This window comes from Pseudomonas eutrophicaquae (assembly GCF_023544715.1).
Taxonomy (GTDB): domain Bacteria; phylum Pseudomonadota; class Gammaproteobacteria; order Pseudomonadales; family Pseudomonadaceae; genus Geopseudomonas.
Genome location: NZ_JAMJEZ010000005.1, coordinates 1 through 54,177, shown reverse-complemented (window position 1 = coordinate 54,177; position 54,177 = coordinate 1). Strand labels below are relative to the sequence as shown.

The 54,177-nt window shown below is 67.2% G+C and carries 59 protein-coding genes and 1 tRNA gene (1 of these 60 only partly in view); 31 read left to right on the top strand and 29 right to left on the bottom strand.

Annotation, left to right across the window (positions count from 1 at the left end; genetic code table 11):
• The 4 genes in view from MXC11_RS03635 to pilM are tightly spaced (each overlapping or abutting the next) and all read right to left on the bottom strand, a layout consistent with a single transcriptional unit that may run on beyond the window.
• On the bottom strand, positions 1-126 hold the beginning of the coding sequence (locus tag MXC11_RS03635; protein WP_250005484.1) for a hypothetical protein. Its footprint begins 330 nt before the window's first position; 126 of the gene's 456 nt are visible here — the first part of the coding sequence; its start codon is at positions 124-126; its stop codon lies off the left edge, out of view.
• On the bottom strand, positions 126-707 hold the full coding sequence (gene pilO, locus MXC11_RS03630; protein ID WP_250005473.1) for a type 4a pilus biogenesis protein PilO: 582 nt from the start codon (positions 705-707) through the stop codon (positions 126-128). Before pilO ends, MXC11_RS03635 begins: the two co-directional genes overlap by 1 nt.
• Positions 704-1,276, bottom strand: coding sequence for a PilN domain-containing protein (locus MXC11_RS03625; RefSeq protein ID WP_250005471.1), 573 nt, complete (start codon positions 1,274-1,276; stop codon positions 704-706). Before MXC11_RS03625 ends, pilO begins: the two co-directional genes overlap by 4 nt.
• Positions 1,273-2,244, bottom strand: a complete 972-nt coding sequence (gene pilM, locus MXC11_RS03620) for a type IV pilus biogenesis protein PilM (protein ID WP_250005470.1) — start codon at positions 2,242-2,244, stop codon at positions 1,273-1,275. Before pilM ends, MXC11_RS03625 begins: the two co-directional genes overlap by 4 nt.
• Before the next feature lie 139 nt (positions 2,245-2,383).
• Between pilM and MXC11_RS03615 the strand changes: the two genes are divergently transcribed.
• Entirely contained in the window at positions 2,384-4,777 is a 2,394-nt protein-coding gene (locus tag MXC11_RS03615; RefSeq protein WP_250005468.1) for a penicillin-binding protein 1A, read from the top strand.
• Positions 4,778-4,871: 94 nt separating this feature from the next.
• On the opposite strand, the gene MXC11_RS03610 is transcribed toward MXC11_RS03615, so the two are convergent.
• The 3 genes from MXC11_RS03610 to rpmE form a co-directional block, all read right to left on the bottom strand.
• Positions 4,872-6,140: a malic enzyme-like NAD(P)-binding protein gene (locus MXC11_RS03610; protein ID WP_250005466.1), complete on the bottom strand. Its 1,269-nt coding sequence runs from the start codon at positions 6,138-6,140 to the stop codon at positions 4,872-4,874.
• 146 nt (positions 6,141-6,286) lie between these two features.
• Entirely contained in the window at positions 6,287-6,988 is a 702-nt protein-coding gene (locus tag MXC11_RS03605) for a thermonuclease family protein (protein WP_250005464.1), read from the bottom strand.
• Positions 6,989-7,115: 127 nt separating this feature from the next.
• Positions 7,116-7,331, bottom strand: coding sequence for a 50S ribosomal protein L31 (gene rpmE, locus MXC11_RS03600; protein WP_250005462.1), 216 nt, complete (start codon positions 7,329-7,331; stop codon positions 7,116-7,118).
• Positions 7,332-7,518: 187 nt separating this feature from the next.
• On the opposite strand from rpmE, the gene MXC11_RS03595 reads away from it, so the two are divergent.
• Positions 7,519-9,738, top strand: a complete 2,220-nt coding sequence (locus MXC11_RS03595; RefSeq protein WP_250005460.1) for a primosomal protein N' — start codon at positions 7,519-7,521, stop codon at positions 9,736-9,738.
• Positions 9,739-9,809: 71 nt separating this feature from the next.
• Here MXC11_RS03595 and MXC11_RS03590 read toward each other — a convergent pair whose 3' ends face one another.
• From MXC11_RS03590 to MXC11_RS03560, 7 genes are all read right to left on the bottom strand, one after another.
• On the bottom strand, positions 9,810-10,712 hold the full coding sequence (locus tag MXC11_RS03590) for a pseudouridine synthase (RefSeq protein WP_250005458.1): 903 nt from the start codon (positions 10,710-10,712) through the stop codon (positions 9,810-9,812).
• 78 nt (positions 10,713-10,790) lie between these two features.
• Complete coding sequence (locus MXC11_RS03585) at positions 10,791-11,471, bottom strand: cupin domain-containing protein (RefSeq protein ID WP_250005456.1); 681 nt, start codon at positions 11,469-11,471, stop codon at positions 10,791-10,793.
• A gap of 85 nt (positions 11,472-11,556) precedes the next feature.
• The gene (locus MXC11_RS03580) at positions 11,557-12,471 is read right to left on the bottom strand and encodes a cation diffusion facilitator family transporter (RefSeq protein WP_250005454.1); all 915 of its coding nucleotides are present in this window, start codon (positions 12,469-12,471) and stop codon (positions 11,557-11,559) included.
• 27 nt (positions 12,472-12,498) lie between these two features.
• Positions 12,499-13,725, bottom strand: coding sequence for an organoarsenical effux MFS transporter ArsJ (gene arsJ / locus MXC11_RS03575; protein WP_250005452.1), 1,227 nt, complete (start codon positions 13,723-13,725; stop codon positions 12,499-12,501).
• Between the two features lie 33 nt (positions 13,726-13,758).
• Positions 13,759-14,763, bottom strand: a complete 1,005-nt coding sequence (locus MXC11_RS03570) for an ArsJ-associated glyceraldehyde-3-phosphate dehydrogenase (RefSeq protein WP_250005450.1) — start codon at positions 14,761-14,763, stop codon at positions 13,759-13,761.
• A 38-nt stretch (positions 14,764-14,801) separates the two neighbouring features.
• Positions 14,802-15,515 (bottom strand): arsenical resistance protein ArsH, encoded by a 714-nt coding sequence (gene arsH / locus MXC11_RS03565; RefSeq protein ID WP_250005448.1) that lies wholly within the window; start codon positions 15,513-15,515, stop codon positions 14,802-14,804.
• Positions 15,516-15,543: 28 nt separating this feature from the next.
• A complete protein-coding gene (locus MXC11_RS03560) occupies positions 15,544-15,900 on the bottom strand; it encodes a metalloregulator ArsR/SmtB family transcription factor (RefSeq protein ID WP_250005446.1) in 357 nt (118 codons plus the stop codon).
• Positions 15,901-16,159: 259 nt separating this feature from the next.
• Here MXC11_RS03560 and arsB point away from each other — a divergent pair, with 259 nt between their 5' ends.
• Genes arsB through MXC11_RS03545 form a run of 3 tightly spaced genes read left to right on the top strand, consistent with a single transcriptional unit; the run spans position 16,160 to position 18,886 of the window.
• Positions 16,160-17,239, top strand: a complete 1,080-nt coding sequence (arsB, locus tag MXC11_RS03555; protein WP_250005443.1) for an ACR3 family arsenite efflux transporter — start codon at positions 16,160-16,162, stop codon at positions 17,237-17,239.
• 40 nt (positions 17,240-17,279) lie between these two features.
• Positions 17,280-18,638: a permease gene (locus MXC11_RS03550; protein WP_250005441.1), complete on the top strand. Its 1,359-nt coding sequence runs from the start codon at positions 17,280-17,282 to the stop codon at positions 18,636-18,638.
• Between the two features lie 11 nt (positions 18,639-18,649).
• Positions 18,650-18,886, top strand: coding sequence for a thioredoxin family protein (locus MXC11_RS03545; RefSeq protein ID WP_250005439.1), 237 nt, complete (start codon positions 18,650-18,652; stop codon positions 18,884-18,886).
• Between the two features lie 45 nt (positions 18,887-18,931).
• Here MXC11_RS03545 and MXC11_RS03540 read toward each other — a convergent pair whose 3' ends face one another.
• The 4 genes from MXC11_RS03540 to MXC11_RS03525 form a co-directional block, all read right to left on the bottom strand.
• On the bottom strand, positions 18,932-19,375 hold the full coding sequence (locus tag MXC11_RS03540; RefSeq protein ID WP_462938095.1) for a YqaA family protein: 444 nt from the start codon (positions 19,373-19,375) through the stop codon (positions 18,932-18,934).
• 64 nt (positions 19,376-19,439) lie between these two features.
• Positions 19,440-19,907 carry a hypothetical protein gene (locus MXC11_RS03535; protein ID WP_250005433.1) on the bottom strand — a complete coding sequence of 156 codons (468 nt, stop codon included), beginning with the start codon at positions 19,905-19,907 and terminating at the stop codon, positions 19,440-19,442.
• 95 nt (positions 19,908-20,002) lie between these two features.
• Entirely contained in the window at positions 20,003-21,268 is a 1,266-nt protein-coding gene (locus MXC11_RS03530; protein ID WP_250005430.1) for an OmpP1/FadL family transporter, read from the bottom strand.
• A 186-nt stretch (positions 21,269-21,454) separates the two neighbouring features.
• A complete protein-coding gene (locus MXC11_RS03525; RefSeq protein WP_250005428.1) occupies positions 21,455-21,913 on the bottom strand; it encodes a flavodoxin domain-containing protein in 459 nt (152 codons plus the stop codon).
• 158 nt (positions 21,914-22,071) lie between these two features.
• Between MXC11_RS03525 and MXC11_RS03520 the strand changes: the two genes are divergently transcribed.
• On the top strand, positions 22,072-22,530 hold the full coding sequence (locus MXC11_RS03520) for a PAS domain-containing protein (protein ID WP_250005425.1): 459 nt from the start codon (positions 22,072-22,074) through the stop codon (positions 22,528-22,530).
• 246 nt (positions 22,531-22,776) lie between these two features.
• Here MXC11_RS03520 and MXC11_RS03515 read toward each other — a convergent pair whose 3' ends face one another.
• Positions 22,777-23,727 (bottom strand): MerR family transcriptional regulator, encoded by a 951-nt coding sequence (locus MXC11_RS03515; protein ID WP_250005423.1) that lies wholly within the window; start codon positions 23,725-23,727, stop codon positions 22,777-22,779.
• Between the two features lie 97 nt (positions 23,728-23,824).
• On the opposite strand from MXC11_RS03515, the gene MXC11_RS03510 reads away from it, so the two are divergent.
• The 6 genes from MXC11_RS03510 to cysZ all read left to right on the top strand — a co-directional run bounded on the left by MXC11_RS03510 (position 23,825) and on the right by cysZ (position 27,488).
• Entirely contained in the window at positions 23,825-24,250 is a 426-nt protein-coding gene (locus MXC11_RS03510) for a thiol-disulfide oxidoreductase DCC family protein (RefSeq protein ID WP_250005421.1), read from the top strand.
• Positions 24,251-24,509: 259 nt separating this feature from the next.
• On the top strand, positions 24,510-25,220 hold the full coding sequence (gene folM / locus MXC11_RS03505; protein WP_250005419.1) for a dihydromonapterin reductase: 711 nt from the start codon (positions 24,510-24,512) through the stop codon (positions 25,218-25,220).
• 22 nt (positions 25,221-25,242) lie between these two features.
• The gene (gene folE / locus MXC11_RS03500) at positions 25,243-25,812 is read left to right on the top strand and encodes a GTP cyclohydrolase I FolE (protein WP_250005408.1); all 570 of its coding nucleotides are present in this window, start codon (positions 25,243-25,245) and stop codon (positions 25,810-25,812) included.
• 1 nt (position 25,813) lies between these two features.
• Positions 25,814-26,185: a dihydroneopterin triphosphate 2'-epimerase gene (folX, locus tag MXC11_RS03495; protein ID WP_250005383.1), complete on the top strand. Its 372-nt coding sequence runs from the start codon at positions 25,814-25,816 to the stop codon at positions 26,183-26,185.
• Between the two features lie 143 nt (positions 26,186-26,328).
• Positions 26,329-26,670 (top strand): HopJ type III effector protein, encoded by a 342-nt coding sequence (locus tag MXC11_RS03490; RefSeq protein ID WP_250005381.1) that lies wholly within the window; start codon positions 26,329-26,331, stop codon positions 26,668-26,670.
• Positions 26,671-26,732: 62 nt separating this feature from the next.
• The gene (cysZ, locus tag MXC11_RS03485; protein ID WP_250005379.1) at positions 26,733-27,488 is read left to right on the top strand and encodes a sulfate transporter CysZ; all 756 of its coding nucleotides are present in this window, start codon (positions 26,733-26,735) and stop codon (positions 27,486-27,488) included.
• 7 nt (positions 27,489-27,495) lie between these two features.
• On the opposite strand, the gene MXC11_RS03480 is transcribed toward cysZ, so the two are convergent.
• Positions 27,496-27,984, bottom strand: coding sequence for a glutathione peroxidase (locus MXC11_RS03480; RefSeq protein ID WP_250005376.1), 489 nt, complete (start codon positions 27,982-27,984; stop codon positions 27,496-27,498).
• A 129-nt stretch (positions 27,985-28,113) separates the two neighbouring features.
• The gene (locus MXC11_RS03475) at positions 28,114-28,599 is read right to left on the bottom strand and encodes an FKBP-type peptidyl-prolyl cis-trans isomerase (protein ID WP_250005373.1); all 486 of its coding nucleotides are present in this window, start codon (positions 28,597-28,599) and stop codon (positions 28,114-28,116) included.
• 90 nt (positions 28,600-28,689) lie between these two features.
• On the opposite strand from MXC11_RS03475, the gene MXC11_RS03470 reads away from it, so the two are divergent.
• The 4 genes from MXC11_RS03470 to dauA all read left to right on the top strand — a co-directional run bounded on the left by MXC11_RS03470 (position 28,690) and on the right by dauA (position 33,388).
• Complete coding sequence (locus tag MXC11_RS03470; protein ID WP_250005368.1) at positions 28,690-29,616, top strand: acyltransferase; 927 nt, start codon at positions 28,690-28,692, stop codon at positions 29,614-29,616.
• A 103-nt stretch (positions 29,617-29,719) separates the two neighbouring features.
• Complete coding sequence (locus MXC11_RS03465; RefSeq protein WP_250005365.1) at positions 29,720-30,718, top strand: class I SAM-dependent methyltransferase; 999 nt, start codon at positions 29,720-29,722, stop codon at positions 30,716-30,718.
• A gap of 256 nt (positions 30,719-30,974) precedes the next feature.
• Entirely contained in the window at positions 30,975-31,562 is a 588-nt protein-coding gene (locus MXC11_RS03460) for a TMEM165/GDT1 family protein (RefSeq protein ID WP_250005665.1), read from the top strand.
• 92 nt (positions 31,563-31,654) lie between these two features.
• Complete coding sequence (gene dauA, locus MXC11_RS03455) at positions 31,655-33,388, top strand: C4-dicarboxylic acid transporter DauA (RefSeq protein WP_250005362.1); 1,734 nt, start codon at positions 31,655-31,657, stop codon at positions 33,386-33,388.
• A 3-nt stretch (positions 33,389-33,391) separates the two neighbouring features.
• Here dauA and MXC11_RS03450 read toward each other — a convergent pair whose 3' ends face one another.
• Positions 33,392-33,946, bottom strand: coding sequence for a hypoxanthine-guanine phosphoribosyltransferase (locus MXC11_RS03450; RefSeq protein ID WP_250005359.1), 555 nt, complete (start codon positions 33,944-33,946; stop codon positions 33,392-33,394).
• A 172-nt stretch (positions 33,947-34,118) separates the two neighbouring features.
• On the opposite strand from MXC11_RS03450, the gene MXC11_RS03445 reads away from it, so the two are divergent.
• Positions 34,119-34,832 (top strand): VC0807 family protein, encoded by a 714-nt coding sequence (locus tag MXC11_RS03445; protein ID WP_250005356.1) that lies wholly within the window; start codon positions 34,119-34,121, stop codon positions 34,830-34,832.
• 49 nt (positions 34,833-34,881) lie between these two features.
• Here the strand turns inward: MXC11_RS03445 and hemH are convergent, their stop codons facing one another.
• Positions 34,882-35,910, bottom strand: a complete 1,029-nt coding sequence (hemH, locus tag MXC11_RS03440; RefSeq protein ID WP_250005353.1) for a ferrochelatase — start codon at positions 35,908-35,910, stop codon at positions 34,882-34,884.
• 13 nt (positions 35,911-35,923) lie between these two features.
• The gene (locus MXC11_RS03435; protein WP_250005350.1) at positions 35,924-36,826 is read right to left on the bottom strand and encodes a TIGR01777 family oxidoreductase; all 903 of its coding nucleotides are present in this window, start codon (positions 36,824-36,826) and stop codon (positions 35,924-35,926) included.
• A gap of 168 nt (positions 36,827-36,994) precedes the next feature.
• On the opposite strand from MXC11_RS03435, the gene MXC11_RS03430 reads away from it, so the two are divergent.
• From MXC11_RS03430 to MXC11_RS03385, 10 genes are all read left to right on the top strand, one after another.
• Entirely contained in the window at positions 36,995-37,978 is a 984-nt protein-coding gene (locus tag MXC11_RS03430; RefSeq protein WP_250005347.1) for an NAD(P)/FAD-dependent oxidoreductase, read from the top strand.
• 4 nt (positions 37,979-37,982) lie between these two features.
• Positions 37,983-38,198, top strand: a complete 216-nt coding sequence (locus tag MXC11_RS03425) for a TIGR02450 family Trp-rich protein (RefSeq protein WP_250005328.1) — start codon at positions 37,983-37,985, stop codon at positions 38,196-38,198.
• A 226-nt stretch (positions 38,199-38,424) separates the two neighbouring features.
• Entirely contained in the window at positions 38,425-39,369 is a 945-nt protein-coding gene (locus MXC11_RS03420) for a MerR family transcriptional regulator (protein ID WP_250005325.1), read from the top strand.
• A gap of 8 nt (positions 39,370-39,377) precedes the next feature.
• Entirely contained in the window at positions 39,378-40,814 is a 1,437-nt protein-coding gene (gene phrB, locus MXC11_RS03415) for a deoxyribodipyrimidine photo-lyase (RefSeq protein WP_250005322.1), read from the top strand.
• Positions 40,815-40,823: 9 nt separating this feature from the next.
• Positions 40,824-41,249, top strand: a complete 426-nt coding sequence (locus MXC11_RS03410) for a nuclear transport factor 2 family protein (protein WP_250005320.1) — start codon at positions 40,824-40,826, stop codon at positions 41,247-41,249.
• Positions 41,249-42,010: an SDR family NAD(P)-dependent oxidoreductase gene (locus MXC11_RS03405; protein WP_250005318.1), complete on the top strand. Its 762-nt coding sequence runs from the start codon at positions 41,249-41,251 to the stop codon at positions 42,008-42,010. Before MXC11_RS03410 ends, MXC11_RS03405 begins: the two co-directional genes overlap by 1 nt.
• A gap of 7 nt (positions 42,011-42,017) precedes the next feature.
• Positions 42,018-43,265: an NAD(P)/FAD-dependent oxidoreductase gene (locus tag MXC11_RS03400; RefSeq protein ID WP_250005316.1), complete on the top strand. Its 1,248-nt coding sequence runs from the start codon at positions 42,018-42,020 to the stop codon at positions 43,263-43,265.
• A 5-nt stretch (positions 43,266-43,270) separates the two neighbouring features.
• Positions 43,271-44,074, top strand: a complete 804-nt coding sequence (locus tag MXC11_RS03395; RefSeq protein ID WP_250005663.1) for a DUF1365 domain-containing protein — start codon at positions 43,271-43,273, stop codon at positions 44,072-44,074.
• Positions 44,061-45,359, top strand: coding sequence for an SAM-dependent methyltransferase (locus MXC11_RS03390; RefSeq protein ID WP_250005314.1), 1,299 nt, complete (start codon positions 44,061-44,063; stop codon positions 45,357-45,359). The genes MXC11_RS03395 and MXC11_RS03390 overlap by 14 nt, the downstream gene beginning before the upstream one ends.
• Positions 45,356-45,871, top strand: coding sequence for a DUF2878 domain-containing protein (locus MXC11_RS03385; RefSeq protein WP_250005312.1), 516 nt, complete (start codon positions 45,356-45,358; stop codon positions 45,869-45,871). Before MXC11_RS03390 ends, MXC11_RS03385 begins: the two co-directional genes overlap by 4 nt.
• Here the strand turns inward: MXC11_RS03385 and murI are convergent.
• Genes murI through hemA form a run of 5 tightly spaced genes read right to left on the bottom strand, consistent with a single transcriptional unit; the run spans position 45,868 to position 50,667 of the window.
• On the bottom strand, positions 45,868-46,662 hold the full coding sequence (gene murI, locus MXC11_RS03380) for a glutamate racemase (RefSeq protein WP_250005309.1): 795 nt from the start codon (positions 46,660-46,662) through the stop codon (positions 45,868-45,870). The genes MXC11_RS03385 and murI overlap by 4 nt on opposite strands.
• A complete protein-coding gene (gene moeB, locus MXC11_RS03375) occupies positions 46,652-47,410 on the bottom strand; it encodes a molybdopterin-synthase adenylyltransferase MoeB (protein WP_250005306.1) in 759 nt (252 codons plus the stop codon). The genes murI and moeB overlap by 11 nt, the downstream gene beginning before the upstream one ends.
• Complete coding sequence (gene prmC, locus MXC11_RS03370; protein WP_250005303.1) at positions 47,400-48,245, bottom strand: peptide chain release factor N(5)-glutamine methyltransferase; 846 nt, start codon at positions 48,243-48,245, stop codon at positions 47,400-47,402. Before prmC ends, moeB begins: the two co-directional genes overlap by 11 nt.
• 19 nt (positions 48,246-48,264) lie before the next feature.
• Entirely contained in the window at positions 48,265-49,347 is a 1,083-nt protein-coding gene (gene prfA / locus MXC11_RS03365) for a peptide chain release factor 1 (RefSeq protein ID WP_250005300.1), read from the bottom strand.
• A gap of 48 nt (positions 49,348-49,395) precedes the next feature.
• On the bottom strand, positions 49,396-50,667 hold the full coding sequence (hemA, locus tag MXC11_RS03360) for a glutamyl-tRNA reductase (protein ID WP_250005291.1): 1,272 nt from the start codon (positions 50,665-50,667) through the stop codon (positions 49,396-49,398).
• Between the two features lie 167 nt (positions 50,668-50,834).
• Between hemA and MXC11_RS03355 the strand changes: the two genes are divergently transcribed.
• The 4 genes from MXC11_RS03355 to MXC11_RS03340 all read left to right on the top strand — a co-directional run bounded on the left by MXC11_RS03355 (position 50,835) and on the right by MXC11_RS03340 (position 54,175).
• Positions 50,835-52,562 (top strand): tetratricopeptide repeat protein, encoded by a 1,728-nt coding sequence (locus MXC11_RS03355; protein ID WP_250005289.1) that lies wholly within the window; start codon positions 50,835-50,837, stop codon positions 52,560-52,562.
• A complete protein-coding gene (gene lolB, locus MXC11_RS03350) occupies positions 52,559-53,173 on the top strand; it encodes a lipoprotein insertase outer membrane protein LolB (protein ID WP_250005273.1) in 615 nt (204 codons plus the stop codon). Before MXC11_RS03355 ends, lolB begins: the two co-directional genes overlap by 4 nt.
• A 62-nt stretch (positions 53,174-53,235) precedes the next feature.
• A complete protein-coding gene (gene ispE, locus MXC11_RS03345; protein ID WP_250005271.1) occupies positions 53,236-54,084 on the top strand; it encodes a 4-(cytidine 5'-diphospho)-2-C-methyl-D-erythritol kinase in 849 nt (282 codons plus the stop codon).
• 18 nt (positions 54,085-54,102) lie between these two features.
• Positions 54,103-54,175 (top strand) — tRNA-Gln (locus MXC11_RS03340).
• Positions 54,176-54,177: the final 2 nt, after the last annotated feature.

The following is a 54,177-nucleotide window of genomic DNA, read 5'->3' as shown; positions in this document are numbered from 1 at the left end:
GGCGTAACGCGCCTCGCGCTGGTAGACCTGCAGGGCCGGCGGTGACATCGGCGCCGGGCGCTGGGTAACCTGCGGTACGGCCGCCTCGGCCAGACAGCTGCCGAGCAGCAGGCACCACCACGCCATCACAGCACCTCTGCACAGCGTTGCTGGCTGAGCAGCTGCAACTGGATATCCAGCTGCGGTGCGGCATCCGCGGCCGGCTGCAGGCTCAGCGCCGTGGCGTGCAGCCCCAGCGCCGGCTCGGCCAGAGCGACCAGCACGCGCCCCAGCGCATGGTATTCACCACGCAACTGTACTTGCAGCGGCTGCCCGGGGCAGCGCTCCGTCCCCGATGACTCAAGCACCTGCACCTTGCGCAGCTGCAGGCCATGCGCCTCGGCCTGCTGCTCCAGCGTGGCCAGCAACGCCGGCAAGGCGTTCTCCTCCGGCAGCGGCTGCTGCAAACCCTCCAGCTGCACCCGCAGCCGACGGTGGTGTGCGCGCCAGCGCTCAAGGTCAGTGCCCTGGGCCTGCAACACGGCCACCTGCTGACGCAGTTCGGCATCCGTCTGTTGATCGAGCTGCCAGCGCGCTAGCGCATCCTCCAGCCAGAAGGCACCGACGCCCAGCACCAGCAGGCTGCCCAGCAGCAGAGCCGCCAAGAGTTGGGCCGGCAGCGGCCAGTGCTCGGGCGAGGAGCGCCAGGTTTCGGGACGCAGCTTCATGGCAAGCTCTCCATAGGGGCGGGCCAGGCGGCCGGCAGTTGAATATCCATGCGCAGCTGCTGCAGCGCCGTGCGTTCGGGTGAAGACTGACGACTCTCCTGCCAGCGCGCCGCCGCCAGCCAGCGCGAGCCCTGCAGTTGCTCCAGCCACTGGGCGGCCTGCCGCGCCGACGCGGTGAGGGCGAGAATCTCCAGCCGGTCGTCGGCCAGCGACAGACGCTCGAAATACACCCCCTCCGGCAGATAACGCAGCGCCTCATCGAGCACCGCCAGCAGCCGGTCGTGGCGGGCCGCCGGTTGCTGCAGGCGAATCAGCTCGGCCTGCAGGTGTTGGCTATCCCGCACCAGCTGTTGTTGCTCGCGGCGCTCGGCCAGAAGCCTAGCCTGCTGCGCCTGCAGGGCCGGCAACTGCTGCAGGCGGCTCGCTTCCAGCGCCTGCAAGGAATGCAAGGCCCGCCAGGGCAACACTGCGCAGCCCATCAGCACCAGCGCCAGCAGGCCCAGGGCACGCAGCCGGCGCTGACGGCGGCGCTGCGCGCGCCAGGGCAGCAGATCGATTCCACCGCTCATGGACGCGGCTCACGCAGCGCCAGCCCGCAGGCCAGCAACAGGGAGGGCGCTGCCTCAAGAGGTTGCAGCGCCTGCGCCTCGCTCACGCAGAGCCCGGCCAGCGGCGCCAGCACCGTACACGGCAGCTGCAGACGCTGGCGCACCTGGCCGGCCAGAACCTCCAGTGAGGCGGCGGGCAGACCGCCCGTCAGCAATACCTCGGCCAACGGGCACTCCGGACCGCTGGCCAGAAACAGTTGCAGCGCTGCCGCTAGCTCATCCAGCAGGGCGGCAGGATCTGCCAGAGCGGTCGGCGCCCCCGGACAGCTCAGGCTGCGCCGGTGGATCATCCGCCCACCCTGCAGCACACCGAGCCAAGGCTCATCCTCACGCAGCTCCAGCAGCACCAGCGCCTGCGTGGTCGCTTGAGCCTGTGGCAGACGCGCGCAGACCCGCGCCAGCGCCTGGCTGTCGATTTCCAGGGCAGCGGCGCGCAAACCGGCCAGCTGCAGGGCACGCCGGTAATGCTCGACGCCGTCGCGCCGGCAGGCCACCAGCTGCACCTCGACCTGCCCCGCCGCAGACGGCTCGCCGTGACGCATAAAGTCGAAGGCGATCGGTGCGTCGGCCCAGGCGCCCTGCTGGGCGACCTCCAGCTGCAGCAGGCTTTCCAGCTCGGCCTCGCTGAGTGCGGCTGGCAGGTTCAGGCTGCGGCTCAGTACCGCGCTGTCGGGCAGCGCCACCACCGCGGCGCGACTGCGGCTGCCACTGCGCCGCCAGGCATGGCGCAGGGCCGCCGCCAAGGTCTTTGTATCAGCATCAGCGGGCAGTGGTTCCTCGGCCCAGGCCGCCAGCTGCCAGTCCTGATCCGCCCCGGCGCGCTGCAGCTCGACCAGCTGCAGCGCACGCTGGCCGATATCGATGCCCAGCCGCCGTTCAACGCGCGGCTGCGTGCGCCACCAGCGCCCGAGCAGGGCGGCGGGCCTCACCGGCGTCGACCCGCGCACAGCCGGCGCGAAGTCTGCGCCGGGGGCCGGGCGAATGGGGTTACAATGCATCGCGCGCCTGAGATCCTTGCATCCATGTCCGCGTTCTCCCGCCACTTCCTGTCAGATCAGTCGATTGCCGATGCGCATACTGAAATTCCTGCTGCTGTCCTGCCTTGCCCTGTTCAGCAGCGTGCTGCTGGCACTGAGCGGCACCTACCTGTACCTAAGCCCGAACCTGCCCTCGGTGGAGAGCCTGCGCAGCGTGCGCATGCAGGTGCCGCTGCGCATCTACAGCGACGACGGCAAGCTGATCGCCGAGTTCGGTGAAATGCGCCGCTCGCCGATCCGCTTCGAAGACATCCCCGGCGATTTCATCAAGGCCCTGCTGGCCGCCGAGGACGACAATTTCGCCGAGCATTATGGAGTCGACCCCAAGAGCCTGATGCGCGCTGCCGCACAATTGGTTCAAAGCGGGCGCATCCAGACTGGCGGTAGCACCATCACCATGCAGGTGGCGAAAAACTTCTTCCTCTCCAGCGAACGCAGCTTCGCCCGCAAGGCCAACGAGATTTTGCTGGCGCTGCAGATCGAGCGCGCCCTGAGCAAGAACGAGATCCTTGAGCTGTACGTCAACAAGATCTACCTCGGCAACCGTGCCTACGGTGTCGAGGCGGCGGCGCAGGTCTATTACGGCAAGTCGATCGGCCAGCTGAGCCTTGCGGAGATGGCGATGATCGCCGGGCTGCCCAAGGCGCCTTCGCGCTACAACCCGGTGGTCAACCCCGAGCGCGCCAAGATCCGCCGCGACTGGATCCTCTCGCGCATGCACGAGCTGGGGCATATCGATCGCCCCCGCTACGAAGCTGCCCTGGCCGAACCGGTCGAGGTCCGCACCCAGCTCGGTGCCCAGCCGGAGATCGACGCGCCCTACATTGCCGAAATGGCCCGCGCCGAACTGGTCGGCCGTTATGGCAGCGATGCCTACACCGAAGGCTTTCGGGTCTACACCAGCGTCAACAGCGACCTGCAGGCCGCCGCCAACCAGGCGCTGCGCGAAGGGCTGCAGGCTTATGATCGCCGCCACGGCTGGCGCGGGCCGGAAGCGCGGCTCGGCACTCAGGCGCGGGCCATCTGGCAGGCGCGCCTGAGCGAGCAGCGCAGCCTTGGCGGCCTGGAGCCGGTGATCGTGACCGAGGTGCGCGAGGACGGCATCCGCGTACTGACCCGCCAGACGGACGAGGCCGACGTGGCCTGGAGCAGCATGCGCTGGGCGCGGCCGTATCGCAGCAGCAGCAGCATGGGCGCGGCACCGCGCCGCCCGGCGGATGTGGTGCGCGTGGGTGACCTGATCCGCGTGCAGCGCGCCGCCGATGGCAGCCTGCAGTTCAGCCAGCTTCCCGAGGCCCAGGGCGCGCTGGTGTCGCTAGACCCGCATGACGGCGCGATCCGCGCCCTGAGCGGCGGCTTCTCCTTCGAGCAGAGCAACTACAACCGCGCCACCCAGGCCAAGCGCCAGCCCGGCTCCAGTTTCAAGCCGTTCATCTACAGTGCGGCGCTGGACAAGGGCTTTACCGCGGCCAGCCTGATCGATGACGGCCCGCTGGAAATCATCGACCCCGGCACCGGCAAGCTGTGGCAACCGAAGAACAGTGACGGCCAGTTCCTCGGCCTGCTGCGCCTGCGCGAGGCGCTGTACCGCTCGCGCAATCTGGTGTCGATCCGCCTGATGCAGGCCATCGAGCCGGGCTATGCGGTGGATTATGTGGCCAACACCTTCGCCCTGCCCCGCGCGGATCTGGCCCCCAACCTGTCGCTGGCGCTGGGTACCAGCAGCCTGACCCCGCTGGAGGTGACCCGTGCCTACGCGGTGTTTGCCAACGGCGGCTACCAGATCGAGCCCTACCTGATCACCCGCATCGATGACCGTGACGGCAACACCCTGTTCAGCGCCACCCCGCCACGGGTCAGCAATGGCCGCCCGGCCAGCGAACTGCTGTCCCTGCCGGCCAGCAGCGAGAGTCGCCCGGCGGCACAGGTGATGGACCCGCGCACCGCCTACATCATGACCGACATCCTGCGCGATGCGATCAGCCGTGGCACGGCGCGCCGCGCCCTGTCGCTCGGTCGCAGCGATCTGGCCGGCAAGACCGGCACTACCAATGAACAGAAGGACGCCTGGTTCGCCGGTTACAACGGTGACTTTGTCACCACTGCCTGGGTCGGCTTCGACCAGCCGCAGAACCTTGGCCGCGGCGAGTACGGCGGCGTGGCTGCCCTGCCGATCTGGATCGACTACATGAAGGTCGCGCTCAAGGATCGCCCGAGCCGTCTGCCGCCTGAGCCCGATGGCTTGCTGCGCCTGCGCATCGACCCGCAGACCGGCCGGGCCGCGCGTCCGGGCATGCCGGGGCTGTTCGAGCTGTTCCGCGCCGACATGCCGCCCGAGGAGGAGCCGCTGTTCGTCGCCCCGCCCAGCAGCGTGAACGACAACTTCAGCAGCGAACCGCCGCCGGTACCGATCGATCTGTTCTAAGCCTCTGCCCGGCTGCCCCCGGCGGCCATCTCGGCAGACACAAAAAAACCCGCCATCACTGGCGGGTTTTTTCATTTAGCGGCTGATCAGGCGATCAGTTGCCGAACACGCTGTCGGTGGACTTGAGCGGGTAGTGCGCCGGGTACGGCAGACGCGCTACACCGGTCTCCACTGCGGCCTTGGCCACAGCATCCGGCACCAGCTGGATCAGACGGGCATCCATCGGCTTGGGAATGATGTACTCGCGACCGAACTCCAGGTGCTCGACGCCATAGGCCTCGCAGACTTCCTTGGGCACCGGCAGCTTGGCCAGCTCGCGGATCGCGTTGACGGCGGCGATCTTCATCTCTTCGTTGATGCGGGTGGCACGCACGTCCAGGGCACCGCGGAAGATGAACGGGAAGCCCAGCACGTTGTTGACCTGGTTCGGGTAGTCGGAACGACCGGTGGCCAGGATCACGTCCGGACGCACTTCACGGGCCAGCTCCGGCTTGATTTCCGGGTCCGGGTTGGAGCAGGCGAACACCACCGGGTTCGGCGCCATGCGCGCGAGATCTTCCGGGCTCAGCAGGTTCGAGCCGGACAGGCCGACGAACACGTCAGCCCCTTCCATGGCGTCGGACAGGGTGCGCTTGTCGGTCTCGTGGGCAAACACGGCCTTGTACTGGTTCAGGTCTTCACGACCGGCGTGGATCACGCCCTTGCGGTCGATCATGAAGATGTTCTCGATCTTCACGCCGATGCTGACCAGCAGCTTCATGCAGGCGATGGCGGCTGCGCCAGCACCCAGGCAGACGATCTTCGCGTCTTCGAGCTTCTTGCCGGCCAGTTCCAGGGCGTTGAGCATGCCGGCCGCGGTGACGATGGCGGTGCCGTGCTGGTCATCGTGGAACACCGGGATGTCGCACTGCTCGATCAGCGTGCGCTCGATCTCGAAGCACTCGGGTGCCTTGATGTCTTCAAGGTTGATGCCACCGAAGGTGATGGAGATGCGCTTGACGGTATCGATGAAGGCCTGCGGGCTCTCGGCGTCGACTTCGATGTCGAACACATCGATGCCGGCAAAGCGCTTGAACAGCACACCCTTGCCTTCCATGACCGGCTTGGAGGCCAGCGGGCCGAGGTTGCCAAGGCCCAGGATGGCGGTGCCATCGGAAATCACTGCCACCAGGTTGCCCTTGCCGGTGTACTTGAACGCCAGCTCGGCATCGCGGGCGATCTCGCGCACCGGCTCGGCCACGCCCGGGCTGTAGGCCAGGGCCAGGTCACGGGCAGTGGCCGTGGGCTTGGTCAGCTCGACGCTCAGCTTGCCGGGGCGCGGCTGGGCGTGGTACTCGAGTGCGGCGTTTTTCAAGTCAGACATTTTGTTGCTTCCGCATTGGGTGTGGGACAGACAGGGCCGTCGAGCATACGGCAAGAGCCCCGCCCCTCACAAGTGCGGACAAACGCATAGACTTAGCCGCTTGCACCCCGCGGGAACATTAGACTTTCCGCGAAGATCGACCCGCCTCACAGCACGCGCAGCAGCGCCGGATCATCCAGCGTCAGCTGCCAGCGCGCTCGCCCGGCCGGGACGCTGCCCCGCCGGCTGCGATCGATCACCCAGCCGCGCACCTCGATCCGCCGCCCGGCGAGCGCCTCCAGTTGGCGCCGGTCAAAGCGTGCGCGCTGCGCCGGGGCAATGCGCACCGCCAGCTGACCATCCAGCTCCAGCCAGATGCCGCCTCGCTGAGTATCGATCCGCTGCACCCGGCCCTGTACCAGGGCAAAGCCGGCCTGCAGCTGGCTGGTCTGACGCAGCGGCGGGCGCATCCACAGGCCGCGCCGCAGGCGGCGCGCCTCGTTCTCGGCAGCCAGCAGGCAGGACAGCCGCTCGGTATTGGGCGCAATCGCCACTGTCAGGGCCAGGCCTGCGGCCAGCTGGGCGGCCTCAAGACTTTGCCCGTGGCGATCAAAGGCATGGGCCAGCAGACGGCCGTAACGGTCCTGCGGCTGGCGACCGGGCAACAGGCGCACCCGATCACCGCTGGCGGCGACCCGGCGCTGCAGGGCGCGGGTGGCTTCGAGCGCCAACGGCTCAGCCGCCTGCCCGCGGCGGGCTTTCTCCGGGGCATTCAGACCAATCAGCCGCACGCTGCGCCCATCGCGCAGGCGCAGGGTGTCGCCATCCACCACCCGCTCCACCTCGACCTCAGTCAGCCCCCGCGGCATGGCGCAGGTCTTGGCATCAGCCCTCTGGAGTGGCGCCAGCATCAGCAGACCGAGAACAAAAAAGGCGCCCCAACGGGACGCCTTCTGACCAGACCTGTACTGCACGGGCAGCACCGGACGGTACGACTTACTTGGCGCTGCCGAAGCCGGCGAAACGCTGCTTGAAGCGGTCGATACGACCGCCAGTGTCCAGCACCTTCTGCTTGCCGGTGTAGAACGGGTGGCAGGAGGCGCAGACGTCGAGGCTCAGGTCCTTGCCCAGGGTGGAGCGGGTCTTGATCACGTTGCCGCAGCTGCAGGTGGCAGTGATTTCGGTGTACTCGGGATGGATTTCCGGTTTCATCGTTGGATCCTCAGAGATGGTGTGCCGCCACCCGACACCATGTCGGGCACCGCACGAGGGAGTTACCGGGGTAGCCTCGCCACCCGGGAAAAATAGCGCGGCATGATAACAGAGCCGGCTGCCCTTGCAAGCAGGGTGTGAGCGCCGCCCATGCTAAGATCGGCGCCCCTGCCTGCGGAGCCGCCGTGTGTCCCTGCCGATCCTGCGCATTGCCCTGCCCTCGCCCTTGCGCCGCCTGTTCGACTACCGCGCCCCGCGCGCGGCGGACCCCGCTCACCTGCAACCGGGGGTGCGCTTGCGGGTGCCGTTCGGGCGACGCGAGCTGATCGGGGTGCTGGTGGCAACCGCCGAGCACAGCGAGATCGACGCCGAGCGCCTGCGCGACGCCATCGCCCTGCTGGACACCCGCCCGCTGCTGCCGCCGGCGCTGTTCGAGCTGTGCCTGTGGAGCGCCATCTATTACCAGCACAGCCTGGGCGACACCTTCGCCTGGGCCCTGCCGAATCTGCTGCGCCAGGGCGAGCCGGCCGAGCGGGTCGAGGAGCGCTTCTGGCAGATCGTGCCCGGTGCGCGGGCCGATGATCCGCGCCTCGCCCGCGCGCCGCGTCAGCGCATGGCGCTGACCACCCTCGCCCAGCACCCGCACGGCATCAACCAGAACCTGCTGGAGCAGTTCCAGCTCTCGCGCGACAGCCTGAAGATTCTCCACGACAAGGGGCTGGTGCAGGTCACCCGCCGCTTGCCACGCCCGGCCGAGCACCACGGCGCTTGGCTGATCCAGCCGGAGCTGGTGCTCAACGAGGAGCAGCGCAGCGCCTTCGAGGCGGTACGGGCGGGCTTCGGGCGCTTCCACCCCTGCCTGCTGGCCGGGGTCACCGGCAGCGGCAAGACCGAAATCTACCTGCAGCTGATCCGCGAAACCCTGGAAGCCGGCAAGCAGGCGCTGGTGCTGATCCCGGAGATCAACCTCGGCCCGCAGACCCTCAAGCGCTTCGCCCGGCGCTTCAATGCGCGCATTGCCCTGCTGCACTCGGCACTCACCGACCGCGAGCGTCTGGAAGCCTGGCAGTCGGCGCGCGAGGGCAGCGCGCAGATCGTCATCGGCACCCGCTCGGCGCTGTTCACTCCGCTCAAGGCGCCGGGGCTGATCATCGTCGATGAGGAACACGACGCCTCATATAAACAGCAGGAGGGCCTGCGCTATCACGCCCGTGACCTCGCGGTGATGCGCGCCCGTCTGGAGCGGGTGCCGCTGCTGCTGGGCTCGGCCACTCCCTCACTGGAGAGCCTGCACAACGCCGAGCAGGGCCGCTACGCGCTGCTGCGCCTCAACCAGCGCGCCGGTCAGGCGCGCACACCGCGTCTTGAGCGCCTGGATGTGCGCAGCCGTCCGCTGGACAGCGGCCTGTCACCGCCGCTGCAGCGGCTGATCGGCGAGACGCTGGCCGCCGGCCAGCAGGTGCTGGTGTTCCTCAACCGCCGCGGTTTTGCCCCCAGCCTGTTGTGCCATGACTGCGGCTGGCTGGCCCAGTGCCCGCGCTGCGATGCGCGCATGACCCTACACCAACGCTCCGGCGAGCTGCGCTGCCACCACTGCGACCACCGCGAAGCACCGCCCACCGACTGCCCGCAGTGCAAGCATGTCGATCTGCGCCCGGTGGGTGTGGGTACCGAGCGCAGCGAGGAGCGGCTGCGCCTGCTGTTCCCCGACTACCCGGTGCTGCGTATCGACCGCGACACCACCGCCCGCAAGGGCAGCCTCGAAGCGCTGCTGGCCCAGGTGCAGCAGGGCGAGCCGTGCATCCTGGTAGGCACCCAGATGCTCGCCAAGGGCCATCACTTTCCGCGGGTCACGCTGGTGGCGATCCTCGATGCCGACGGCGGGCTGTTCAGCGCCGATTTTCGCGCCAGCGAGCGCATGGCGCAGCTGATCGTCCAGGTCGCCGGGCGCGCCGGGCGCGCGGAGGAGCCGGGCCGGGTGGTGATCCAGACCCATCTGGCCGATCACCCGCTGCTGGTGCAGCTCACCGAGCAGGGTTACTTCGCCTTTGCCGAGCAAGCGCTGGCCGAGCGGCGCGCCGCGGGTCTGCCGCCCTTCGCCCATCTGGCCCTGCTGCGCGCCGATGCCCTGCAGCCGCAGCAGGCCGAGCAGTTTCTCGAAGACGCCGCGCAGCTGGCCTACCCGCTGGCCGGCGATGAGCAGCAGCCCAGCGTGCAGGTGCTGGGGCCGGTGCCTGCGCCGATGGAGCGCCGCGCCGGACGCTACCGCGCGCAGTTGCTGCTGCAGGCCAGCAGCCGCGCCGAGCTGCATCGCCTGCTCGGCCCCTGGGTGCTGGCGCTGGAAAGCCTGCCGGGCAGCCGCACGGTGCGCTGGTCGCTGGATGTCGATCCGGTCGATCTGTTCTGAGCCACCCCGGCGCGCCGCCCAACGCCACAGCCCGGCGCGGGCGGCGGCGCGGTAAAACGCACGGCTGCCGCTCAGAAATCCAGTCGTAGCGCACTGTGAAACTCGCGCAGCGCCCCGCTGAGCGGATCACGAAAGCGCAGCTCGCGGGCCAGCAGCTTGAGGGGCCGGCGGTAGTCATCCACCTCGCGCCCATGCCGGGCGGCGTCCAGCTCCGGGTAGAGCGGATCGTTGTGCAGCGGCGCGCCGAGCGCGGCCATGTGTACCCGCAACTGGTGGCGCTTGCCGGTCACCGGATTCAGGGCGTAGCGCCAAGCCTGTGCGCCGGTTTCCAGCACCTCGATCCACGTCTCGCTGTTCGGCACGCCCGGCACCTCCTGCATGCGAAAGAACGGCTCGCCCTCCACCAGACGACTGCAGCGCTGCAGCGGAAAGGTCTGCTGCGGCAAGGGCGCGGCGATCGCCTCGTAGCGCTTGTCGATCTGCCGCTCGCGAAACAGCGCCTGATAACGGCTGCGACTGCGCGGCTCGATCGAAAACAGCACCAGCCCCGCGGTCAGGCGGTCGATGCGGTGCAGCGGCACCAGATGCGGATTGTCCAGCTGCCGCGCCAGCCGGCTGAGCAGGGTCTGCTCGACGTAGCCACCGGCCGGCAGCACCGGCAGAAAATGCGGCTTGTCGGCGACCAGCAGGTGCTCATCCTGATAGACGATGCGCTCGGCAAAGGGGATCGGCGCCTCGTCCGGCACCTCGCGAAAGTAATGCACCCGAAGGCCCGTCCGGTAAGGCTGCTCGGCGGCCAGCGCCTGCCCCTCGGCACCCAGCACCCGCCCCTCGGCAAAGCGGGCCTGCCAGACATCACGCCCCACCTGCGGAAAGCGTGCGCACAGGCCCTCCAGCAGGGTCGGCCAGTCACCCGGCGGCAGATGGACGGTGCTGGAGCCGACACCGTTGGCGGAAAGGCGCTTGAAACTCATGGATCACCTACAGAAGAAAAAGAAATCGTGCGCCGGCACGCGAGCGGAGCCGCCGCGCCGAGGCGGCTGGATCGTGCTTCAGGCCTGCGCGCCACGCAGCGCCCAGCAATCCGGCGCCGACAGATGACCGCGTTTGAGCCACAGCCGCGCCCCGTGGCTGTGCCAGTGCAGCGTGTGCCCTGCGGGCAGGCGCAGCCAGCTGCCGGCTGCCCAGTGCTGCCCGTCGGCCGCAAGCTCACCGTCGAGCACCAGCAGCTCCAGCCCGCCCGCACATGGCTCCTGAGCGCTGAAGCCGGCCGGCCACTGCTCAAGGGTCACCACTTCAGCAGCGAAGTGGTGCAGCGTGCAACACTGGCGGCCATCCGGCAGCCCCTGCCAGTGCTGCTGCTCGGCGAGGATGCGCACTGTCTGCTCATCGCCCGGCTGGAACTGCCAGAGCTTGACCAGCAGGGTGCAGCCTGGCTGCGACCAAGGCGCGTGCTGGCTGAGCGGCGGATTGCGCAGATAACTGCCGGCCGGGTAGTCGCCCTGCGCATCGCTGAAAACGCCGTCGAGCACCAGAATCTCCTCGCCGCCACCATGCACATGCAGCGGGAAGCGACTGCCCGGCGCATAGCGCACCAGGCTGGTGGCGCGTGCCATCTCCTCGCCCAGCCGGTCGAGGGCAATGCGCTGCACCCCGCCCTGCGGCGAGTCGATCCACGCTGCCTGGCGGGTGTCGCAGTGTGCGGAGCGGTTAAAGTCGGCGTTGATCAGCATGGCGGACTCCAGCAGAACGGCGGCACAGGATAACGCACGCCCCGATGCCGATCCCCCCCTGTCCGCTCAGTGCCGTGCGCGCCGATCAGCGCTGACAGTCCTGCCGACAGCCGTTGCCACCTTCAAGCTGCAGCGTGGCGTGCGCAATGCCGAACTGCTGCTGCAGCGCATCTGCGACCCGCTCGAGAAAAGCATCGTCCGTTGGCAAGGCCTGCAGGGTGAGGTGCGCCGTCAGCGCCACCTCGGTGGTGCTCAGTGCCCAGACATGCAGGTCGTGTACCTCACACACACCCGGCTGCGCCCGCAGGTAATCACGCACCGCCGGCAGATCGATATGCTCGGGCACGCCGTCAAACAGCAAGTGCAGCGACTGACGAAACAGCGACCAGGTGCCGACCACGATCACCAGCGCGATCACCAGGCCAGCCAGCGGATCGACCCAGCCCCAGCCCTGCCACAGATACAGCGCCCCGGAAAGCACCACGCCCAGCGACACCAGCGCATCGGCGGCCATGTGCAGGAAGGCGCCGCGCAGGTTCAGGTCCTGCCGGCCGCCGGCAAGGAACAGCACCGCGGTGCAGGCATTGATCAGCACGCCGATGGCAGCGACCGCCATCACCGTCTCGCCCACCATCGCCACCGGCTGCTGCAGGCGCTGGATCGACTCCCAGCCCAGCGAGCCCATCACCACCAGCAGCAACGTGGCATTGATGACGCTGGCGAGGATCGACGCCCGCCGCCAGCCGTAGGTGCGCCGGTCACTGGCCGGCAGACGCGCCGCTGCCATCGCCACCCAGGCCAGCAGCAGGCTGCCGACATCACTGAGGTTGTGCCCGGCATCGGCGAGCAGCGCCAGCGACCCCACCTGCCAGCCGTAAAACGCTTCAATCAGCACAAAGCCTGCATTCAGAGCGATGCCGATGGCGAAGGCGCGGTCGTAGTGGCGCGGCCCATGGGCATGGCCATGATGGCCGTGTGAGTGATGATGTGTATGGGCCATGACCGCCCTCCTCGCCGGCATCCGGCCTCAGCTGTGCGGCGTCTCAGTGTGTCGCGGCAGGCCGATGGAAATCAGTGCCGCGAGCAGCACGAAGGCACTGGACACCCACAGGCAGGCCTCCAGCCCATACGCCTGAAACACCCAGCCCGACAGCAGGGTGCCGATCAGCCGGCCGAGGGCGTTGGACATGTAGTAGAAGCCCACATCCAGCGACACGCCGTCCTCCTTGGCATAGCTGACGATCAGGTAGCTGTGCAAGGAGGAATTGACCGCAAACAGCGCGCCGAACAGTAGCAGACCGCCGACCAGCACGCTCTGCGCCGGCAGCGCTGAGTCCAGCCCCAGGGCGATGGCAGCGGGAATCCCGGTCAGCAGCGCCGCCCAGACGAACGCTGCCCGACCATCCGGCACCTGGCCGCGGCGCTTGCCGGTGAGGTGCGGAGCCAGCGACTGGACGATGCCGTAGCCAATCACCCACACGGCGAGAAAACCGCCGACCTGCCAGAAATCCCAGCCAAAGCTGGCCGACAGGTACACCGGCAGCGCCACCACGAACCACACATCGCGAGCGCCAAACAGGAACAGCCGCGCCGCGGAGAGGAGGTTGATCGCCGGGCTTTTCGAGAGCAGATCACGAAACTTCGGTTTGCGCTTCGCCTTGCCCAGATCCTGTTTGAGCAGACAGACGCTGGCCAGCCAGATCGCTGCCAGCACGCTGGCCATCGCCAGCACCGCGCCGGCAAAGCCGAGCAGCGCTAGCAGCACGCCGCCGAGGAAGAAGCCGACGCCCTTGAGCGCGTTCTTCGAGCCGGTGAGCAGCGCCACCCACTGGTACAGGGTGCCCTGCTGGCCACCGGGCACCAGCAGCTTGATCGAGCTCTTCGCGCTCATCTTGTTGAGGTCCTTGGCGATCCCGGACAGCGCCTGCGCCGCCATCACCCAGGGCACCGTGAGCAGGACCGCCGGCACGGTGAGCATCAGCAGCGCCGCCACCTGCAGGCCAAGGCCAAGGTTCATGGTGCGGTTCAGCCCCAGCCGCGCTCCCAGCCAGCCGCCGAGCAGGTTGGTGACCACGCCGAAGATCTCGTAGAACAGGAACAGCGCGGCGATCTGTAGTGGGCTGTAGCCGAGGCCGTGAAAATGCAGCACCACCAGCATGCGCAGCGCGCCGTCGGTAAGGGTGAAGGCCCAGTAGTTACCGGTGACCAGCAGGTACTGGCGGATTTCGGGGGACAGACGGGCGAGCGCGTGCATGGGGTGACCTTAGGATCGGGTTAGGTCAGGGGATCAGCCGGCCAGGCCGACCTTGCGCGCCAGCTCGACGGTGCGGTTGGCGTAGCCCCACTCGTTGTCGTACCAGGCGTAGATCTTCACCTGGGTGCCGTTGACCACCAGGGTCGATAGCGCATCGATGATCGAGGAACGCGGGTCGGTGCGGTAGTCGATGGATACCAGCGGACGCTCTTCAAAGCCGAGGATGCCCTTGAGTGGGCCTTCGGCCGCCGCCTTGAGCAGGCCATTGACCTCCTCCACCGTGGTGGCGCGCTCCACCTCGAACACGCAGTCGGTCAGCGAGGCGTTGGCCAGCGGCACGCGCACCGCGTGACCGTTCAGCTTGCCGCGCAGCGTGGGGAAGATCTCGGCGATGGCGGTGGCCGAGCCGGTGGTGGTCGGGATCAGGCTCATCCCAGAGGCGCGGGCGCGGCGCAGGTCCTTGTGCGGTTGATCGAGGATGCTCTGGGTGTTGGTCAAATCGTGAATGGTGGTGATCGAGCCGTGGCGGATACCGAGCGCCTCGTGGATCACCTTGACCACCGGGGCCAGGCAGTTGGTGGTGCAGGAGGCGGCGGTGACGATGCGATGCTCTGCCGGGTCAAACAGCCCATCGTTGACGCCCATCACCACGTTCAGCGCGCCCGCCTCCTTGACCGGCGCACTGACCACCACGCGCTTGACGCCCTGGTCGAGGTAGGCCTGCAGCACCGCGACGCTCTTCATCTTGCCGCTGGCCTCGATCACCAGATCACAACCCGACCAGTCGGTGTCGGCAATGGCCTTGTTGGCGGTGACCTTGATGCGCTGGCCGTCGATCACCACGCAGTCGCCGTCGCTGCTGGCCTCATGCTGCCAGCGGCCGTGCACCGAGTCGAAGTTGAGCAGATGGGCGTGGGTCGCCGCATCGCCGGCCGGGTCGTTGATCTGCACAAACGCAAGCTCCGGCCAGCCCCAGGCCGCGCGCAGGGCCAGACGTCCGATGCGACCAAAGCCGTTGATGCCTACCTTGATGGTCATGCTCAGGTTCTCTCTTTCGGGTGAATGTGCATAGCGGTTCAGATGCTGTTCTGATTGACGCGCCGGGACAGATCTTCGGCCGATTCCTTGCGCTCGGAGTAGCGGTCGACCAGATAGTCGGCGCGCCCGCGCAGCAGCAGGGTGAACTTGACCAGCTCCTCCATCACATCAACCACCCGGTCGTAGTAGGCAGACGGCTTCATGCGCCCGGCCTCGTCGAATTCGAGGAAGGCCTTGGCCATCGAGGACTGGTTGGGGATGGTGAACATGCGCATCCAGCGACCGAGCACGCGCATCTGGTTGACCGCGTTGAACGATTGCGAGCCGCCGCAGACCTGCATCAGCGCCAAGGTCTTGCCCTGGCTCGGGCGGATTGCGCCCATGCTCAGCGGAATCCAGTCGATCTGCGCCTTGAGCACCGCGCTCATCGCACCGTGGCGCTCCGGTGAGCACCACACCTGGCCTTCCGACCAGAGCACCAGCTCGCGCAGCTCACGGACCTTGGGGTGATCCTCCGGTGCGTCATCCGGCAGCGGCAGGCCGGACGGGTCGAAGATCCGCGCCTCGGCGCCGAGGCGCTGGAGCAGGCGCGCCGCTTCCTCGGTCAGCAGGCGGCTGTAGGAGCGCTCGCGGTTGGAGCCGTAGAGCAGCAGGATACGCGGTGGGTGCTGCGGCTGCTGTGGCAGACCGAGCTTGCCCAGATCAGGCAGGTCGAGCAGTTCGGGAACGATGTTGGGCAGGTCGTCGTGCATGGCGTCCATCCTTGCAGGTCACTGTGAGTCAGGCGCAGGGGTTGCTGCGCCCGGGGCGGTTGCGCATGCCCTCCAGGCGCTCGGTATCCGGTCGCAGCCAGTGCTTGTTGGCCGCCAGGATGGTGGTGAGCATCTCGTGCACCCAGTCCGGCAGGTGAGGATGCAGACGGTAGTACACCCACTGGCCCTGACGACGATCCTCCAGCACACCGCAGCTGCGCAGCTGCGCCAGGTGCCGGGAGATCTTCGGCTGGCTTTCCTCCAACGCCGCGGTCAGCTCGCAGACACACAGCTCCCCTTCGCGGGTGATCAGCAGGGTCATGCGCGCCCGCGTCTCATCGGCCAGGCATTTGAAAACCGTGGTGGGGGTCAGGTGCTCGACCATCGTGATCCTCTGGGCTTTGCCCTGCGGGGCTGATTCATGTGTTTCTTCGAATATATTGCCAGGCGCATATCAAGTAAAGTCAGCGATGCCTTGGCTGTCACTTCATGCTGCCTTTTCAGCGTGGTATAGACAGGCGAGCGAGGCGGACAGAAAGTCTTACATATTCGATATTTCAAATGTTAAGGTGAGCCCACCGAGGCGCTGCCGCACAACCGCTGCGCCACCCGCCGTCTGCACGATGAGGAAGGCAATCTCCGCTATGTCCAGTTCCTGTGAAGTGGCGGCCAAGCAGGCCGCAGGCGCCCCGCTCGGCTTCTTCGAGCGCTACCTGACCCTCTGGGTGCTGCTGTGCATTGTCGCCGGCACGCTGCTTGGTCTCTCGGTGCCGGCGGCGACCCAGGCGGTCGGCGCGCTGGAGGTGGCACAGATCAACATCCCGGTCGGCGTGCTGATCTGGGTGATGATCATCCCCATGCTGATGAAGATCGACTTCGGCGCGCTGCACGAGGTGCGCGAGCAGAAAGCCGGCCTCGGCGTCACCCTGTTCGTCAACTGGGCGGTCAAGCCGTTCTCCATGGCATTGATCGGCTGGCTGTTCATCAAGGTGCTGTTCGCCGACTGGTTGCCGGCTGGCGAGCTGGACAGCTACATGGCCGGGCTGATCCTGCTCGGCGCGGCGCCCTGCACAGCGATGGTCTTCGTGTGGAGCAACCTGTGCAATGGCAACGCCAACTTCACCCTGACCCAGGTGGCGCTCAACGACCTGGTGATGGTGTTCGCCTTCGCGCCCATAGTCGCCTTGCCGCTCGGCGTATCGTCGATCCCGGTGCCCTGGGACACCCTGCTGCTGTCGGTGGTGATGTACATCATCATCCCGCTAACCATCGCCCAGCTGATTCGCGCCCAGCTACTCAGGCGCGGCGAAGCGGCCTTCCAGGCGGCGCTGGCGAAGATCTCGCCGTTCTCCATCCTCGCCCTGCTGGCCACCCTGGCGCTGCTGTTCTCCTTCCAGGGCGAGGCAATCGTCGCACAGCCGCTAGTGATCGGCCTGCTTGCCGTGCCGATCCTGTTGCAGACCCTGTTCATCGCCGCCCTCGGTTACTGGCTGTGCCGCAACCTGAAGGTGCGCCATGACGTGGCTGGCCCGGCGACCATGATCGGCGCCTCGAATTTCTTCGAGCTGGCGGTGGCAGTGGCCATCGTGCTCTATGGTTTCAATTCAGGCGCCGCGCTGGCCACGGTGGTCGGCGTGCTGATCGAGGTGCCGGTGATGCTCTGGCTGGTGCGCATGGTCAATAACAGCCGCGCCTGGTACGAACGCGCACTGCAGCGCGACTGAGCAGTCGCGTCGTAACGGTTCCACTCAAGAGGGATTTTCCATGTCCGAATCGCCCGCTCCCGCCAGCCGGCCCTCCCTGCTCGACCACCTGGCCAACTTCTGGCGCAGCCAGCCCGGCGAGGCGCGGTTGCTGCTGGGCATGAGCGCGATCTTCCTGGCGATCTTCTTCCTGCCGCTGGGCCAGCCGCGCTTCGAGAACGCGGTGCTCGAAGGCCTGCGCCTGACCCAGTGGTATGCCCGCGAGCACGTGATTCTCTGCCTGCTGCCGGCCTTCGTGATCGCCGGCGCCATGGCGGTGTACATCAGCCAGGGCGCGGTGATGAAGCACCTCGGCCCGGACGCGCCCAAGCCGATCGCCTACGGCGTTGCCTCGCTGGCCGGCACCCTGCTGGCGGTGTGCTCCTGCACCGTGCTGCCGCTATTCGGCGGCATCTACCGGCGCGGCGCTGGGCTCGGGCCGGCGATTGCCTTCCTCTACGCGGGACCGGCAATCAACGTGATGGCCATCGTGGTCACCGCCAAGGTGCTCGGCGCCGAGCTGGGCATCGCCCGGGCGCTGGGCGCGATCCTGTTCTCGGTGGTGATCGGCGCGCTGATGCACGGGCTCTACCGCCGTGAGGAAGCCGCCCGCGCTGCCAAGGGTGCCCGCGGCTTTGCGGAGGATGAAGGCGGTCATCCGCTCAAGGACATCGTCGCCCTGTTCGGCCTGATGGTCGGCATCCTGGTGTTCGCCAACTGGGCCACCGCTGACAGCCCGGCGTGGATGGCCGTGCATGCATGGAAGTGGCCGATCACCGCCCTGCTCGCCGCCCTGCTCGGCCTGCTGCTGGTGCGCCGCTGGCAGTGGTCGCCGCGGCCGCTGCTGGTGATCGCCGCGCTGGTCGGTGCGGTGGCGCTGCTGCGTCCCGAGTGGCCGGAACTGGCGATGGTGATTGGCATCGCCGGGCTGATGCTGCAGGCCAGCCGCGAGAACGCCGCCGGCCAGGAGTGGACCCAGCAGAGCTGGGACTTCACCAAGCAGATCCTGCCGCTGCTGCTCGGCGGCGTGCTGATCGCCGGCCTGCTGCTCGGTCGGCCCGGCCACGAGGGGCTGATTCCCTCGCAGTGGGTGGCTTGGGCAGTGGGCGACAACAGCCTGCTGTCGACCCTGATCGCTGCGGTGCTCGGCGCCTTCATGTACTTCTCGACCCTCACCGAGGTGCCGATCGTCGAGGGCCTGCTCGGTGCCGGCATGGGCAAAGGGCCGGCGCTGGCCCTGCTGCTGGCCGGCCCCGCGCTGTCGCTGCCCAACATGCTGGTGATCCGCACCGTGCTGGGCACCGAGAAGACCGTCGTCTACTGCCTGCTGGTGATCGTCATGGCCACCCTCACCGGCTACCTGTATGGCCAACTGTTCTGAGAGGACTACCCATGAAACTGACCATCTATGGCTCCGGCTGCGCCAAGTGCCAGCAACTGACCACCAACGCCGAAGCCGCTGCCCGGCGCCTTGGCCTCGAGTTCAGCGTCGAGAAAGTCACCGACATGAACGCGATCATCGACGCCGGGATCATGCGCACCCCGGCGCTGGCGGTCGATGAGGCCTTGGTGATCGAGGGCAAGGTGCCGAGCAGCAACGAGCTGGAGGCGCTGCTCAAGACGCTCTGACCCCTGCGGCAATCGCGTCAGCGGGCCCACCCACAGGCGGCTCGCTCAGCCCGCCCAGCCGAGGGTCAGCGCTGCCAGCAGCAGATAGCGCAGGCCCTTGGCCAGGGTTACCAGCAGCAGGAATACCCACAGCGATTCGCGCATCACCCCGGCCACCAGGGTCAGCGGATCACCGATCAGCGGCATCCAGCTCAGCAGCAGCGACCAGCGCCCATAGCGCTGGTAGTGGCGCTGGGCACGCGCCAGCGCCTCGGCCTTGACCGGAAACCAGCGCCGCCCGCGAAAACGCTCCAGCGAGCGCCCCAGCCACCAGTTGAGCAGCGAGCCCAGCACGTTGCCGAGCGTGGCTACCAGCCAGAGCAGCAGCGGCGAATGCAGACCGGCCAACAGCAGGCCGACCAGCACGGATTCCGACTGGAGAGGCAGCAGGCTGGCTGCCCCCAGCGCGGCCAGGAACAGGCCGGGGTAGCCCAGATCCGCCACGTCCATCATCTGACGCCCGACTCAAGCGCGGCGCCGAGGTGCCCGCTATACGCCTGAGGGCAGCGCGGGCTCAGCGCGGCGGCTCCTGCAAGGTGGCGTAGTCAAAGCCATAGACATCGCTGAACCACACCGGCGCACCGTCAGCCATACCGCCGTAGGTGATGCGCAGGGCCAGCAACTGGCTGCCGTAGCCCATCTCGGCCAGCCGCGTGGGGAACAGGTCACGGTAGAAGCGACTGGCCTCCTCGAAGGCATCGCTGTTCTGGGATTCGGCATCGGGGAAGCGCGCCTGCAGCGCCGCATCAAAGCGGGCAAAGCGCGCGGCAAAGTCCTCGCTGGCGTAGATGAACTCGTCTTCCTCACCGCCAAACACGAAGGCCAAATGTGCGCAGGGCGTCTGCAGGTACTCATCGCCCTCCAGCACCGACTGCGCATGGCCGCAGATCGGGCAATGCACCACCGGCGGCTCCACGCCAAAGGGCTGTTCGATGGCCACGTAACCGACCGGGCCTGCGGGCTGGGCAAAAGCGTGCTGCATGGGGCTCTCCACATCGACGAAAAAAGACCGGGAAGGCGCAGGGCCGTCCCGGTCGGGTGCAGAGTGTAGGGCCGCAGGCGGTGGATGCAACCGTCTCAGAGTTTCCAGGCGTAGCCGAGGCCGAGGCTGTTCTGGCTCATCTTCAGGTTCGCCTCGCCGCCGCCCAGTTGCGGGTTGATCGAGCCGCTGCCCTTGAGCTCCTCGCTGAAAGCATGGGCGTAGAAGACGCTGAGTTCCTGATTCTCCGCCGGCGCCCAGGTGGCACCGAAGGTCAGGTGTTTACGCACCACGCCCGGCGCCAGGGTGTTGAAGAAGGTCTCGCCCGTATCCAGCGCCTGATCAGCCCAGCTGAAGCCGGCGCGCAGGGTCAGGCGCGGGTCGAGGGCGTAGCTGGCGGCCAGTTTGTAGATGCGGATGTCTTCCCAGCCAAAATTCGGGCCGTTCTCGGAGCCGAGCGGCTGGCCCTGGAACAGCACATCCACCGAATTCGCTATGGCTTTGACATCGGCATAGTCGATCTGCTGCACGTCGGCCGCCAGGGTCAGGCGCTCGGTGGCCTGCCAGGCCAGACCGATGCCGTAGTTCTCCGGGATATCGAAACTGCCGCCATCGGCAAAGAGGCCGGCGTAGTCCTTGAACTTGCTGGTCTTGATCTTCGACGACCAGGCCACGCCAACGCTCAGGGTATCGGTGAGCTGGCCGTTCCAGCCCAGACGCAGCCCCCAGCCATCGGAATGGTCGTGGCCGTTGTTGGTGACCTTGTCCGGCGCGATCGAGGCACTCTGGAAGCCCTGCAGGCCGCGCGCTTCAAAACGCTGGTAGGCGTAGTTGATGCCAATGCCAAAACTGTGCCGCTCGCTGGCCTTCCAGGCCAGGGTCGGGGTGATGAACACCTGCGCCAGATCGACGCCGGCACTGCCCTGCCCGCCATAGACGGCGAACGGGTTGCGCTTGTAATCGGTGTTCATGCCGCCATTGCCGTAGATCGCCAGACCCAGCGCCAGGCGCTCATTGAGCTGGCGCACATAGCCAAACTCGGGGATCAGGAAGGCTTCGGTGTCGTTACCGTCATAGTTGCCATCGGCCGAGCCAAACGGCGTCTGGTTGCCACGGATCTGCGCACTGCGCTCAGGCTTGAACCAGGTCACGCCCAGATCCAGACGATCACCCACCGCGGTGATGCCCGCCGGATTGGTGGCGGCGGCCAGCGCGTCCTGGGGCAGCGCATAGCCCACACCCGCCATGCCCAGCGACTTGATGCCATAACCATGGGCGAAATAGCCATTGGTGGCCTGGGCCAGCGGGCTGAGGGTGATACCGGCCAGCAGCACGGCCAGCAGCGACGACTTGTTGAGCGACATGACGGATCCCCGTGATCGACAGTGGGGCAGCCGGTGGCTGCCGATGGCGCGCATCATACCGGGGCCGGTATTTGTTACAAAAATACTATTAAATAATATTTTTATAACCAGAATTTCATGACGCACCCGGCGTTCTACCCTGCAACGGCCGGCTCCTTGTCGATGCACCGGCAGACGCCAGCACCCTCACAACCCGGCCAGATTGGCCGCCAGTCGCGCCAGCCAGGGCTCGGCATCCTCGGCCGGGGTGACGGTTTCACTGGCATCGAGCTGCAGCTGCGACTGCACATCGCGCATGCCCAGCGCCAGCAACTGCATGTGCGCCTGCAGCGCCGCGGCGCAGAACTGCTCACCGTAGGTGGTATCGCCCAGCCCGATCACCGCCAGTGGCCGGCCGCGCCAGTCCGGCTGATGCCCGGCGAGCTGATCGAGCAGGGCCTGCAGCGCGTCGGGCACCTCGCCCATCCCGGTGGTCGAGGTCACCACCAGCAGCGCGGCAGGATCACAGGCCAGCAAGGTCTCCAGATCAGCACGCGGCAGGTGACGCGCCTCGATACCGGCTTCGCGCAGGAAATCCTCGGCGTGACGGGCAACTTCCTCGGCCGCGCCGTAGACGGAACCGGAGATGATGGCAAGTTCGAGCATGGCAGCCCTCCCGGGCAGAATTGAGCAGGGCGCCGATTATGCACCAGCGCTCACGGTCCACGGGCATGCCGCAACAATCTCCAGCCCCGAGGCGCCCCGGCATGGACAGCGTGCGCTGTTCGATTAGAATGCCATCCACCTCTCTCAGGACAGTTCCGATGATCAATGCCCAGCTGCTGCAACTGGTAGTCGATGCATCCAACGACGGCATCGTGGTCGCCGAACAGGAAGGTGACGACAACATCCTCATCTACGCCAACCCAGCCTTCGAGCGCCTGACCGGCTACAGCGTGGATGACATCCTCTATCGTGACTGCCGCTTCCTGCAGGCCGGTGATCGTGAGCAGCTGTCGCTGGAGCTGATCCGTCAGGCGGTGCGCGAGCATCGCCCCTGCCGTCAGGTGATCCGCAACTACCGCAAGGATGGCTCGCTGTTCTGGAACGAGCTGTCGATCACCCCGGTCTTCAATGAAGCGGATCAGCTGACCTATTACATCGGCATCCAGAAGGATGTCACTGATCAGGTCGCCGCCGAGCAGCGGGTGGAGGAGCTTGAGGCCGAACTCAAGGCCTTGCGCGAGGAGCTGGCGAGCCTGCGGGCCGCCCAACAGGCCTGACCCGCCACGTCACGGCCCCGACGAAAAAGCCGCTGCGCCCGATGGGCTGCAGCGGCTTTTTGTTGCCTGCACGCCAGAGCATGCAGGCGGGAATAAAAAAATCCGGCAGCCAAAGATCAGGGGAAGCGGCTGCCGGAGTGCGCAGAGTGTCGAACGGCAGCCATAAAGGAGGGGGATTATACAGCCGCCGTTCATGTACAGCTTTTGTACAAGAATTTCGGCGGCATGGCAAGCGCTATTGCCGTATCAGGTGTCCAGATGCCCATTCAGGAACTGGCGCAGGCGCCGCGGCATCAAGCGACCATCGTTGCCAAGGCAGGCAATCGGCGTACCTTGCAGAGCGTCCTCGGCCAGATCGGCGATGTCGCCGGCCAGCGCCAGCGGGCAGCTCAGGCTGAGCCCCAGCCGCTCCAGACGGCGCGCCAGATCAGGATCGGGCGGGCTGTTGGAGAACAGCACCAGTGCCGCTGGCCGGCGCCGCTCGCAGACCAGCGCCAGCTCATCGAACGGCTGCCCAAGGCTCAGCGGCGTGACATTCAGCTCCGCCCCGCAGAGCAGCAGGCCACAGACCAGCAGCTCCAGCTCATGGCGATGCCCCGGCAAGGCCGCCAGCAGGATGCGCTCGCTGCCGGGCGCTCCGGCCAGCAGCAGGCGCTGCAGGACCCGCGCCCGCAAGAAGGCATCAAAGAACAGCCACTCACTGGTCTGCCCGAAACCATCCTGGCGCAGCAGCAGCGTCTGCCAGACCGGCAGCAGCACGTCCTGGAAGGCTACAGCCAGCGGGTAGGTAGAGAAAATCTGCCCATACAGGCGCTCCAGCTGCAGGTCGTCAAAGGCGCTGACCGCCGCCTCCAGCCGCTGCTGCCACTCGGCATGCTCATGCGCCGTCACCGGCTCGCTGTCGGTAGCAGCGGCGCTGCGCACCTGCGCATTACGCTCGAGCAGCTTGCCCACCTTGCTGACCGCCACGCCGCGCTCGATCCAGGCCAGGATGCTGCGCACCGCCTCGATTTCTGCCTGCGAGTACAGCCGGTGGCCACTGTCGGTACGGGTCGGGCGAATCAGCCCGTAACGACGCTCCCAGGCACGCAGGGTGACCGGGTTGACGCCGGTCAGGCGCACCACCTCGCGGATCGGGTACAGCTCGTCCTGAGGAGAAGGCTCGATGCGGGGCGGGGTTACGGGCAGATCGGACATGTGGGGGCGTCGCGCAGGGAAATCGGTCGCGGCATTGTACCCTAGCCTCCGAAGCGCTTAAATTGTACAAGGCTTATACAACTGCGAGATCGTTGCCATGTCCACCACGCCCGCCTGGCCGCTGACCCTCTATTACGATGGCGATTGCCCGTTGTGTGCCCGAGAAATCCGCCTGCTGAGCCGCCGCGCCGACCCGGCCCGCCTGCAGTTGGTCGATATCAGCGCCGCCGACTTTGATGCCGCCGCACTGGGCTTTCGCCATCGCGAGCTGCAGGATCGCCTGCACGCGCGCTTTGCCGACGGTCACTGGGTTTCCGGGGTGGATGCCACCTACTGGAGCTGGCTGGCCGCAGGGCTTGGCCTGGCGCGACTGCTGCAGTGGCCCTGGCTGCGCCGCCTGATGGAGCCGGGCTACCGATTGTTCTGCCTGCTGCGCCCGCACCTGGAATGGCTGCCCCACCCCGATGGCGCCCGGCGCTGCCGTGATGGGCAGTGTGAGCTGCCCAAGCGCCGCCCGGAGTGAACGCTCAATCTGTACAACACACCCATCGCGTACAACAAAAAACCCTACTCATAAATGGGATAGGTAATCTTTTTACGCAATATTCCCGCCAAATGTGGGATTTTCGACAAATAGCTCATCTCCACACGCAAAACATGGTTGTACAAAAAGCTCATCTGGTATAACTTCATTCGCGGTTCAGTTGGTGTGCCGTCCAACTACTTGTCAGGTACCCAGCGGTTTCGCCCGCTGAACCGCCCAGATTCCCGATGAGGCGCCCATGACTTCGCCATCCGCTCCGATCCTGCTCACCGGTGCCAGCCAGCGTGTCGGATTGCACTGCGCCCATCGCCTGCTCGACGACGGTCATGCACTGATCGTCAGCTACCGCACCGAACGGCCAGCGCTCGCCGAATTGCGCGAGCGCGGCGCCCTGACCCTTGTCGCTGACTTTTCCAGTGAGGCCGGGATTCTCGACTTCATCGAGCGCCTGCACGCCAGCACCGACCGGCTGCGCGCCATCGTGCACAATGCCTCGGAGTGGCTGGCCGAGCAGCCCGGCGAGGAAGCAGAGGCCTTTGCGCGGATGGTCAATGTGCACATGCTGGCGCCTTATCTGATCAACCTGCGCTGCCGCGCCCTGCTCGAACAGGAAGTCACCGCTGACATCGTGCATATCAGTGACGACGTCGTGCGCCGTGGCAGCGCCAACCGGGTCGCCTATTGCGCCAGCAAGGCTGGACTGGAGAACATGACGCTCTCGTTCGCCGCGCAGTTCGCCCCACGCATCAAGGTCAACACCATCGCTCCGGCCCTGGTGATGTTCCACCCCAGCGACGATGCGGCTTACCGGCAGAAGACCCTGGCCAAATCGGTGCTGGGGATCGAACCCGGACCGCAGGTGATCTACCAGAGCCTGCGCTATCTTCTGGACAACCCCTACGTCACCGGCACCCGCCTGTGCGTCAACGGCGGCCGCCACGTGCGCTGAGCTGCCCTCGAGGAATCGACCCATGAGCGACAAACTCCCGCAAATCACCCAGAACTACCACGATATTCTGGTAGGGCTTGGCGAGAACCCAGAGCGTGAAGGCCTGCTCGACACCCCCAAGCGCGCCGCCAAGGCCATGCAGTACCTGTGCCGCGGCTACACCCAGTCGCTCGATGAGATCGTCAACGGCGCCCTGTTCGCCTCCGACAACGACGAGATGGTGATCGTCCGTGACATCGAGCTGTACTCGCTGTGCGAACACCACATCCTGCCGTTCATCGGCAAGGCGCATGTCGCCTACATCCCGACCGGCAAGGTGCTGGGGCTGTCCAAGGTGGCGCGCATCGTTGACATGTTTGCCCGTCGCCTGCAGATCCAGGAGAACCTGACCCGCCAGATCGCCGAAGCGATCCAGCAGGTAACAGGGGCTGCCGGCGTGGCGGTGGTGATCGAGGCCCAGCACATGTGCATGATGATGCGCGGCGTCGAGAAGCAGAACTCGGTGATGACCTCCTCGGTGATGCTTGGCGCGTTCCGTGAGTCGTGCAACACCCGCCAGGAGTTTCTGCAGCTGATCGGTCGGGGTCGCTGAGATGCCGCGCCTGGAACCGGGCATGGCCCGTATTCGCGTCAAGGATCTGTGCCTGCGCACCTACATCGGCATCAAGGAAGAGGAAATCCTCAACAAGCAGGATGTGCTGATCAACCTGACCATCCTCTACCCCGCCCAGCAGGCGGTGCAGGGCAATGACATCGATCAGGCGCTCAATTACCGCACCATCACCAAGGCGATCATCCGCCATGTCGAGGAAAACCGCTTCGCCCTGCTGGAGCGCATGACCCAGGAAATCCTCGATATCGTCATGGCTCATCCACAGGTGCGCTATGCCGAGGTCGAGGTCGACAAGCCCCATGCGCTGCGCTTTGCCGAGTCGGTGTCGATCACCCTGACCGGCCACCGCTGAGCACTCGCTTGTCTGCTGAACTCGCAGCCCGGCCTGGTCCGGGCTGCTTGCTTTCTGCCGGTCGCCCAGGCTCCCCGTGGTTTGCCGGCACCGGCCTGGCCTTCTATGATCGGCGCCCCATTCCCTATCCGGAGCTGCCCCGCATGAGCGTCCTCAACGATTTTCGCACCGCCCTGCAGCGCGATGATTTCCTCTTTGCGCAGACCCTGACCTTTATCGCTGAACACTACGACTACCAGCCGCAGCCGTTCGAGAACGGCGCCACCCAGAGCAACGCCGGGCAGAACGAAGGCTCCTGCAAGCTGCTCGGACTGGCCCTGCTGGAAGGGCTGAGCGATGCAGAAACCCTGCGCGCCTTTGGCGAGCACTACCGCAGCGTGCTGGCCACCCCCGAGGGCAGCGACCACGCCAACATTCGCGCCCTGATGCACAGCGGGCTCGCTGGCGTGCGTTTTGCCGCCCTGCCGCTGAGCCGCAAAGGCTGAGCCGCTGCAAACCGCCTGCACCAACATGCTAAGGTTCAGCCCCGCTCAAGGAGGCTGAACCCATGTCCACTGCCCTGCTCAGCGGCCCGCGCTACCTTGGCGAGGGGCTGCGCCTGATCCTCACGCCCGGCCTGCGCCTGTTTGTGCTGCTGCCACTGTTCATCAACCTGCTGCTGTTTGCCGCCACCATCACGCTGGCGATCCGCGAGTTTTCCGGCTGGGTCGAGGCCCTGATGCCGAACCTGCCGGCCTGGCTGGGGTTTCTCGAATACCTGCTGTGGCCGCTGTTCGTCACGCTGGTGCTGCTGATGCTGTTTTTTGGCTTCAGCCTGGTCGCCAACCTGATCGCCGCACCGTTCAACGGCTTTCTGGCTGAAAAGGTCGAGGCGGTGGTGCGCGGCGAAGACCTCGCCCCGCCGTTCAGCACCGGCGAGCTGCTGGCGATGATTCCCCGCACCCTCGGCCGCGAGCTGCGCAAGCTCGGCTATTTTCTGCCGCGCGCGCTGCTGCTGCTGATCCTGTCGCTGATTCCGGTGCTGAACCTGCTGGCACCGCCGCTGTGGCTGCTGTTTGGCATCTGGATGATGGCGGTGCAGTACATCGACTACCCGGCCGACAACCACAAGATGAGCTGGAACGGCATGCTGGCCTGGCTGCGTGAGAAGCGCTGGCAGAGCCTCGGGTTTGGCGGGGTTACCTATGGCGCGCTGCTGGTGCCGGGCCTGAACATCCTGCTGATGCCGGCGGCGGTGGCCGGGGCCACGGTGTTCTGGGTGCGCGAAGGCGGCCTTGAGCGGCGGGCCGCCGAGACGCGCTGAGGCGGCGTCAGAGCGCCGCCAGCGCCTTTTCGATCGCCTGCACCAGGGGTGCATCTTCCGGCGCAATGCGCGGCGAGAAGCGCTCCAGCACTCGCCCGTCGGGGCCGACCAGAAACTTCTCGAAGTTCCAGGTGATTTCGCCGGGGAACTCCGCGCCTTCACCCGCCAGCAGCAGATACAGCGGGTGACGGCCGGGGCCGTTGACCTCGATGCGGGTGCTCATCGGGAAGCTCACCCCGTAGTTGAGGGTGCAGAACTCGCGAATCTCGGCATCGCTGCCCGGCTCCTGGGCGGCGAACTGATTGCAGGGCAGGCCCAGCACCGAGAAACCCCGCTCGCGGTACTTCTGGTAGAGCCGCTCAAGGCCGGCATATTGCGGCGTCAGCCCGCAACGGGAAGCAACGTTGACCACCAGCACCACCTGGCCCTTGAGCGGGGCGAGGGGCAGCTCCTGGCCATCCAGGGCAGTGAGGGTCAGCTCATGAAACAGACTCATCGGCGCAAGGCTCCGTAGGCACTCTTCGGACAGACACGACAGAGGGCATCGTCCGCTGCGAACGATGCCCTCCGAAGCACAAGCTTAGCAGCACAGTGGCCGGATCGACGATCCGCCAAAGGCATGACTTCAGTGGTGGTGACCACCCTCGCCATGGATGTGGCCGTGGGCGATTTCCTCGGCCTCGGCGGCGCGCACATTCACCACCTTGACCTTGAAGTTCAGACGCTGGCCGGCCAGCGGGTGGTTGCCATCGACGGTGACGTCATCGCCGTCCAGCTCACGGATGGTGACGATCTGCATGCCGCCATTGGGGGCCGAGGCATGGAACTGCATGCCGACTTCCAGCTGATCAACGCCCTCGAACATGTTGCGCGGCAGCACCGCAACCAGCTCGGCGCTGTACTCGCCGTAGGCGTCTTCCGGCTCGACGCTGACGTCCAGCTCGTCACCGACCTGCTTGCCTTCCAGCGCCTTCTCAAGGCCGGCGATGATGTTGCGGGCGCCATGCAGATACACCAGCGGCGCACCGCCGGCGGAGCTGTCGATGACCTCACCGCTCTCGTTGGTCAGGATGTAGTCGATGGATACCGCTGTGTTGGCCGCGATCTGCATGGTCTGGAACCTTGAATGCGTAGAAGAAGCTGGCGATTCTACGTGGCCACCGCGCTGAAAGCGACCCGACCCGACATACGAGACCTGCCGATGCCCCTCCATCCGCTCCCCCTGCTGCGCCTGTTGCTGAGCAGCCTGTGGCTGACCGCGAACACCCTGCTGTGGTGCTGGCCGCTGTTCGCACTGGCGCTGCTGCGCCTGCTGCCCCTGCCGGCGACGGCGCAGCGTCTTTTGCGCCAGCTGATGGGCGGCATCGCCACCGCCTGGATCGCCGGCAACAGCGCCTGGCTGCATGGGCTGTGCCGGGGGCGCTGGCGCGTGCGCGGCCTGGAGCAATTGTCGGGGCTGGGCAGTTGCCTGGTGGTCAGCAATCACCAGAGCTGGGTGGATATTCTGGTGCTGCAGGGCGTACTCAATCGCCGGCTGCCGATGCTGCGCTTCTTCCTCAAGCGCGAGCTGATCTGGCTGCCGGTGATCGGCCTGTGCTGCTGGGCGCTGGATTTTCCGTTCATGCGCCGCCGCTCCAAAGCCTGGCTGGCGCGTCATCCCGAGCGGCACGGCGAAGATCTGGCCACTACCCGCCGCGCCTGCCAGCGACTACAGGGCGTGCCGGTGGCGATCTTTAACTTTGCCGAGGGCACCCGCTTCAGCGCGCCAAAACACGCCGCGCAGCCCTCACCCTACCAGCACCTGCTGCGCCCGCGCGCCGGTGGCCTGGCCCTGGCCATCGACGCGATGGGCGAGCAGCTGCAGGCGCTGGTGGACATCACCCTGTTCTACCCGGACGGCCAGCCCCGCTTCATTGACCTGCTCAGTGGCCGGCTGCGCCGGGTATGGGTGGAGATCGAGGTGCGGCCGATCCCGGCGGAGTTTCTCGGCCGCAGTTACACGGAAGATGAAGCCTATCGCCTGCAGTTCCAGCACTGGCTCAACGCCCTGTGGGCGGCCAAGGATCTGCGCCTTACCGCGCTGCATGCCCAGCGTGACGAAGACCGCGAGGCCGTCACCCGCGCCTGAGCGAGCCCACCGCCCACTTGAGCGCCGAACAGCCGCCGCACCCGGCGTTGCCTGGCGCGACGGCTTTGCCTAAGCTGCCCGCCCCCTGAGCGAGGAGAATCCCATGGACCCGCGAAGCGAAGTGCTGCTGCGCCAGCGCGACCTGTTCAGCGGCCCGGTGCTGCTGGTCGGCGCCCCAGTCGATACCCTGGCTGATGAGCTGCCAGGCGCCCGGCTGTGGAGCTGGCTGTGGGACAGCCACAGCGCGCTGAACAGCCGTTACCCGCAGCGCTGCCACTTTGGCACCGACGCGCCGGAAGGCCCGCTGAGCGCGGCGGTGCTGTTTCTGCCCAAATCCCGCGAGCTGACCGACTACCTGCTGGCCAGCCTCGCGGCCCGACTGGCGGGCGGCGTGCTTTATCTGGTCGGCGAGAAGCGCGGCGGCATCGAGCGCGGTGCCCGTCAGCTGGCGGCCTTCGGCACGCCCCGCAAGCTCGACAGCGCCCGGCACTGCCAGCTCTGGCAGGTCGAAATCCACCAGGCGCCCCCCGCCCCGGATCTCCAGGTACTGGCCAGCCGCTACCCGCTGCCGATCGGCACCCGCAGCTTGCAGGTGGTGACGCTGCCTGGGGTGTTCAGCCACGGCCGGCTGGATGCCGGCTCGCGCCTGCTGCTCGAACACCTCGACGGGCTGCCGGACGGTGATCTGCTCGATTTTGGCTGCGGGGCCGGCGTGCTCGGCGCAGCCCTCAAACAGCGCTATCCGGACAGCCAGGTCACCCTGCTGGATGTGGACGCCTTCGCCGCCGCCAGCAGCCGCCTGACCCTGGCCGCCAACGCCCTGCAGGGCGAGGTACTGATCGGCAGCGGCATCCTTGATGCGCCCCGCCAGCTGGCCGCGATCGTCAGCAACCCGCCGTTCCATCAGGGGGTGCACACCGACTATCAGGCCACCGAGCAGCTGCTGCGCGAGGCTGCGCGCCACCTGCGCCCCGGTGGTGAGCTGCGGCTGGTGGCCAACAGCTTCCTGCGCTACCCGCCACTGATCGAGCAGTACTTCGGCCCCTGCACGGTGCTCGCCGAGCGGGATGGCTTCAGGATCTACTCGGCGCGGCGGCGCTGAGCCCGCGCCATGGCAGCGGCAACTTGCCGGCAGTCCGGGCGGCAGGCACAATGCCCGCCGTCCTGAGGGAGTAGTCTGCCGCCGAGCGATTCGGCGGCGTGCGCGTCAACACACTTGGTCCACAGACCATGGCGCCCACATCCCGGCTCCGGCCCGGTTCGACAAGACTCATGACACAGGTTGCCGACCCGGGGCGGGCAGGCAGCATGTGTCATGCCATTGCCGACCCGCCCCTCTGGAACCTCTGATGGAAGCCCTGCAATCGCTGTTCGTGCCCACCGGCCTGGTGGCCCTTGCCGAGATCGGCGACAAGACCCAACTGCTCGCCCTGCTGCTCGCCGCCCGCTTTCGCCGGCCTTGGCCGATCATCTGGGGCATTCTGGTCGCCACCGTGGCCAACCACTTTCTCGCCGGCGCACTGGGCAAATGGGTCTCCAGCCTGTTCAGCGAAGCCACCCTGAGCTGGCTGCTGGCTGCCTCGTTCCTTGCCGTCGCCGCCTGGACGCTGATTCCCGACTCGATCGACGAGGACGAAGAAGCCTCCCACCTGCGCCGCTACGGCCCGTTCCTGACCACCACCATCGCCTTCTTCATCGCCGAGATCGGTGACAAGACGCAGATTGCCACCGTGATGCTGGCCGCCCAGTACCCGCACTTCTGGCTGGTGGTGATCGGCACCACCCTCGGCATGCTGCTGGCAAACGTGCCGGTGGTGCTGGCCGGGCACTTCAGCGCCGAGAAGCTGCCGCTGACACTGATCCACCGCATCGCCGCGCTGTGCTTCCTCGCGCTGGCCGGCTACGCGGCCTGGAATGCCATGCGCCTGAGCGGCTGGCTGGGCTAAGGTGCGGCGCAGCGTTTTTGTGCACAGCATAGTCGAATCGTCGCCCAGCGCTTACCCTTGTCGTTTCTGGGGAAATTACACGGAGTCACGGCATGTCCTGGTTTGCGCGCCTCTCGCTGTTCACCGCCTGGCGACACACCCGCAAGGTCGGTTACGACCGCCAGGCCCTGCGCGGTGATGTGCTCGCCGGGCTGACAGTCGGCATCATCGCCATCCCGCTGGCGATGGCGCTGGCGATTGCGGTCGGCGCCCCGCCCCAGCACGGCCTGTACACCGTGCTGGTGGCCGCGCCGCTGATCGCGCTGACCGGCGGTTCGCGCTTCAACGTCTCCGGACCCACCGCCGCCTTCGTGGTGATCCTGCTGCCAATCGTCCAGCAGCATGGCCTCTCTGGCCTGCTGCTGTGCACCATGCTCTCGGGCGTGATGCTGATCGCGCTGGGGCTGATGCGCGCTGGCAAGCTGATCCAGTTCGTACCCTATCCGGTGATCCTCGGCTTCACCGCCGGCATCGGCGTGGTGATCGCCGGATTACAGCTCAAGGATGCGCTGGGCCTTGAGGTCACCAGCAGCGCCAGTCACTTCCCCGAGCAGATGCTCGATCTGCTCGGCGCCCTGCCCAGCCTGCAGATGGGTGATGCGCTGGTGGCGCTCGCGACCCTCGGCACGCTGATTCTCTGGCCACGCCTGGTGCCGCGCGTACCCGGGCATCTGGCCGCGCTGGCGGTCGGCACCCTGCTGGCACTGGCGCTGGAGAATGTGGGACTCGGGGTCGCTACCCTGGGCGAACGCTTCAGCTACACCCACGAGGGCATCACCCAGGCCGGCATCCCGCCGTACCTGCCGAGCTTCGCCTGGCCCTGGGATCTGCCAGGGGCCACCCCGCTGAGCCTGGCCCTGCTGCGCGAACTACTGGCGCCGGCGATGGCCATCGCCATGCTCGGTGCCATCGAATCGCTGCTGTGTGCGGTGGTGGCTGACGGTATGCGCGGCAGCAAGCACGACTCCAATGGCGAGCTGATCGGCCAGGGGCTCGGTAACCTGATCGCCCCGCTGTTCGGCGGCATCACCGCCACTGCGGCGATTGCCCGCACCGCGGCCAGCGTGCGTGCCGGGGCCTTCTCGCCGCTGGCGGCGATCATCCACGCCGGGGTGGTGCTGGTGGCCATGCTGCTGCTCGCCCCGCTGTTCAGCTACCTGCCGATGGCCGCGCTGGCCGCCTTGCTACTGATGGTGGCCTGGAACATGGCCGAGGTGCCCCATGTGCTGCACACCCTGCGCATTGCCCCGCGCAGCGATGTGCTGGTGCTGGTCACCTGTCTGGTGCTGACCGTGGCCTTCGACATGGTGCTGGCGGTCGGGGTCGGCCTGCTGCTGGCCGCCGGGCTGTTCATCCGCCAGATGAGCGCCCTGACCTCCGCCGCGCCGCTGCCTCGTCAGTTCCGTGAGCTGCTCGGCGAGCTGCCGGAGGCGGTGGCGGCCTATGCGATCCGCGGACCGCTGTTCTTCGGCGCGGCGGAAAAGGCCCTCAATGCGCTGCGCCGCTTCACCCCGGGGCTGCGGGTGGTGATCGTCGATCTGAGCGCAGTGCCGATGCTGGACATGACCGCGATCAGCGCGCTGGAAAACGTGCTGCGCGACTATCACCAGCAGGGCGTCGGGCTGATTTTCAGTGGCAGCAGCTCACAGGTACGCCTGCAGCTGCGCCGCGCCGGCATCCATCGCCACGCCCGGCTGGCCTACGTGCAGACCCTGCCCCAGGCGCGCCACAAGGCGCTGCGCTGGCTGGATGCCACGGCCGAGCCAGCGGCGCCTGAGCAGCACTGAAGCCTAGCGGCCGCGCACCGCAAAGATGCCCGGGGCGTTGCGCCAGTAGCCCTGATAATCCATGCCGTAACCGAACAGGTAGCGATCCTCGCAGTACAGGCCGACAAAATCGGCCTGCAGCCCAGCGGCCTTGCGCGCATGCTGCTTGTCGATCAGCACCGCGCAGCGCACCCGCAGGGCTCCGGCCCGCAAACACTCCTCGCGGATCGCCGCCAGGGTATGCCCCTCATCGAGGATGTCGTCGAGGATCAGCACCTCGCGCCCGCCCAGATCCGCCGGCGGGCGGGCCAGCCAGTGCAGCTCGCCGCCCTCGGTGGCGCCGCGGTAGCGGGTTGCATGCACATAGCCGACTTCCAGGGCAAAGGCCAGCTCCGGCAGCAGCTTGCCGGCGAACACCAGCGCGCCATTCATCACGCAGAGCAGCAGCGGCTGGGTGCCGGCCAGCTCGGCGCTGATCTGCCCTGCCATGCGGCGGATCGCCGCGTCCAGTGCCTCGGCGCGGTACAGACAGTCCGCCTCGTCTATCACCTGCTGGATATGCACCAGATCGACCGACATGCGAAAAACTCTACGGCAGAGCCTGCCGGATGGCAGGCGGGGCGCGCACGGTACCTGCCACGGCCAGCCATCGGCAAGGGGGGGCGCGGCGCCTGCGTCGACCAACGGGCTATCGCCCTGCGCCGGCCAGGCGATTATCCTCAGTACCTCTTTGAATGTGCTGAAGATCACGATGACTGCCCACGCCTTGCCGACCCACAAACCGCGCCCGCTGATCGATCTGCTGGTCAGCCTGATCCTGCCCTCGCTGATCCTGATGAAGCTCAGCAGTCCCGAACGGCTCGGCGCCGATCAGGCGCTGCTGCTGGCGCTGGCCTTCCCGCTGGGCTGGGGAGCGTTCGAGCTTGTGCGTTATCGCAAATTCAACTTCATCGCCCTGCTCGGGCTGGTCAGCGTGCTGCTGACCGGTGGCATCGGCCTGCTGCAGCTGGATCCGCAGTGGCTGGCGGTCAAGGAGGCGGCGATTCCCGGGCTGATCGGTCTGGCGGTGATCGGCTCAACCCGCACCCGCTATCCGCTGGTGCACACTCTGCTCTACAACCGCACGGTGCTGAATGTCGATCTGATCCAGCAGCATCTGGAGGCGCACGGCCAGCACAGCGCCTTTGACCGGCGCCTGCTGCACGCCACCTACGCGCTGAGCGGCACCTTCTTCTTCTCTTCGGCGATGAACTACATTCTGGCTCGCTGGCTGGTCACCAGCCCCGCCGGCAGCGAAGCGTTCAATGCGGAGCTGGCGCAGATGAACCTCTTGAGCTACCCGATGATCGCCATCCCCTCACTGCTGATGATGCTGGGGATCTTCTACTACCTGTGGCGCACCATCCACGACCTCACCGGCCTGAGCCTTGAAGAGATCATGGCCCAGCCGGTGCGGCGCGACTGACGCTGCATTCACCTGCCGGACGCGCGATCAACGCCCGGCAGGCCGGTGCTCAGAGCAGTGTGCAGGGCATGCGCCGGCACAGGGCGACCAGCGCCTCGACCCACTGCGGCTGATCGTTCAGGCAGGGCACCAGCACCAGATCGTCGCCACCCGCGGCACGAAACTCCTCGCGGCCCTCGTCGCCGATTTCTTCCAGGGTCTCGATGCAATCCGCCACAAAGGCCGGGCACATCACCAGGAGTTTCTTCACCCCCTGATGGGCCAGCGCCTCGATGGTCGCGTCGGTGTAGGGCTCGATCCACTTGGCCTTGCCCAGCCGCGACTGGAAGGCCACCGACCACTGCTCGGGCGCCAGCCCCAGCTCGCCGATCAGCCCCTGACTGGTGTGCACACACTGCGCGCGGTAGCAGCTGGCCAGCACCGCGCCGGTGGCGCGCTGGCAGCAGTCATCGCCCTTCAGGCAGTGGCTGCCGGTCGGATCGCTCTTGTGCAGGTGCCGCTCGGGCAGGCCGTGGTAGCTGAGCAGCAGGTGATCAAAGCCCTGAGCCAGATAAGGACGCACGCTGTCGGCCAGCGCACGCAGGTATTCGGGCTGATCGTAGAAAGGCGGCAGCACCTCGACGCTGAACGGATGGCGATGCACCTTCATAACCCGGCGCGCTTCCTCGATCACCGTGGTCACCGTGCTGTCGGCGAACTGCGGGTACAAAGGCACCAGCGTGACGCGCTTGACGCCCTTCTCTGCGAGGCGCCGCAGCATGGTCTCGATCGACGGCTCACCGTAGCGCATCGCCAGTTCGACCGGCCCCTCGCTCCACGCCTCGGCGACCTTGGCCTGCAGGCGGCGGCTCAGCACGATCAGCGGCGAGCCCTCCTCCCACCAGATCGAGCGATAGGCCTCGGCCGATTTGGCCGGGCGGGTCAGCAGGATCAGCGAGACGATCAGCCGGCGCAGCGGCCAGGGCACGTCGATGACGTAAGGGTCCATCAGGAACTGGTTGAGGTAACGGCGCACATCCGGCACCGAGGTGGAGGCCGGCGAGCCGAGGTTGACCAGCAGCAAGGCGTGATCGGACATGGAAGATCCTTGTTCAGTGACGACCCAGAAGATCGGCCAGGGCCGGCTCAAGGTCAGGGAATCGATAGGTGTAACCGGCGTCCAGCACCCGGCGCGGCGCCAGATGCTGGCCGCCCAGCAGCAGCACCGACATCTCGCCGAATACCAGGCGCAGCATAAAGGCAGGTGCCGGCAGCAGTGCCGGACGCTTGAGCACGCGGGCCAGTGCCTGAGTGAACTCGGCGTTGCGCACTGCCCCCGGCGCGCAGGCATTGTAGGGGCCGCGGCACGCTTCGTGGGTGAACAGGAAGTCGATCAGCCCCACCTCATCGTCCAGATGAATCCACGGCATCCACTGGCGACCACTGCCCAGACGCCCGCCCAGCCCCAGCTTGAACGGCGGCAGCAGCCGTGCCAGCATGCCGCCGCGCGGCGCCAGCACCGGTGCCGTGCGCACCAGCACCACCCGCACGCCCAGTGCCTCGGCGCGTTGCGCGGCCTGCTCCCAGGCCACGCACAGCTCGCTGCCAAAATCGGCATGCCCCGCTGCGCTGTCCTCATCCAGCAGCCGCTCGCCGCCATCGCCGTACCAGCCCACTGCGGAGCCTGAGATCAGCACCTTGGGCCGGCGCGGCTGCGCGGCCATCCAGTCCACCAGTTGCTGGGTCAGCTCGACGCGGCTGGCCCACAGCGCCGCCCGGCGAGCCTTGCTCCACGGCCGGTCAGCAATCGGCAGGCCGGCCAGATTGACCACCGCATCCGGCAGCGCGGCTTCATCCAGCTCGTCAAGACGGGCGATGCCGCGTGCGCCGCTGCACAGCGCCGCCACCCGCGCCGGGGTGCGGCTCCACACCAGCAATTCATGCCCCTGGGCCGCCCAGTGCCGGCACAGGGCCTGGCCGATCAGGCCGGTTCCACCGCTCAGCAGAATGCGCATCGCCGTCTCTCCTGTACAGATTGGCAAGGCGGATGCCGGATCTTCGGCGCTCCGCGGACACGCCGCGCGTGTCACTCGAGATTGGAACAGATAGATTTGTACAACTCAACCGACTTGTACAAGTTGCTTGTACAGATTAGCCTGTAATCCTCTCCAAGAGGTACTTTCATGGATACTCCTATCGCCATCATCGGCAGCGGCATGGCCGGCCTGTCGGCGGCCCATGCGCTGGTTGCGGCGGGTCGCCGCGTTCATTTGTTCGACAAGAGCCGCGGCAGCGGCGGGCGCATGTCCAGCAAGCGCAGCGAGGTCGGCGCGCTGGATCTGGGTGCGCAGTACTTCACCGCCCGCGATCCGCAGTTCATCGCCGCACTCGCGCAGTGGCAGGCCGCCGGCTGGGTCGAGACCTGGAACCCGGCGCTGTATCGCAGCCACGCCGGGGTCCTCAGCCACTCGCCGGACGATCAAGCGCGCTATGTCAGCGTGCCGCGCATGAGCGCCCTGACCCGTCACCTGCTCGGCGAGCTGCCGGCGACCTTCTCCTGCCGGATCACCGAGGTGTTCCGCGGTGAACAGCACTGGCATCTGGCCGATGCGGATGGGCGCATCCATGGCCCGTTCAGCGCGGTGATCGTCGCGGCGCCCGCCCCGCAGGCCGCCTCGCTGCTCAGCGCCGCACCTGAGCTGGCCAGTCGCGCCGCCAGCGCGGCCATGGACCCGGTCTGGGCTGTGGCGCTGGCCTTTGAAGAAGCGCTGCCCACCCCGCTTGAGGGCTGCTTCGTCAAGGACAGCCCCCTCGACTGGATCGCCCGCAACGCCCGCAAACCGGGGCGCGAAAGTAGCCACGACAGCTGGGTGCTGCACGCCTCCAGCGACTGGACCCGCCAGCATCTGGACCTGCCGGCTGAGGCGGTCATTGCAACGCTGCAAACCGCCTTTGCCGAAGTGCTGGGTGCCCGCCTGCCAGAGGCCTTCTTCAGCATCGCACACCGCTGGCTGTATGCCCGCCCGGCGCAGGATCACGCCTGGGGCACCCTGGCCGATCCGGCGCAGGGCCTGTATGCCTGTGGCGACTGGTGCCTGTCCGGGCGGGTCGAGGGCGCCTGGCTCAGCGGCTTGGCTGCCGCGCAGCAGCTGCTGGCACAGGGCTGAGACCATGCACCGCCTCAACCCGGCCAAGCTGCTGCTTTCCAAATGGACGGCCATCGAGCCGCGCCAGCGCGAGAAGCACTTTCTGGTCACCGAGCTGTACAAGGACGAGGAAGGCACCGTGCTGGCCGTCGAGCTGCAGGCAGTGCTCAGCAAGCGCAGCTGGCGCCTGGACTGGCGCGAGCTCAAGGACGATCAGCGCTGGAAGATGGGCTGGCGATAGGCTCAAAAGGCAATACAAAACCTGTACATCGCGATTGACTTGTACAACTCATTGCCTAAGATGGGCACAGGGTGTTGCTGCACCCGCCCCCACAGGCTGCACGTCCCACCCCAACGGTTCCCCCAGCGCCGGGGCTGCAGCCTGTCCCTTACCGCCGGAGCCCCGATGACTCGCACCCCGCACCGCCCGTCAGGCCCCCTTTCGTTCATCGCGCGGAGGATGATCCATGCAGACCGATCACTCGCTGGCCGATGACGAGCCCGAACTGACCGCCGAGGAGCAGGCCCAAGGCCTGCTACCGATCCGCGAAGTGGCGCGGCAGACCGGCATCAACCCCGTCACCCTGCGTGCTTGGGAGCGCCGTTACGGCCTGATCGTCCCGCAGCGCACTGCCAAGGGCCACCGGCTGTACAGCCACGCGCACATCGAGCGGGTGCGGGCGATCCAGCGCTGGCTGGGCCGTGGTGTGGCGGTCAGCCAGATTGCGGACCTTCTGGCCAGTGAAATTCCCCCGGCCAGCGATACCGCCAATCCTTGGGAGCAGCTGCGCAGCGAGCTGTTCGAGGCAGTAGTCGCCCTGGCCGAGCGCCAGCTGGATGATCTTTACAACCGCGCACTGGCGCTCTATCCGCCCCAGCCGCTCTGCCAGCACCTGCTGCTGCCGCTGTTCGAGCAGCTTGAGCAGCGCTGGCAGGGGCAGTTTGGCGCGAGCCTTGAACGGGTGTTCTTCCGCTCCTGGCTGCGCAGCAAGCTGGGTGCGCGGGTCTACCACAACAACCGCCAGCGCCAGGGCGCGCCGCTGCTGCTGGCCAACCTGTCGGAACTGCCGATGGAACCCGGGCTGTGGCTGTGTGCCTGGCTGCTCAGCGACAGCCCGTGCGCTGTCGATGTGCTGGACTGGGTGGTGCCGCCGGGCGAGCTGAACCTGGCCGTCGAGCGCCTCAAGCCGCGGGCGGTGCTGCTCTACTCCAGCCAGGCGCTCGAGATGGCCCAGCTGCGCCGCCAGCTGCCGCGCCTGCACGCCGCCTGCCCGGTGCCGCTGCTGCTGGCCGGCCCCGTGGTGCGTATCCATCAGGAGGAGCTGGCGCGTTTCGAGCGGCTCGAGCTGGTGGATACCCCACTGGAAGCCCAGCAACTGCTGCAGCGCCGCGGCCTGCTCTCCACCGTTTGAGGATTGCCATGACTTCGCCCACCCGCCTGCTCTGGCTGCGCAGCGACCTGCGCGCCCACGACAACACTGCCCTGAGCGCCGCCGCCGCGGCGGGACCGGTGGTCGCCGTGTACCTGCTGAGCCCCGCCCAATGGCTGGCCCATGATGATGCCGCCTGCAAGGTCGATTTCTGGCTGCGCAACCTGGCCGAGCTCGGCAAGAGCCTCGCCGCCCTGAACATTCCGCTGCTGTTGCGCCGCGCCGAACACTGGAGCGAGGCGCCTGCCGTGCTGCTGAACCTGTGCCGGGAGCTGGGCATTCAGGCGGTGCATGTCAACGAGGAATATGGCGTCCACGAGCAGCGCCGTGATCAGGCGGTGGCCGAGGCCCTGCAGGCAGCCGGGATCGCCTGGCATAGCCATCTCGACCAGATCTTCTTTGCCCCGGGCAGCGTGCTGACCCGCAGCGGCACCTGCTTCCAGGTCTACAGCCAGTTCCGCAAGGCCTGCTATGCGCGCCTTGGCGAGCAACTGCCGGCCCTGCAGGAGCTGCCGGCAATTCAGGCACCCAGCACGCTGGCCAGCGATCCGCTGCCGGCGGCCATCGAGGGCTTTGCCACCCCGAGCGATACGCTGCGCCAGCACTGGCCGGCGGGTGAAGCTGCGGCGCACCAGCGCCTGCAGCGCTTCATCGACGAGCACGTCGAGTGGTACGACGAGCAGCGCAATTACCCGGCGCGGCCCGGCACCAGCGCCCTGTCGCCGTATCTGGCCGCTGGGGTGCTGTCGCCGCGCCAGTGTCTGCACGCTGCGCTGCGGGTCAATCAGGGCGAATTTGCCACCGGCAATCCCGGCGTGGTCGGCTGGATCAACGAGCTGCTGTGGCGCGAGTTCTACAAGCACATTCTGGTCTGCTACCCGCGGGTCTCGATGGGCCGCGCCTTCCGCCCGGAAACCGAAACGCTGGCCTGGCGCGAGGCGCCGGCAGAGCTGGCCGCTTGGCAGCAGGGCCGCACCGGCATCCCGATCGTCGATGCGGCGATGCGCCAGCTGCTGGCCACCGGCTGGATGCACAACCGCCTGCGGATGATCACCGCGATGTTCCTGACCAAGAACCTGCTGATCGACTGGCGACACGGTGAGCGCTGGTTCATGCAGCACCTGATCGACGGCGATCTGAGCGCCAACAACGGTGGCTGGCAGTGGAGTGCCTCGACCGGCACCGACGCCGCGCCGTATTTCCGTATCTTCAACCCGCTCAGCCAGTCGGAGAAGTTCGACCCCGACGGGCAATTCATCCGCCAGTGGGTGCCGGAGCTGGCCGGCCTCAACAAGCGCGATATCCACAACCCGGCAGGCCTCGGTGGCCTGTTCGGCACCCCGGATTATCCGCGCCCGATCGTTGATCTGGCCAAGAGCCGCCAGCGCGCGCTGGATGCCTTCAAGGCCCTGGACAAGTCCACCTGAGAGATGCCGATGAGTGACTTCCTGCACACGTTCGCCCGCCGCTTTGCCGAACTGGACAGCCGCTCGCTGCACCGGCTGGGCGAGCTGTACAGCACGGATGCGCTGTTCGTCGATCCGCTGCACGAAATCCGCGGTCTGGCGGCGATGCAGCACTACTTTGGCGAACTGTATGCCAACGTCCGTGATCTGCGGTTCGACTTCCACGGCTTTGACCGCGTGCGCGAGGGCGAGGGCTATCTGCGCTGGACCATGAGCTACCGCCACCCGCGCCTGGCCCACGGGCGGCTGATCCGCGTCGAAGGGTGCTCGCATCTGCTCTGGCAGGATGGCAAGGTGTACCGGCACCGCGACTATTTTGACGCCGGTGCGCTGCTCTACGAGCATCTGCCCCTCATGGGGCGGATCATTGCCTGGCTGAAAAGGAGACTGGCGTGATGAGTCCTCGACGTATCTGGCTGACCGGCGCCAGCAGCGGCATCGGCGCCGCCCTGGCGGAGCAGCTGCTCAAGGAAGGTCACTACCTGGCCCTGAGCGCCCGGCGCCGCGAGCCACTCGATGCACTGGCGGCGCGCTGGCCGCAGCAGGTGCTGGTGCTGCCCGGCGATCTGAGCGATCAGGCCAGCGTGCAGGCGCTGGGCGAGCGGATCGCCTCCGAATGGGGTGCGCTGGATACCGCGCTGCTCAATGCCGGCACCTGTGAGTACATCGAGGTGCGCGCCTTCGAGGCGGCGATGGTCGGGCGCATGCTGCAAAGTAACCTGATGTCGGCGGCCTACTGCATCGAGGCCGCGCTGCCGCTGCTGCGCAAGGGCCGCGAGCCGCTGCTGGCCGGGGTGTCCAGCGCGGTCACCTTCCTCGCCCTGCCACGGGCCGAGGCCTATGGGGCGTCCAAGGCCGGGCTGCGTTATCTGCTGCAGTCGCTGCGTACCGATCTGGCCGATGAAGGCATCGCCGTGAGCGTGATCAGCCCGGGCTTTGTCGATACCCCGCTCACACGGCGCAACGATTTCCCCATGCCGATGCGCTGGCCGGCCGAGCGCGCAGCCCGTTACATTGCCGCGCGGCTGCCCAAGCGGTCGCCGGAAATTGCCTTCCCCGGGCCGTTCATCGCCAGCCTGCTGCTGCTTGCGCACCTGCCGGCCCGCCTGCAACTGGCCCTGACCCGCCGCATGAGTCGCAACACTGCCAAGGATTGATCCGCCCATGAATATCGCCATCGTCGGCAGCGGCATTGCCGGCCTGACCACCGCCTACCTGCTGTCCCGTCAGCACCAGGTCACCGTCTTTGAGGCCGGTGACTGGATCGGCGGGCATACCCATACCGTCGATGTCGAGCTTGAGGGGCGCAACCACGCGGTGGATACCGGTTTCATCGTCTTCAACGACTGGACCTATCCGAACTTCATCCGCCTGCTCGACCAGCTGGGCGTCGCCTCGCAGCCGACCGAGATGAGCTTCTCGGTACATGATCCGGCCAGCGGCACCGAGTACAACGGCAACAACCTCAACAGCCTGTTCGCCCAGCGTAGCAACCTGCTGTCGCTGCCGTTCCTTGGCATGTTGCGCGACATCCTGCGCTTCAACCGCGAGGCCCTGGCGGATCTGGAGCAGCAGCGTCTGGCCGCCGGCACTACCCTGGGCGACTACCTGAGCAGCCGGGGCTACGGGCAGCGCTTCATCGATCACTACATCGTGCCGATGGGCGCGGCGATCTGGTCGATGTCGCTGGAGCGCATGCTGGGCTTCCCGCTGGAATTTTTCGTGCGCTTCTTCAAGAATCACGGCCTGCTGTCGGTCAGCGACCGGCCGCAGTGGCGGGTAATTCGTGGGGGCTCGCGCAGCTACATCGAGCCGCTGACCCAGAGCTTTCACGAGCGCATCCGTCTGAACTGCAAGGTCGAGCGCATCGAGCGCGATGCCGAGGGCGTGACCGTACACAGCGCCGCCGGCGTCGAGCGCTTCGACAAGATCGTGCTGGCCTGCCACAGCGATCAGGCGCTGGCCCTGCTCGCCGAGCCGAGCGCCGCCGAGCAGGAAATCCTCAGCGCCCTGCCCTACGCCGATAACGATGTGCTGCTGCACACCGACACCCGGCGCCTGCCCGAGCGGCGTCTGGCCTGGGCGAGCTGGAACTACCGGCTGGGCGGCCCGGTGGAGCGCCCGGCGGCAGTCACCTACAACATGAACATCCTGCAGGGGCTCAGCGCCTCGCGCACCTTCTGCGTCAGCCTCAACCAGAACGAGACGGTGGACCCAGCGCAGGTGATCGGCCGCTACACCTACGCCCATCCCCAGTACAGCCTGGAGGCCGTGGCGGCGCAGGCGCGCTGGGCGGAGCTGCGCGGCCCGCAGCACACCTACTACTGCGGCGCCTACTGGGCCAACGGCTTCCATGAGGATGGCGTGGTCAGTGCGCTGCGCGTGGCCGAAGCCTTCGGGGAGTCGCTGTGAACGCGCTGACCCACAGTGCGCTGTATCACGGCTGGGTGCGGCACCGGCGGCTGCGCCCGCGAGCCCATGCCTTTCGCTACACCATCGGCATGCTCTATCTGGACCTGGGCGAGGAAGAGGCGCTATTTCGTCTCTCGCCGCTGGTCAGCCGGCGACGCTTTGCGCCGCTGTCGTTTCGCCCTACCGACTACCTGCCGCACCTGACCGGCCGTGGCCTGTCGCTGCTGGAAGCAGCACGCCACTGCCTGGAGGAAGCACTGGGCGCGGAGGCACCGCGCGGGCGCATCCGCCTGCTCACCCAGCCGCGCTGCTTTGGCCTGAGCTTCAACCCGGTGAGCTTCTACTACTGCTTCGATCGCGAGGAGCGGCTGGCAGCGATCATCGCCGAGGTCACCAACACCCCCTGGGGCGAGCGTTACCAGTACGTCTTGCCCGCCGAAGGCGCCGGCAGCCAGCACTTTGCGGTGGCCAAGTCCTTCCATGTCTCGCCGTTTTTGCCACGTGATCTGGAGTACCACCTGCATTTCAGTCCACCGGGGGCGCGCCTGGGCGTGCACATGGAGGACCATGACCGCGACGGCAAGCTGTTCGATGCCACCCTGGGCCTTGAACACCGCCCGCTCAGCCGCGCCAGTCTGCACCAGTACCTGCGCGCCTTCCCGTGGATGACCGCCAAGACGGTGCTCGGCATCTACTGGCAGGCCCTGCGCCTGGCCCTCAAGCGCACTCCGTTCTTCCCCCATCAAGCGGCTGACGGATCGTTCCGCGTCGCCCGCCGCCACAAGGAGTCCACCCATGAAGAGCTCTAGCCTGAGTACTGTCCGTACCCGCAGCCGCCTGCTCGGAGGCCTGGGGGTGCTTGGTCTGTCCACCCGGCTGCTGCGCAGTGCCGTCCTGCGCCAGCTCGGCCAGCTGCGCCGCGGCCGCCTGCTGCTGGTCGAGGGCGATGAGTGCCTGAGCTTTGGGGATGCGCACGCCGAGCTGCATGCCGAAATCCACGTGCATGACAACGCCGCCTGGGGTCTGGTGGCCACCAACGGCTCGGTGGGCGCAGGCGAGGCGTATATCCACGGTTACTGGAGCAGCCCGGATCTGACCGCGGTGATCCGCATCTTTGTCGCCAACCTTGAGGTGCTGGATGCGATGGAAGGCGGACTGGCCGCCTTAAGCCACCCGGTGCTGCGCGCACTGCATGCCATCAACCGCAACTCGCGCGAGGGCTCGCGGCGTAACATTGCTGCCCACTACGACCTGGGCAATGACCTGTTCGAGGCCTTCCTCGATCCGACCATGATGTACTCGGCGGCCATGTACCAGCGCGCCGAGGACACCCTGGAGCAGGCGCAGCTCAACAAGCTCGAGCGCATCTGCCAGAAGCTCGACCTCAAACCCTCCGACCACCTGCTGGAGATCGGCACCGGCTGGGGCAGCATGGCGCTGTATGCCGCCCAGCATTGCGGCTGCCGGGTGACCACCACCACCCTGTCCCGCGAGCAGCACGCCTACACCGCCGAGCGCATCCGCACGCTGGGTCTGGAGGATCGCGTCACCCTGCTGCTGGAGGACTACCGCGACCTGACCGGCCAGTACGACAAGCTGGTGTCGATCGAGATGATCGAGGCGGTCGGGCATCGCTACCTGCCGGAATACTTCCGCCAATGCGCGCACCTGCTCAAGCCCGACGGGCTGATGCTGCTGCAGGCCATCACCATCCGCGACCAGCGCTACCAGCAGGCCTGCAACAGCGTGGACTTCATCCAGCGCTACATCTTCCCCGGCGGCGCGCTGCCCTCGATCGAGGCGATGCTCAAGACCATTACCGGCGGCACCGACATGAACCTGCTGCACCTGGAGGACTTCGGCCCGCACTATGCGCGCACCCTGCGCCAGTGGCACGACAACCTGCGCCATGCCCGGGTCGAGCTGGAGCAGCGCGGCTATGACGACTACTTCTTCCGCCTCTGGGAGTTCTATCTGTGCTACTGCGAGGGCGGCTTCCTGGAGCGCACCATCGGTACCGTCCAGATGCTGCTGGCCAAGCCCGATGCCCGCCCGCAGTCGCTGCTGGGCGACTTGAGCCTCGCCCGCGCATGAACCGCGCCCTGCTGCTGAATGCGCTGCTGTTTCAGGCCGGCTGGCTGGCGTGCATCTACGCCGCCACCCAGCCGCTGCTGTTGGGCGTGGCCGCGCTGATGCTGCTCGCGCACTTTCTGCCCCGCGGGCGCTGGCAGGCCGAGGGCCGTCTGGTGGCCAGTGTGCTGATTGCCGGCAGCGCGCTGGACAGCCTGCTGCTGCAGATGGGCGTGTTCGACTTTGGCGAGCCGCGCACGCTGATTCCCGCCTGGCTGGCACTGCTCTGGGCGCTGCTTGGCACCACCCTCAATCATTGCCTGGCGTGGAGCGCCAAGCCCTGGTGGCTATCCAGCCTGCTCGGTGCGCTCGGCGGGCCACTGGCCTACTGGAGCGGCGCGCAGCTGGCTGGGGTCGGCATGCCGCTGGGTGAGACCGTTACCCTCACTCTGCTGGCCCTGCTCTGGGCACTCTTGATGCCGGTGCTGCACGGCTTTGCCGCCCTGTACCGTGCCCGCGCGGCACTGGCGGGTTAGCGCGCCAGCGCCGTCACCTCGGCGGCCTCACCCCACAAAAGCGGCAGCAGCGGTTTGAGCGCCGCTGGGTCACCACTGCTCCAGAAGCGCGCCGGCCGCGCCGGTCCACGGGCACACAGCTCACCGGCCACCAGCCGGCGCTCCAGCTGGCGGGCCACCGCGGCGCCGCTGTCGGTCAGCTGCACCTCGGGCGGCAACAGCTCGGCCAGCAACTCACGCAGGAACGGATAATGGGTGCAGCCGAGCACCACGGTATCGCAGCCGCCTTCCAGCAGCGGCTGTACATAGCGCTTGAGCAGCGCACGGGTCGAGGCACTGTGCAGCTCGCCGCGCTCCACGCACTCCACCAGCCCCGGACAGGCCTGAGCGATGACATGGGCGTTGCCGGCAAACTGATCGCGCAGCAACGCATAACGGGCACTGGCCAGGGTGCCGGTAGTGGCCAGCACGCCGATCACCCCGCAGCGGGTCAGCGCCGCGGCAGGCTTGATCGCCGGCTCCAGCCCGACGATCGGCAACAGCGGATACTGCTCGCGCAGCTCGGCAATCGCCGCCACCGTCGCGGTATTGCAGGCGATCACCAGCGCCTTGGCCTGCTGCTCGAGCAGAAAGGCTGCCACCGCACGGCAGCGCGCCAGGATGTACTCGCGGCTCTTCTCGCCGTAGGGCACATGGCCGCTGTCAGCGACATACAGCAGCGATTCCTGCGGCAGCTGACGGCGGATCTCACCCAGCACCGAGAGGCCACCGACGCCGGAATCAAAGACGCCGATCGGCGCCTCACAGGCCATGACGCGCCCCGCACACCGGGCACTCGGGATCACGCGGGACGCGCAGCTCGCGAAAGTGCGTCTGCCGCCCATCGACCAGCAGCAGGCGCCCGACCAGCGGCTCGCCAAAGCCGGCCAGCAGCTTGAGCACCTCCAGCGCCTGCAGGCTGCCAATGGTGCCGACCAGCGGACCCAGCACCCCGGCTTCGCTGCAGGTCAGCGCCTCATCACCGCTCTCACCGTACAGGCAGTGGTAGCAGGGACTCTCGGCGCGGCGCGGATCAAAGACCGCCAGCTGGCCCTCCAGACGGATCGCCGCACCGGACACCAGCGGCTTGCCGGCCGCCACACAGGCGGCATTCACAGCGGCGCGGGTGGCGAAGTTGTCGCAGCAGTCCACCACCACATCGACCGCCGCCACCGCGGCAGCCAGCGCAGCATCTGCCAGCGCGCCGTGGTGCGGGATCAGGCGAATCTGCGGATTGAGGGCGGACAAGCGCGCGAGGGCCGAATCGACCTTGCGCTGGCCGAGGCTGGCCGTATCGTGCAGCACCTGACGCTGCAGATTGCTCAGATCCACACGGTCGAAATCGGCCAGATGCAGCTCGCCGACCCCGGCGGCGGCCAGATACAGCGCGACCGGCGAGCCAAGCCCACCGAGGCCGACCACCAGCACCCGACCGGCGCCGATGCGCAGCTGGCCGTCGATATCGACCTCACGCAGCAGGATCTGCCGGCTGTAGCGCAGCAGTTCGTCATCACTGAGCATCGCGCGCTCCTGTCCACTGCCCCAGCGTAATCCGCTCATGGCCACCCAGATCACGGCGACTCGTCACTGCGGCAAAGCCTTGCGCGGTAAACAGCGCGCGGACCACCTCGGCCTGGTCATAGCCGTGCTCGAGCAGCAGCCAGCCACCGGGCTCAAGATACGCCGGCGCCTCGCGCACGATCTGGCGGATATCGTCCAGCCCGTCATGGCCGGCCACCAGCGCGCTGGCCGGCTCGAAGCGCACATCGCCCTCGCCCAGATGCCGGTCATCCGCGGCGATATACGGCGGATTGCCGACGATCAGCGCAAAGTGCTCACCGGCCAGCGCCGCGAACCAGTGACTCTCGAGAAAACGTACATTCCCCAATTGGAGCCGCATGCGGTTGCGCTCGGCCAGCTGCACCGCCTCCGCCACCCGATCCACCCCCACGAGCTGCCAGTGCGGCCGCTCGCAGGCCAGCGCCAGCGCGATGGCCCCGCTGCCGGTGCCCAGATCCAGCACCAGGGCCGGCCCCGGCGGGCCGAGGCTGAGCGCCGCCTCGACCAGCAGTTCGGTATCCGGGCGCGGGATCAGAGTATGCGGCGCCACCTCCAGCTCCAGACTCCAAAAGCCCTGCCGCCCCAGCAGATACGCCACCGGCTCCCCCGTCCGGCGCCGCGCCAGCAGCGCGGCAAAGGCTGCGCACTGCTCGGCCGAGGGCTCGCGCTCCGGCCAGGTGCGCAGGTAGCTGCGCGGTTTGCCGAGCACATGGGCGAGCAGCAGCTCGGCATCCAGGCGGGCGCTGGGCGAGTCGGGCAGCGTGGCGCTGGCCAGCAGGGTGTCGATGGTTGGCATCAGGGCTCTCGTCGAGGATTCAGTCACCCAGGGCCGCCAGCTGGTCGGCCTGGTATTCCTGCAACAGCGGTTCGATCACCTGTTCGACCGCCCCGCCCATCACCTCGTTCAGCGCGTAGAGGGTCAGGTTGATGCGATGGTCAGTGACGCGCCCCTGGGGGAAGTTGTAGGTACGGATGCGCTCGGAGCGATCGCCGGAGCCGACCAAGAGCTTGCGGGTCTCGGAGATTTCCCGGTGCGCGGCGGCGTCCTGCTGATCCTGCAGACGAGCCGCCAGCCAGGCCATCGCCTTGGCGCGGTTCTTGTGCTGGGAGCGCTCTTCCTGACACTCGACCACGATCCCGGAGGGGATGTGGGTGATGCGGATCGCCGATTCGGTCTTGTTGACGTGCTGGCCACCGGCGCCGGAGGCGCGGTAGGTATCGACGCGCAGATCCGCCGGATTGATCTCGATGGCCGCCTGCTCGTCGGGCTCGGGCAGCACCGCCACGGTGCAGGCCGAGGTGTGGATGCGCCCCTGGGATTCGGTGGCGGGCACGCGCTGCACACGATGGGCGCCGGACTCGAACTTGAGCTTGGCATAGACGCTATCGCCCTCGACCCGCGCGATCACCTCCTTGTAGCCACCGTGCTCGCCTTCGCTCTCGGAGAGGATCTCGACCCGCCAACCCTGACGCTCGGCATAGCGCGAGTACATGCGGAACAGATCGCCGGAGAAGATCGCCGCCTCGTCACCGCCGGTGCCAGCGCGGATTTCGAGAAACACGTTGCGCCCATCGCGAGGGTCCTTGGGCAGCAGCATGCGTTGCAGATTCGTTTCAAGCGCCTCGAGCTGCGCGCGGGACTCGGCCACTTCTTCCTCGGCCATGGCGCGCAGATCCGGGTCGCTGTCCTTGAGCAGCGCCTGGGCGCCTTCCAGATCGCCCTGCACCTTGCGCAGGGCGCGGAAGGCCTCGATCACCGGCTCGATCTCCGCATATTCACGGGAGTAGGCGCGGAATTTGGACTGATCACTGATCACCTCGGCATCGCCGAGCAGCGCGGTCAGCTCCTCGAAACGATCCTGCAGGGTATCGAGCTTGTTGAGCAGCGAGGCTTTCATCGGGGGACTCACCATGGACCCGCGGCATCAGGGGCGCGGGCGATGCGGTTAGCGGTGGGGCGCAGCAGCCCCGTCGAGATCGAGCAGTTCCTGAGCCACGGCCAGCGCATCGTGGCGGCCGGCGGCGGAGAATTTCTTCAGCTGCACGCTCGGGGCATGCAGCAGCTTGTTGGTCAGGCCGCGGGCCAGCTGGGCCAGTACATCCTCGGCCGGCGTGCCGTTGCCGAGCAGGCGCAGCGCCTTGGTCAACTCCTCGTCGCGCAGCTGCTCGGCGCGCGCGCGGTAGCTGCGCAGCAAATCGAGGCTGTCGCGCTCGCGCAGGCGCTCGGCAAACTCGGCCACCCCGGCCAGCACCAGCTCCTCGGCGGCCTGAGCCGCGCCCTGGCGGCTGCGCAGGTTTTCGGCAATGACCTCGTGCAGGTCATCCACCGTATAAAGGTAGATGTCGTCCAGTTCGCCGACTTCCGGCTCGATATCCCGCGGTACGGCGATATCGACCATGAACACCGGGCGATGCTTGCGCTTTTTCAACGCCCGCTCGACCGCGCCCTTGCCGAGAATCGGCAGCGGGCTGGCGGTGGAGCTGATGACGATGTCGCTGTGCACCAGCTGCTCGGGAATGTCGGCCAGCAGCACCGCCTGGCCGCCGATCTCGCTGGCCAGCTGGCGGGCGCGCTCAAGGGTGCGGTTGGCGACCACGATGCGCGAGACGCCCTGCTCGTGCAGATGGCGAGCCACCAGCGCGATGGTCTCGCCGGCACCGATCAGCAGCGCTTGGCTGCGCTTGAGGTCACTGAAGATCTGCTTGGCCAGACTGACCGCGGCGAAGGCCACCGACACCGGGTTCTCGCCGATGCGTGTATCGGTGCGCACCGTCTTGGCGGTGTTGAAGGTCGCCTGGAACAGCCGGCCCAGCTGCGGACCCAGAGTGCCAGCCTCGCGGGCGCTGGCGTAGGCATCCTTCATCTGGCCGAGGATCTGCGGCTCACCGAGGATCATCGAATCCAGACCACAGGCCACCCGCATCATGTGGCGCACCGCCTCGCTGTCTTCATGGACATAAGCGCAGCGGCGCAGCTCATGGAGATCAAGGTGATGGTACTGCGCCAGCCAGGCGAGGATCGCCTCGGGCTGCGCTTCATCCAGCGCCAGGTACAATTCGCTGCGGTTGCAGGTCGAGAGGATCGCCGCCTCGCGGCACGGCTCCACCCGGCACAGCTGCTGCAGGGCGTCGACCAGCCGCTCGGGGCCAAAGGCCACGCGCTCGCGTACCGCAACCGAGGCGGTCTTGTGGTTGATGCCGAGGGCGAGAAATGCCATGCGCGAGGTAGGGAAATGGCCAGACAGGCCGGGGATTGTCCTACTTAGCCCGGTGCAGAACAACTGCCCGCGCATGATCACGCCGATAGAGCGGGCTGTGCCATGGGATTGACCCGGTGCTTGTGTCATGATTGCCGCCTTGCCCGGTATGCCTGCGAGCCCCTGCCATGACCCGATCCCTCGCCCTGCTGAGCGCCCTGGCGCTGCTTGGCGGTTGCCAGTCCCTGTCCTCCCCCGTCTCCGCGGAGCGCATGCCCGCGGTGAGCCAGAGTGCCCCGGCCAGCACGAGTGCGGCGCCGGTCGCTTCGTTCAGCGCCGAGACCCTGTATGCCCTCCTGGTCGCCGAGCTGGCCGGCCAGCGCGAGCGCTTTGATCTGGCGCTTGAGCAGTATGTGGAGCAGGCCCACCTCACCGCCGACCCGGCAGTGGCCGAGCGGGCCTTCCGGATCGCCGAGTACCTGGGCGCCGAGGACGCGGCGCTGGACACAGCGATCCTCTGGGCGCGCCACGCCCGCGACAACCTCGATGCCCAGCGCAGCGCGGCGATCCAGCTGGCGCGCGCCGGTCGCCATGAAGAGGCGATGCTGTACATGGAGCAGGTGCTACTCTCCGATGGCAGCACTCACTTCGATTTTCTGGCGCTGAGCGCCGCCCAGGTCGATGACGACACCCGGCGCGGGCTGCTCAAGGCCTTCGCCCGCCTGCTACGCCGCTACCCCGACAACAGCCAGCTGCTGTTCGGTCAGGCGGTGCTGCTGCAGCAGGATGGCCGCCTGGAGCAGGCGCTCGCGGGCCTGAGCGCGCACCCGGCCGGCAGCCGCGAGATCAACCTGCTGCTGCTGCGCACCCGCCTGCTCAATGCGCTGCAGCGCGGCGCAGAGAGCCTGCCGCTGCTGGAAGCTGGTCTGGATCTGCACCCGGACGATAAGCGCCTGCGCCTGACCTATGCCCGCCAGCTGCTCGAGCAAGCCCAGTACGACAAGGCCCGCGAGCAGTTCGCCTTCCTGCTGGCCGGCGATCCGGACGACGATGACCTGTACCTGTCGCTGGCCCTGCTCGATCTGGAAACCCGCCGCTGGGACGAGGCCCGCCAGCACCTGGAAACCCTGCTGGAGCGCGGCAGTCATGTGGATACCGCGCACTTCCAGCTCGGGCGCCTGGCCGAGCAGGACAAGGACATCGACGCGGCGCTGCGCGCCTATGGCGCCGTCGGCCCGGGCAACGAGTATCTGCCCGCGCAGCTGCGCCGCAGCGAGCTGCTGCTGCGCGCCGGACGCGGCGCTGAAGCCCTGCAGCAGCTGGCCGACGCCCGCCAGCGCCAGCCCGACTACGCCCTGCAGCTCTATCAGGTAGAGATCGACGCCCTGTCGCGCCTGGGCGATCCCGCGCAAGCCTGGCAAAGCCTTGCCGCCGCGCTACAGCAGTTCCCGGAGGATCTCAACCTGCTGTATGTGCGGGCCATGCTCGCCGAGCAGCGCAACGATTTGGTGACCCTGGAGACGGATCTGCGCTTTATCCTCGAGCGCGAGCCGGAAAACGCCATGGCCCTCAATGCCCTGGGCTACACCCTGGCCGATCGCACCACGCGCTACGCCGAGGCGCTCGAGCTGATCACCCAGGCCCACAGCCTGAACCCGGACGATCCGGCCATCCTCGACAGCCTCGGCTGGGTGCATTACCGCATGGGCAAGCTGGAGGAGGCCGAACGCTGGCTGCGCCAGGCCCACGCACGGATGTCCGACCAAGAAATCGCCGCCCATCTGGGCGAGGTGCTGTGGATACGCGGACAGCGCCGCGAGGCACGGGCACTCTGGCGCGAGGCATTTGCCAAGGACCCGGAGGGCACCATCCTGCGTGAGACCCTGCGCCGCCTGACCGGCAAGGAGGCGCCGTGAAACGCACCCTGCTCTGGCTGAGCGCCGTCCTGCTTCTTGGCGGCTGCTCAGCCTTTACACCGCGCGAGGCGCTCGATGGGCAAGGCGAGGCCAGCGCCTGGCGCAGCCACAAGGCCAGCGTCAGTGACATCGATGCCTGGCAGATCAGCGGCAAGGTCGGCATCCGCGCGCCGCAGGATTCGGGCAGCGGCACGCTGTTCTGGCTGCAGCGCCAGCAGTACCACGACATTCGCCTGTCCGGCCCGCTGGGCCGCGGTGCGGCGCGCCTGACCGGCCGCGAAGGCGAGGTCTTGCTGGAAGTCGCCAATCAGGGCCGCTATCAGGCCGCCTCCGCCGAGGATCTGCTGGAGCAGCAACTGGGCTGGCGCCTGCCGGTCAGCCATCTGCTGTGGTGGGTACGCGGCTTGCCGGCCCCCGACAGCCGCAGCCGCCTGACGCTGGATCGCGACAGCCGCCTGGCGCATCTTGAGCAGGATGGCTGGGACATCGATTACAGCCAGTACAGCCGTCACGGTGATTACTGGCTGCCAGGGCGTCTGCGCCTGTCCGGGCATGATCTGGACATCACCCTGGTCATCAAGGAGTGGCTGCCACGCCGCCTCGCGCCATGAATCTCAGTCTCTCTCATCCGCCCACCGCCGGCACCGGGCCGATCCCGGCGGATGCCACGCTGATGCTGCCGGCCCCGGCCAAGCTCAACCTGTTCCTGCACGTCACTGGCCGGCGCGCAGACGGCTATCACACGCTGCAGACCCTGTTCCAGTTCCTCGACTACGGCGACTGGCTGGGCTTTCGCTGCCGTGACGACGGGCAGATCCGCCTACATACGCCCATCGCAGGCGTCGCCCACGATGACAACCTGATCGTGCGCGCGGCGCGCCTGCTGCAACAGCAGAGCGGCACGGCGCTGGGTGCTGACCTCTGGCTGGACAAACGTCTGCCCATGGGCGGGGGCATCGGTGGCGGCAGCTCGGATGCCGCCACCACCCTGCTCGGCCTCGATCACCTGTGGGGTTGTGAGCTGGGGCTTGAGCGCCTGGCCGCGCTGGGCCTGCAACTCGGCGCGGATGTGCCGGTGTTCGTCCGCGGACGGGCCGCGTTTGCCGAAGGTGTCGGCGAGCAGTTGACCCCGGTGACGCTGGATGAGCCCTGGTACCTGGTGGCCGTCCCGGCGGTCTCGATCAGCACCGCAGAAATTTTCTCGGCACCGGAGTTGACACGCCATACACCGGTCATTAAAGTTTGCGGCCTTCCCGAGGGGGGTGGTCACAACGACTGCCAGCCAGTCGTCGAGGCACGTTATCCAGAAGTTCGTAACGTGTTGAACTTGCTGAACAAGTTTGTTCAGTCAAGGATGACCGGCACCGGAGCCTGCGTGTTTGGGAGCTTCCCAAATGCAAGTGATGCTGATAAAGTCTCGCGCCAGCTTCCGGTCACCTTGAAGTACTTTATAGCCCACGGATGCAACCTCTCACCGTTGCACCAGAGGCTGGAAAGATGCAAGGCGGAAGCAGGTGTCTAGCACCGGGTTGTACGATACAGGGGCGTCGCCAAGTTGGTAAGGCAGCAGGTTTTGATCCTGCCATGCGTTGGTTCGAGTCCAGCCGCCCCTGCC

Bases quoted from the DNA above. Each gene is read 5' to 3' on its own strand.
- pilO (WP_250005473.1), bottom strand. From the start codon at position 707: ATGAAGCTGCGTCCCGAAACCTGGCGCTCCTCGCCCGAGCACTGGCCG.
- MXC11_RS03625 (WP_250005471.1), bottom strand. From the start codon at position 1,276: ATGAGCGGTGGAATCGATCTGCTGCCCTGGCGCGCGCAGCGCCGCCGT.
- MXC11_RS03615 (WP_250005468.1), top strand. From the start codon at position 2,384: ATGCGCATACTGAAATTCCTGCTGCTGTCCTGCCTTGCCCTGTTCAGC.
- MXC11_RS03610 (WP_250005466.1), bottom strand. From the start codon at position 6,140: ATGTCTGACTTGAAAAACGCCGCACTCGAGTACCACGCCCAGCCGCGC.
- MXC11_RS03605 (WP_250005464.1), bottom strand. From the start codon at position 6,988: ATGCCGCGGGGGCTGACTGAGGTCGAGGTGGAGCGGGTGGTGGATGGC.
- rpmE (WP_250005462.1), bottom strand. From the start codon at position 7,331: ATGAAACCGGAAATCCATCCCGAGTACACCGAAATCACTGCCACCTGC.
- MXC11_RS03590 (WP_250005458.1), bottom strand. From the start codon at position 10,712: ATGAGTTTCAAGCGCCTTTCCGCCAACGGTGTCGGCTCCAGCACCGTC.
- MXC11_RS03585 (WP_250005456.1), bottom strand. From the start codon at position 11,471: ATGCTGATCAACGCCGACTTTAACCGCTCCGCACACTGCGACACCCGC.
- MXC11_RS03580 (WP_250005454.1), bottom strand. From the start codon at position 12,471: ATGGCCCATACACATCATCACTCACACGGCCATCATGGCCATGCCCAT.
- arsJ (WP_250005452.1), bottom strand. From the start codon at position 13,725: ATGCACGCGCTCGCCCGTCTGTCCCCCGAAATCCGCCAGTACCTGCTG.
- MXC11_RS03570 (WP_250005450.1), bottom strand. From the start codon at position 14,763: ATGACCATCAAGGTAGGCATCAACGGCTTTGGTCGCATCGGACGTCTG.
- arsH (WP_250005448.1), bottom strand. From the start codon at position 15,515: ATGCACGACGACCTGCCCAACATCGTTCCCGAACTGCTCGACCTGCCT.
- MXC11_RS03560 (WP_250005446.1), bottom strand. From the start codon at position 15,900: ATGGTCGAGCACCTGACCCCCACCACGGTTTTCAAATGCCTGGCCGAT.
- arsB (WP_250005443.1), top strand. From the start codon at position 16,160: ATGTCCAGTTCCTGTGAAGTGGCGGCCAAGCAGGCCGCAGGCGCCCCG.
- MXC11_RS03550 (WP_250005441.1), top strand. From the start codon at position 17,280: ATGTCCGAATCGCCCGCTCCCGCCAGCCGGCCCTCCCTGCTCGACCAC.
- MXC11_RS03545 (WP_250005439.1), top strand. From the start codon at position 18,650: ATGAAACTGACCATCTATGGCTCCGGCTGCGCCAAGTGCCAGCAACTG.
- MXC11_RS03540 (WP_462938095.1), bottom strand. From the start codon at position 19,375: ATGGACGTGGCGGATCTGGGCTACCCCGGCCTGTTCCTGGCCGCGCTG.
- MXC11_RS03535 (WP_250005433.1), bottom strand. From the start codon at position 19,907: ATGCAGCACGCTTTTGCCCAGCCCGCAGGCCCGGTCGGTTACGTGGCC.
- MXC11_RS03530 (WP_250005430.1), bottom strand. From the start codon at position 21,268: ATGTCGCTCAACAAGTCGTCGCTGCTGGCCGTGCTGCTGGCCGGTATC.
- MXC11_RS03525 (WP_250005428.1), bottom strand. From the start codon at position 21,913: ATGCTCGAACTTGCCATCATCTCCGGTTCCGTCTACGGCGCGGCCGAG.
- MXC11_RS03520 (WP_250005425.1), top strand. From the start codon at position 22,072: ATGATCAATGCCCAGCTGCTGCAACTGGTAGTCGATGCATCCAACGAC.
- MXC11_RS03515 (WP_250005423.1), bottom strand. From the start codon at position 23,727: ATGTCCGATCTGCCCGTAACCCCGCCCCGCATCGAGCCTTCTCCTCAG.
- MXC11_RS03510 (WP_250005421.1), top strand. From the start codon at position 23,825: ATGTCCACCACGCCCGCCTGGCCGCTGACCCTCTATTACGATGGCGAT.
- folM (WP_250005419.1), top strand. From the start codon at position 24,510: ATGACTTCGCCATCCGCTCCGATCCTGCTCACCGGTGCCAGCCAGCGT.
- folE (WP_250005408.1), top strand. From the start codon at position 25,243: ATGAGCGACAAACTCCCGCAAATCACCCAGAACTACCACGATATTCTG.
- folX (WP_250005383.1), top strand. From the start codon at position 25,814: ATGCCGCGCCTGGAACCGGGCATGGCCCGTATTCGCGTCAAGGATCTG.
- MXC11_RS03490 (WP_250005381.1), top strand. From the start codon at position 26,329: ATGAGCGTCCTCAACGATTTTCGCACCGCCCTGCAGCGCGATGATTTC.
- cysZ (WP_250005379.1), top strand. From the start codon at position 26,733: ATGTCCACTGCCCTGCTCAGCGGCCCGCGCTACCTTGGCGAGGGGCTG.
- MXC11_RS03480 (WP_250005376.1), bottom strand. From the start codon at position 27,984: ATGAGTCTGTTTCATGAGCTGACCCTCACTGCCCTGGATGGCCAGGAG.
- MXC11_RS03475 (WP_250005373.1), bottom strand. From the start codon at position 28,599: ATGCAGATCGCGGCCAACACAGCGGTATCCATCGACTACATCCTGACC.
- MXC11_RS03470 (WP_250005368.1), top strand. From the start codon at position 28,690: ATGCCCCTCCATCCGCTCCCCCTGCTGCGCCTGTTGCTGAGCAGCCTG.
- MXC11_RS03465 (WP_250005365.1), top strand. From the start codon at position 29,720: ATGGACCCGCGAAGCGAAGTGCTGCTGCGCCAGCGCGACCTGTTCAGC.
- dauA (WP_250005362.1), top strand. From the start codon at position 31,655: ATGTCCTGGTTTGCGCGCCTCTCGCTGTTCACCGCCTGGCGACACACC.
- MXC11_RS03450 (WP_250005359.1), bottom strand. From the start codon at position 33,946: ATGTCGGTCGATCTGGTGCATATCCAGCAGGTGATAGACGAGGCGGAC.
- MXC11_RS03445 (WP_250005356.1), top strand. From the start codon at position 34,119: ATGACTGCCCACGCCTTGCCGACCCACAAACCGCGCCCGCTGATCGAT.
- hemH (WP_250005353.1), bottom strand. From the start codon at position 35,910: ATGTCCGATCACGCCTTGCTGCTGGTCAACCTCGGCTCGCCGGCCTCC.
- MXC11_RS03435 (WP_250005350.1), bottom strand. From the start codon at position 36,826: ATGCGCATTCTGCTGAGCGGTGGAACCGGCCTGATCGGCCAGGCCCTG.
- MXC11_RS03430 (WP_250005347.1), top strand. From the start codon at position 36,995: ATGGATACTCCTATCGCCATCATCGGCAGCGGCATGGCCGGCCTGTCG.
- MXC11_RS03425 (WP_250005328.1), top strand. From the start codon at position 37,983: ATGCACCGCCTCAACCCGGCCAAGCTGCTGCTTTCCAAATGGACGGCC.
- MXC11_RS03420 (WP_250005325.1), top strand. From the start codon at position 38,425: ATGCAGACCGATCACTCGCTGGCCGATGACGAGCCCGAACTGACCGCC.
- phrB (WP_250005322.1), top strand. From the start codon at position 39,378: ATGACTTCGCCCACCCGCCTGCTCTGGCTGCGCAGCGACCTGCGCGCC.
- MXC11_RS03410 (WP_250005320.1), top strand. From the start codon at position 40,824: ATGAGTGACTTCCTGCACACGTTCGCCCGCCGCTTTGCCGAACTGGAC.
- MXC11_RS03405 (WP_250005318.1), top strand. From the start codon at position 41,249: ATGAGTCCTCGACGTATCTGGCTGACCGGCGCCAGCAGCGGCATCGGC.
- MXC11_RS03400 (WP_250005316.1), top strand. From the start codon at position 42,018: ATGAATATCGCCATCGTCGGCAGCGGCATTGCCGGCCTGACCACCGCC.
- MXC11_RS03390 (WP_250005314.1), top strand. From the start codon at position 44,061: ATGAAGAGCTCTAGCCTGAGTACTGTCCGTACCCGCAGCCGCCTGCTC.
- MXC11_RS03385 (WP_250005312.1), top strand. From the start codon at position 45,356: ATGAACCGCGCCCTGCTGCTGAATGCGCTGCTGTTTCAGGCCGGCTGG.
- murI (WP_250005309.1), bottom strand. From the start codon at position 46,662: ATGGCCTGTGAGGCGCCGATCGGCGTCTTTGATTCCGGCGTCGGTGGC.
- moeB (WP_250005306.1), bottom strand. From the start codon at position 47,410: ATGCTCAGTGATGACGAACTGCTGCGCTACAGCCGGCAGATCCTGCTG.
- prmC (WP_250005303.1), bottom strand. From the start codon at position 48,245: ATGCCAACCATCGACACCCTGCTGGCCAGCGCCACGCTGCCCGACTCG.
- prfA (WP_250005300.1), bottom strand. From the start codon at position 49,347: ATGAAAGCCTCGCTGCTCAACAAGCTCGATACCCTGCAGGATCGTTTC.
- hemA (WP_250005291.1), bottom strand. From the start codon at position 50,667: ATGGCATTTCTCGCCCTCGGCATCAACCACAAGACCGCCTCGGTTGCG.
- MXC11_RS03355 (WP_250005289.1), top strand. From the start codon at position 50,835: ATGACCCGATCCCTCGCCCTGCTGAGCGCCCTGGCGCTGCTTGGCGGT.
- ispE (WP_250005271.1), top strand. From the start codon at position 53,236: ATGCTGCCGGCCCCGGCCAAGCTCAACCTGTTCCTGCACGTCACTGGC.